The following is a 56,918-nucleotide window of genomic DNA, read 5'->3' as shown; positions in this document are numbered from 1 at the left end:
CCTTGCCTCCGTGAGGTGCGCGTTCTGGGTGTCGAAAAGGGCTCGGATGCGGTCGAATTCGATCTTGCCGCGCTCCGCGACACCCGGGTCGACCACCGCGGGGCTGCCGGGTCGGACGGTGGCGATGAGCGGTTCGGCGAACGAGGTGCGCCAGGTGGCGGCGGCCCGGTCGACGGCGTCGACGTCGGCGATCAGGTCGGGGCGGCCGCCCGCGCGCTCCCGAACCTGCTGGGCTGCCGCGGCCTGGGCCTGCTGCCCCGCGTAGTAGGGGGTGAGGAACTGGGGGTCGGCCGAGATGGCGTACCCCCGAGTGGCGGTCTCCTGATCGCGCAGCGCCGCCTGCAATTGGTAGGCCGCGGAGCGCGCTGGCTGGATGTCGTCGATCAGTTGGTGCGCCACGTCGTCGTACCGGTTCAGCAGCAACCCGCCGGTGATGCCTGCGCCGAGGACCAGCAGGCCCATGATGGCCAGCACCAGGCTCTGCCAGCCCTGCACGGTGAGCGGGGACGACCGCCTGCTCGTCTCGTCGCGCGAGGTCGGCATCAGGCGGTCCGCTCCACCCGGACGACGGCGACGTCGTCGGACAGACCGCCGTGCAGCGCGGCCTTCTCCTCGGCCCCCTCGATGAGCGCGTCGACGAACGCCGACCCGGGAAGCGCCGCCCGTGATCGGGCCAGTTCGAGCAAGCCGTCCTCGCCGAGGCGTTCGTTGCCGATGCCCGAGTGTCCTTCGAAGAGGCCGTCGGTCAGCAGCAGCAGACCGTGGCCGGCGGGCAACTCCAGCTCGGTGAGCGGCCAGTCGGAGGCACCGAGGCCGAGGGCCGGACCGGCAGGTGGCTCGAGCCATTCGACCGAGTCGGGGCCATGCAGCAGCATGCCGGGATGTCCGGCTCGCAGCGCGGTGAAGCTGCGGTCATGTGGTGAGAACGCAAGGCTCAGCACCGTCGCGAAGATCCGGGCGCCCGGACTCTCCGCGCTCAGGATCCGTTCCAGTTGGCTCATGCGCTCGTTGCCCCGCAGGCCCGCGAACGTCAACGCCCGCCAGCCAATTCGCAGTGCGACGCCGAGGGCGGCCTCGTCGGGACCGTGGCCCGCGACGTCCCCCACCATCACGTGAACCGTCCGGTCGGGAGTCTGGACGAAGTCGTAGAAGTCGCCGCCCAGGAGCGCGTTCTTGCGGCTGGGTCGATACTTGGCCACGATGTCCACGCCGGGTTCGTCGAGGAGCAGGGGCGACGGCAGCAGCCCGCGCTCGAGGCGGGAGTTCTCCTGGGCTCTGAGCTGACTGGACCGCAGGTCCGCCGAGGTGATCTCGGCGCGCTTGCGTTCGATCGCGTATAGCAGGGCCCGCCGCAGCATCTCCGCTTCGACGCGGCCCTTCACGAGATAGTCCTGGGCGCCCGAGGCGAGCGCCGACACGCCGAAGTGCTCGTCGTTCAACCCGGTGAGCACGACGATCGGGATGGCCGGGTCGCACTTGGTGACGCGGTCGAGCGCCGCAATGCCGTTCGCGTCGGGCAGATTCAGGTCGAGCAGAACGCAGTCCGGTCGCAGCCTGGTCAGCTCGACCTCTGCGTCGGCCATCGACGGAGCCCACGACAACTGGATGTCGATGTCGGCGTCGACGACCAGTTCCTCCACGAGTAGGGCGTCCCCACGGTCGTCCTCCACCAAAAGCACCGAAAGGGGACGCGTCTGTGCCCCCACACCGGCCCCTGCCGTCGGATCAGGATCGTGTGGAGCCCCCACCGGCCACATCCTTTGAACGTCGCATCATTGCGCTGCCCTGCTTGACAGTCATCCGACAGTACCGGTGGTCGACCGCCCGACGTCGGCGGCTACGCGCCCAGGGCGCCGAGGGCCTCTTCGGCGCTTTGGTACAGCGCCAAGAATTCGTCGAGCTTTGTCAGCTGGATGGGCCGAGCGGTCGCCGGGCCGGTGGCCACTACCGCGAATTTACCCGTCCCGCCTGCTCTTTCGTGGGTCTCGGCAAGTATCCGCAGGCCCACGGACGCCAGGAACGTCACCGCGGTCAAGTCGACGACCAGGGCGTTGGGACGTTCGTCGATCAGCTCGGCGAGGAGTTCCTCCAACTGGGGCGCGGTGGCCAGGTCGACCACCCCGTCCACCGTCAGCACGGTGGCCCCGTTCCGCCGCTCGACCGAGGTCGAGATCGCATCGGCTGCCGGCAACGGCCACCCTCCCTACTGACATTCGTTCGTCGCAGTGGCGACGAGACACCACCAGTTTAGTGTCCGCGGTCGCCCCGCTGGACTTTAAACCAGTCGGCGGCAAGCGCGTCGGGCTTAAGGCTAATGTCAAGATCGGCGACTCGCCGAGAGGGGTGCGGCGAGGCAAGCGCGAGCCCGCCGAAGCACCGGACACACATCCCCAGACAAGGGGCCCTCCTCATACCCACGGCGGCGATTGCAATTCGCAATTTGGGGGAACACACGCGCGTGACGGACGACGCCCCAGCACTCGCTGCGCACGACGGAGTCACGAGCTGATGGCAGGTGACGACTTCGGCCAGCGCTATGCCGCGGCCCTTCGACGCCACCTCGACGCCGGAAGCGAGGCGAGCCTTTCCGAGGGACACGAGCTTGGTCGCCAAGCGTTGGTCGACCGCGTCGGCGTGGCCGACATCGTCGAACGCCACGTCCACGAGACCGACGAGCTGGCCGCGTCGTCCCGCCCGGCGGCCCTGCAATTCCTGCAACGGACTTTGGCCGCCGTCGACGCCGCCGCCCGCGGGTATCTCGACGGCGCCGAGCGCTACGAGCAGCAGCGCGCCAGGGCGGACGACCTAGAGCACCGCGACGCCTTCCGCACCGCGCTGGTGAACTCCCTCCAGGAGGGCTTCTTCGTCGTCGACCGCAAGGGCACCATCGGCGAGGTGAACGAGGCCTTCGCCGCCATCACCGGCTGTGGACGCGAGGGACTGCCCTACCGGTGGCCGTACCCGTGGCTGGTCGACGAGCAGGAGGCCAGCGGGCGCCTGGCCCAGCTGGTCGAGCAAGGAAGCGTGCAGGCCGAGACCCAAATTCGGCACCGCGACGGCCGGGTCACCTGGGCCGAGGTCAGCATCAACTCGGTCACCGCCGACGGCACCGAGGGTGATGCGTACGTCGGCACCATCCGCGACGTCACGGCGGCGAGGGCATCGGCCGCACGCGAGCGCGCCGTGGTGCGACTGGCAACGGCCGTCGGCATCGCCACCAGCGTCGCCGAGGTGCTCGACATCGTGCTCGAGGAACTACGCGCCGCGATCGACCTCACCCGGGTGGTCGCCGTCATGTGGACGAAGTCGGGGGCCGACCCCGAGGTTCAGGTCGCCGGGTCGGCGGAGCCGATCGCCTGGCGCGACCTCGACCCGTTCCTCCAGGAGAGGTTCGCCGAGACGCGGGACTGGTCGCCGCTGTCGGTTCAGGCAATCGGCACGGCGGGACCGTCGGGCCCGTGGATGGGCATCATGGCGGTGCTCTCCGGCGTCGCACCCACCGCGCTGTGGCTGGAGAACGCCGAGCCCCGGGTGATCGGGGACGACGACCGCCTGCTCGTCACGACGCTGGTCGGCCATCTGAGCCTGGCCGTGCAGCACGTCCGCCAGTTCGAGATCGCCAGGGAGGCGTCGTCGACCCTGCAGCGGACGATGATGCCGACGACGAAACCGCCGGTCGGCTTCGCGGTCCGGTACGAGCCCGCGGCCTCACCCCTGGAAATCGGCGGCGATTGGTACGACGTGTTGGCGGTCGGCGAGCATCAGGTCGGCATCGTCGTCGGCGACTGTGTGGGCAGTGGCCTGTCGGCCGCGGCGGTGATGGGGCAGCTCCGCAGCTCGGCCAGGGTGCTGCTCGTCAACGGCGCCAGCCCGGGGCGTCTGCTCGACGAGCTGGATTCGGCGGCTGCCCTCATCGCCGGCGCGTACTGCACCACCGTCTTCGTCGGGATCGTCGACGCCGACACCGGCCTGATGTCCTACAGCAGCGCCGGCCACATCCCGGCATTGCTCGCCGCCCCCGGCGGGGCGGTGGAGAGCCTGACCGGCGCCACGTCGGTGCCGCTGGCGGTGCAGAAGACGGGTCCGCGGCCCGAGGCGTCGACGGTCCTGCCACCCGGATCCACCCTGATGTTGTACACCGACGGCCTCGTCGAACGCCGAGAAGAACTGGTCGACAAGGGTATTGAACGGGCCGGCGAGATTCTTGCCGAGACGATCGAATCGTCGGCCGACGTCGTCGCGGACGCCGTGCTGCAACGCCTGGTGCCCAAGGACGGCTTCGACGACGACGTCGCGATCGTGGTGTACCGCAGGCCGCCGGCGCCGCTGGAGATCGACGTCTTGGCCACCCCCGACCAACTGAGCGACATCCGGCGCCAGATCGCCGCATGGCTACGGGCCACCGGCATTCCCGACGACCTCGGCGGGGACATCGTGCTGGTCGTCAACGAGGCGTGTACCAACAGCATCGAACACGCCTACCGCGGGGCGACGCCGGGGCGGATGGTGGTGTGCGCCGAGGCCAAGGGGCGCGGGATCTCGATACGCATCACCGACTTCGGCTCGTGGAAGCTGCCCGACGCCAACCCGCGCACCCGCGGACGCGGGGTGCCGCTCATGCGGGCGGTCAGCGGTGACGTCTTTCTCGACGGCACCTCGACCGGCACCACGGTGACGATGAACTTCCAACTGTCCTAACGGGTTTCGGTGGTGCCGGGGGTGACACTCAGCGCCAGCGTGGCGGCGTCGTCGTCCACCCCGGTGCCCAGCTCCTCGATCAGCGTCCGCATGGCCGCCACGATTCCCCTGGCGTCGGTGGGGGAGTGGGCCGCGGCGAAGCGCAGCAGCTCGCCGTCGTCGTCGTACCGCGACCCGGGCCCGGTGCGGGCTTCGGTGTAGCCGTCGGAATAGGCGACCAGGGTGTCGCCGGGTGACAGCGCGACCCGGGTCGAGGAGAACGTCGGCCGGGCGAACAGCCCGACGGCCTGGCCTCCGTCGATGGGCACGTACCCGGCGCTGCCGTCGGCCCGCAGGAGTAGCGGAGGTGGATGGCCTCCTGTGGCGATCTCGACGTCGAAACCGGTTGCGCCCCTGGTGATTACACCGAAGAGAACGGTGCAGAACCAGCCGCGGCCGGCATGGGCGTCCTGCTTGAGGACGCTGTCGAGGGTGTGCAGCACCCCGACCGGATGGTCGTCGCCGACGGCGGCGGCCCGCAGCGTGTACCGGGTCAAGGACGTCAACGTTGCTGCGGCAACGCCCTTTCCGCACACGTCGCCCAGGAAGAAGCCGTACCGTTCCCGAGACAGTGGGAACAGGTCGTAGAAGTCGCCGCCGACGTCACCGGCCGACGGGCTGTGATAGTGGGCCGCGGCTTCCAGGCCCGGAGGCGGTGACAACGACGGCGGCAGAAGCGAGAGTTGAAGCGTCTGAGCCAGACTCACGGCCCGGCCGCGTTCCTCCTCGGCGCGCCGGCGCTCGGCCAGGAGCTCGCGCTCGTAGGAGCGCCGGGCGGCGGCGTCGTCGGCGACGATGCGGACCAGCAGTGGTCGGCCCTCGGCGTCGGACTTGACGTTGGCCGTGAGCAGGACCGGAAGCCGTCGCCCGTCGGAGGCGACGATGTCCACGGCGACTCCGCTGAGCGCCCCGGACGCCAGCAGCATCGGCGCAAAGTGGGTTTCGTAGTGGATGCGGCCACCGGCGGTGAGCAGCTGCGCGAACGGAGTCCCGATCAACGCGTCGAGGTCACGCCCCAGCCACGACGCGATGGTGTCGTTGACGGCCCGGATCTCCCCGTCGGGCGTGGTGATGACGTATCCGCAGGGGGCGTTGTCGAACGCGTCGCGCAGCGCGTCGGGGCTTGCCGTCACGCCGGGGACGCGAATTCGGCGATGGCCGCCGCGGTCTCGTCGGGCGCGCTCAGCTGCGGGCAATGACCGGTGGAGTCGATCGTGACCAGGTTGCTGCCGGCGATGTGCTCGTGGGTGTATGCGCCGACCGACCGTGGCGCCAAGGTGTCGTGCAGACACTCGATCACCCGTGCCGAGATGCCGACCCTCTCCAAGTCGGCGCGATTGTCGGACAGGAACGTCGTCCGGGCGAAGACCCGAGCCTTGGCGGGATCGTTGCGGCAGAACGACTCCGTCAGCTCTTCCTCGAGCTGTGGCCGGTCCGGGGTGCCCATGACCTTCGGCGCCATGGTGCGTGACCAGCCCAGGTAGTTGCTCTCCATCGATTCGAGCAGGTCGTCGACGTCCGCGCGGGTGAACCCGCCGGTGTAGCCGTCGTGGTCGAGGTAGCAGGGCGACGGCGTCAGCAGGACCAACTTGGCGAAGCGGCTGGGATCCTTCGCGACGGCGAGCACGCCCATCATGGCCGCCACGGAGTGTCCGACGAAAACCACGTCGGTCAGGTCCAGCCGCTCGACGATCTCGAGGATGTCGTCGGCGTAGCCCTGCAGCGACGAGTACCGCTCCGCGTTCCACGCCGCCGGGTCGGACAGCCCCGAACCCACGTGGTCGAACAGGACGAGGCGGAACCGGTCCCGAAGTCGGGCGGCGACCAGGCGCCAGAGGTTCTGGTCGCACCCGAACCCGTGGGCCAACATCACCGTCGTCCCCGAGTCGAGGCCGGCGAAGGTCACGTTGTTCCTGGTGCCCACGTCCACGCAGCCATCATTCCATGGGCCTTCCTGGCCGGGCGGCGACGAGAGCGGCGGTGAGGCCGCCTCGCCCCGCCGCGCTGAAGAACACCTAGGACTGCGCAACGCTCGCGGCGAGGCGGCCGATCGGTGAGTCGTCCAGGTGGTCGGCCAGGTCGCCCGGGTTGCGGTAGACCGCCACCGCACCCTCGTTCTGTAATCTGAACAGGTCGACGCCGCCGCTCTCGAACCCGATGCACTCGACCCCCGCCCGGCTCGCTGCGCGGATGTCCCAGATCGAGTCGCCCACGAACACCGCACGATCGGCGCCCACGTCCGCGCGCTGCAGCGCCACCGCGACGATGTCGGGCCGTGGCTTGGCGGTGTCGACGTCGTCCGACGACGTGACGGCCGAGACGATCTCGTCCTTGTCGAGGATCTTGCGCAGCAACGCCAACTCGTCCTCCGGCGCCGACGTGGCCAGCACCACCTGCAGTCCGGTGGCGGCGACCAGGTCCAGCAGACGACGGGTTCCGGGCAGCGGCTTCAGGAGGTGCGCGGTCTCCAGGTAGAAGCGGGAGTGCAGGTCCTTGGCGCGGGCCTTGACGTCGTCCCCGTCACTCGAGTCCTCCGGCGTCAACTCCTCCAGTAGCGAGGAGCCGTCCATGCCGATGCCGCGGTGGATGCGCCACGCCTCCACGTCCAGCCCAACCTCGGCGAACGCGCGCTGCCAGGCATGCACGTGAAGATAGTTGGAGTCGACCAGGGTGCCGTCGATGTCGAACAGGATTGCGGGTGTGGACATGCCAGGACGGGTTCCCCAGCCGACCCCGGCGAAACGGGTGTTTCGCCGGACGGCCGCTCGGGAACGCTGGTTGCCGGGGGAGCACTGACGTCATGGCCCCACTGCGAGTGGCCGGGCGTCCAACACCGCAATCGTGAAGGGACACGAATCACCGCGGACGAGGTCGGTCACGAGTCGACCACGGGGGACCGGACTGCGGTGACATTCGCTTATGACTATTACTTACAGCGCATTTGAGTTCGCCACGGCGTGGGACGGCCTCTGGTCGTCGAGCTTCGGTCGGTGGATCGCCACCCAGGGTCTGCACATCGTGCTGGTGATCGTCGCCACGATCGTCGCCACCAGGATCATTCGTCACGTTGCGGGCCGAATCAGCAGACGACTCGCGGCCAGTGACGACTCGGACGCCACCGTGCAGTCAGAGGCGGTCAAACACCGTCAGGCCCTGGCGTCGGTCATCTCGTCGGTGGCCATTGCCGTGCTGTACGTGGTGGTGTCGGTCGACGTGATCAACACCCTCGGCCTGCCCATCGGATCGCTGGTGGCACCCGCCGCCGTGCTCGGCGCGGCCCTCGGTTTCGGGGCGCAACGCATCGTTCAGGACTTGCTGAGTGGGTTCTTCATCATCACCGAGAAGCAGTATGGCTTCGGTGATCTGGTCCAGCTGACCATCGGGGCGAGCAACGAGGCGGTGGGCACGGTCGAGGACGTGACGCTGCGGGTGACCAAGCTTCGCACCAGTGACGGTGAGATGTTCACCGTGCCCAACGGTCAGATCGTGAAGTCGTTGAATCTGTCCAAGGATTGGGCCCGCGCGGTGGTGGACATCCCGGTACCGGCCTCGGCGGACCTGAACCGGGTCAACGAGGTTCTCAAGGGCGTGTCGGAGAAGGCGATGGACGACGACCTCCTGCCCACGCTGCTGCTGGATCGGCCGTCGCTGATGGGTGTCGAGAGCATCGGCGTCGACGAGGTGAAGCTGAGGATGGTGGCGCGCACCCTGCCCGGCAAGCAGTTCGACGCCGGCCGGCGGTTGCGTCAGCTGGTGGTGGCCGACCTGCGCCGCGAGGGCATCGACAGCCGCACGCCGGCGAGCGTCGACGCTGCCTGAGTCGGGTCAGAACGTCGTGAACAGCACGACGGCGGCGCCGATGACGACGATCCACGCGATCACCGGTACGACGATTCCGTACCGGTGTCGCGCGGTGACGAACGAAAGTGCCACTGCGACTGCGGCTACCGCGGGCGTCCCGTATTCGATGAGGCCGAACACGGTTTCGTTGGGTCCGAACTTGGTGCACGTTCCGCTGCTGCAGCCCGCGGTGCCGAGCACCTGTAGGTAGGAGTAGACGACGACGGCCAGCGCGCCGGGAGCGCTGAGGATCGCGAGGATCCAGTTGACGGCCGTGCGCGTGCCGTTGTCGGTGCGAGTGGCCACGGGACCTCCGTCAGTCCTGCGCTCGCGCTTCGGCACCCGTCTCGCCCGCGTCGAAGTCGTCGTCGGAGCTCTGCTCGCCGACGTAGTTGCCGCCGCCGTCTCCGTCCGCGCGTGACGCGGCGACGTGCGCGTCGTCCTCGACGTCGGACTCACTGTCCGATTGTCCGGATTGGTCTGTGCGGTGCCGTCCTGACATCGTGCTGCCTCCTAGGTGCCACGAAGGGGTACCCCGATCGGCGCCGTCCACACCAGGCGACGTTTCATGCCGTCGCCGAGGGGGCACATGGAGGTGGACCAAGGCGGTCCACGGCATTTTCGCAGGAGGTTGTGAGCTTGATGGGCATGAAGGCGATGACGGGCGTGGCAGCGGCGACGATGGCGCTGGGCGTACTGCTGAGCGGTTGCGGGGCAAAGGTCGAGGGCGGCGACACGTCGTGCAAGGACTACATGAAGGCCGACGACGCCGACCAGCAGACCGCAGTGTCGAAGATGCTGAAGGACGAGAAGGGCACCGACGCAGCGCAGCTCGAGATCACCGGCACCAAGCTCTCGGTTCAGACCTTCTGCCAGACCGCAGGCAAGGAAGACAGCAAGATCAAGGAAGCTCCGCACCTCTAGGGGTCGAGTTTCCCCGTACCCCGGTCGGGTAGTCGGTCAGGGTGGCGTGCACGTGGCGTGTGCGCCACCCTGACCGGCGAAAGGAACCCATGGTGGAAGACCGACGTGCCGCCGCTGACGACTCGAACGGACCGCGTAGTGACATGTGACGGGGCGGTGGTGGTCATCCCCGCGCACGACGAAGCCCAGAAACTGCCACTTTGCCTCAAGTCGGTCGTGACCGCCGCGGCGTGCGCGCCGGTGCCGGTGCTAACGGTCGTCGTCCTCGATTCGTGCACCGACGGAAGCGCTTCGCTGGCAGGACGATTCGGTGCCGACGTGCACTTCGTCGAGGTCGACGTCCGCAACGTCGGAGCATCGCGCGCGGCCGGGTTCGCCTACGCCCGCAAGACCTTGGGCGTCGACGCGGTCGACGAGTCGCGCATCTGGTACGCGACCACCGACGCGGACAGTCAGGTGGACCCGGACTGGCTGGTACGCCAGTTGAGCGCCGAGGCCGACATGGTGCTCGGCGTCGTGCGCGTCACCAATTGGCGGCAGTACTCCGCGTCGGCCGTCCGCCGGTACCTGGCCGCCTACCGGGCGAAACTGAGACGCAGCGGCGGCGGGCACGACCACGTCCACGGCGCGAACATGGGTTTCCGGGCCGACGTCTACTGGGAGATCGGTGGTTTCGCGGCGATGGAGTCCGACGAGGACGTCGACCTCGTCCGCCGATTCGAGCGGTCCGGGCGCCGCATCCACCGTGACGTCGGCCTGTCCGTCGTGACGTCGGCCAGGAGTGACGGTCGTGCACCGCGGGGTTTCGCCAACCACCTCAAGTCGGTGGCGCGTCGCGACGGTGCGGCGTGACGGTTGCCCTGGTTCGGCGCTGGCTCGACGCCGGCGAACTCGACCTGCCCCTGCCGGGATCTGGACGAACGGCTGCGCGGTGGTGGAAGTTGGCCGCCCTGACGGAGAACGACGTCGTCGCGGGCAGGCTGGCCGAGGCCCACGCCGACGCGCTGGCAATCCTGGCCGAACTCGGTGGACCGAGCCCCGAGCCCGGCCAGCTCTGGGGCGTCTGGGCCGCGGAGGCGCCGCACGCCGTCGTCACCGCGGTGGGAGACGACGACGGACCGGTACGACTGGACGGCACGAAGGCATGGTGTTCGGGCGCGGCGCTGTGCACCCATGCCCTGATCACCGCTCGGTGCGGCGACAACGGTCGCGGCCTCTACGCCGTCGACCTCGGTCAACCCGAGGTCGAACCCCTGCCCGACGAGTGGCACAACGTGGGCATGCACGAATCGGACACCCGTTCGGTGCGACTGGACGGCGCCGTTGGCGTGCCCGTCGGCCGCCCGGGCGAATATCTGTCCCGCGCGGGCTTTTGGCACGGGGCCATGGGCGTGGCGGCATGCTGGCTTGGCGGTGCCCGCGGGGTGGCGGCGCCGCTCTATCGCTCGGTCGCCGCCGAGCACGACGGCAAGACGCCCGACGAGCATGCGCGCGCGCACCTCGGCGCCGTCGACGCGGCGCTCGCCGCCGCCGAAGCCATGCTCGTCTCGGCCGCCTGTTACGTGGACGCCGAACCCCGCGGCGACCGTGCCGAGCTCATCGCGCGCCGGGTGCGCGCCGTCGTCGAGTCGGCCGTCGACGAGGCCGTCGTCCGGACCGGTCGGGCCCTCGGCCCCGGCCCGTTGGTGCTCGACGCGGGCCACGCCAAGCGAGTCGCGGACCTCACCGTCTACGTGCGCCAGAGTCACGCCGAGCGAGACCTCGCCGCGCTGGGAAGGTTGGCGGCCAAGTGACGTCGACGGCGTCGGGCAACGGATACCGGTTCGCAGCCGAACCCATTGCAGGGGGCGGCACTCCGACCGCCCACTGGCGGGAGTGGATCCGGAGTCTGCCGACGCTGGACCTCTCCGACTGCCCGGCGCTCGTCGTCGTCGCGCCCCACCCCGACGACGAGACGCTCGGCTTCGGCGCCACCGCCTCGCTGCTTCACTCGCGCGGCGTCGACGTCACGGTGGTCTCCGTCACCGACGGCGGCGGCTCGGTGCCCGGGTTGTCGGCCGTGGAACGGCAGTGGCTGGAACGAGAACGTCGCGACGAACTCCGTTCGGCGACCGCGATTCTCGGCCTGCCGGAACCGGTCGCCCTCGGGCTCCCCGACGGGGACGTGGCCGCGCTGGAAGACGAGCTGACGGCGCGACTGGTCGACGTCGTCGCCGCGGGCCCGGCCGGCACCTGGTGCGCCGCCACCTGGCGCGGCGACGGTCACCCCGACCACGAGGCCGTCGGCCGCAGCGCGGCCGCCGCGGTCGCGCAGACCGGCGCCGTCCTGCTGGAGTTCCCGGTGTGGATGTGGCACTGGGCGAAGCCGGCCGACGAGGCGGTGCCGTGGCACCGGATGTCGGCGGCGCCTCGTGACGAAGCGGCCGCGGCGCGCAAGCAGCGGGCTGCCGCGGCGTACGAGTCGCAGCTCGCTCCCTACCGGGCCGGCGCGGACGTCGTGCTGCCGCCGTTCGTGTTGCAACGACTCTTTGCCGTGGGGGAGATGGTGATTCGGTGACCGACCGACTGCCCGACGGGTACTTCGACGACGTCTACGCCGACTCGGCCGATCCGTGGGGGATGGCCGAGCGGTGGTATGAGCAGCGCAAGTACTCGATCACCATGGCGATGCTGCCCGACCAGCGGTACCGGCATGCGTTCGAACCCGGCTGCTCCATCGGCATGCTGACCGAACGGCTCCTCGAGCGCTGCGACCACGTCACCTCCTACGACGTGGCGCAGGCGGCGCTGGACACCACGCGCGGCCGCCTCGGGGACCGCGGCGACCTCACGCTGGTCCGCTCGTCGCTCGACGCGGCGTGGCCGGGTGACGGCGTCGACCTGGTGCTGATCTCGGAGGTCGCGTACTACCTGTCGGAGGAGACGCTGCGGGGCGTGATGGCACGCGAGTGCGCGCGCCTGACCACCGGCACCACCGTCGTCGCCGCGCACTGGCGACACCCGGTCGAGGACTATCCGCTCACCGGGGATCGCGCGAACGCCGTCATCGGCGAGACGGCCGATCTGACGGCCATGGCGCGCTACCTCGACGACGACGTCGTCGTCGACGTGTTCCGCAAGGGTGCGACCGAATCGGTCGCGGTCGCCACCGGCGTCCCCGGCGCGGTGGGACGACGCTAACGGCTCGTGACCAGTCGCAGGTGACTGCGCGGGGGACGGGTCACGGCCGCGATCGCCGACTCCATCGTGTCGGCGACGAGGAGCCCGCCGTCGGGGTCACATACCCGGAGCACGCGGTTGACCTCCGTGCCGGCCAACACCACCCAGTTGACGGCGTGCCGTGAGCACATCACGTTGATCCGATGCAGAATCGAAAACCCCTGCACCGCAAAGAAGTCGAGCCCACGAAGGTCGACCACCAGTCGGCTCGCGTTCTCCAGTTCGGCCTCGACGTGCTTGCCGAGGGACAGGGCGTTGGCGGCGTCGACCTCGCCCTCGGCGGTCACCACCAGGACCGAGGAACGCCCGGACGACGTGGCGAACCGGACGCGTTCGCGGGGAAGGGCGGGTTTGTCGGGGTGAATGCTGGGTGCCAAGGACACGGGGACCTCCACTGATTGTTCGCGCTGTTCGCGCGCGCGTCTGGGACTCGACGTCAAGGGAGGCGTTCGTATCCGGAAGCCGCGTGGTGCAACCGCCGCTCGCATCACTTGCCGGGCATCGATGACGTGTTGGAGGCTGTCAATTCAACCTTGAGGTTGAGACTAGTGCCGACTGACCAGTGGAAACAATGGCGTGTTCCTGAGAGCTTGCCGTGGTGGCCCGCGGCCCGCCCCGCGCGCAGCCGCCGGTGCGAGTTTCTCGAACGCGGGCCGAGGGTACTAACCCCGCAGGCAAGGGAAAGTGAGCACCGACCGTGGCCCCGAGGCACCTCAAGAAGACGCGAAGTTCGTCACTGACGAAGTCGCTGGTCAACGCATCGATCGCGGTGGCATTCGTCGCCGTCGTGGCTGCGCTTGCCGTCCACGTGGTCGACGGTGGCCAGACGGCGTCCCGCCAGGGCGCCCAGCTCGCGCAGGCCGCCCCGCAGCAGCCGGTCACCCAGGTGGGCAGGTTGGTCGCCGTCACGCCAACGACGGTGACCGCCGAAAGCGTCGACGGGTTCGCGCGGACCTACGTCATCACCCCCGAGACGAATGCCATCACCGCCGCCGGCAGCGCCGTCGGGGGTGCGGCGACCTCGTTCGCCGTCGACGACGAGGTGTCGATCGTCGGCGTGGTGCGCAACGGTACCGCCGTCGCCACGGCCGTCGCCCACCAGCAGGTCAGCAACTTGAACGGCCCGCCCATGGACGGGGTCTGAATCGGCTGACTCCCCGTCGGTCTTCGGCGTAACGTCGTCGACGTGGCGGGATCACGGACCGTGAGCGCCGAGGAATTGGCTGCCCTCGTGTTCTTCGCGGGCTGTTCCGCGGACAGCCTGGCGCCGCTGGCGCACCTGCTTCAACCACTCTCCGCGCCGCCCGGACAGGTGCTGATGCGCCAGGGCGAGCACGCCGATTCCTTCCTGTTGATCGGGTCGGGCCGGGCGCGAATCACGCATTCCGGCGCCGACGGCGACGTGGTGGAGGTGGACGTGACGCCCGGGCTCGTCGTCGGCGAGATCGCCCTGCTGCGCGACGCGCCGCGCTCGGCGACCGTCACGGTGGTCGAGGAACTGACGGGGTGGGTCGGCGGCCGGGAGGCGATCGCCGCCATTCTCGAGGTGCCCCGCATGATGGAGAAGTTGGTGCGCACGGCGCGCCAGCGCCTCGCCACCTATGTCACGCCGATTCCGGTGACCCTGCGCGACGGTACTGAACTGCACCTGCGGCCAGTGCTTCCCGGCGACAACGAACGCACCCTCCACGGACCCGTCCAATTCTCCGCCGACACGTTCTACCGGCGCTTTCAGACGACCAGGACGCCCACGCCTGCGCTCATGGCCTACCTGTTCGAGGTCGACTACGTCGACCACTTCGTCTGGGTGCTCACCGATGGCAGAGCCGTCGACGCGCCGATCGTCGCCGACGCCAGGTACGTCCGCGACGACACCCAGACCGCGGCCGAGATCGCGTTCATCGTCGGCGACGACTACCAGGGCCGCGGCATCGGCAGCTTTCTCATGGAGGCGATAGTCGTCGCCGCGCGCAGCGAGGGCATCCGGCGGTTCACCGCTCGGGTGTTGGCGGACAATCTTCCGATGCGAGCAATCCTCAACCGCTACGGCGCGCAATGGCACCGCGACGACCTGGGCGTCGTCACCACCGCCTTCGACGTTCCCGTCATGCGCGAACTGACCATGTCGGCCGAGCTGTACCGCGAGATCCGCGCCGCCGCGCGGCAGGTGATCCGGGCGGTGGGCTGATGGGCCGGCCACCGCTGAACAAGGACACCCGGCTGTGCATCTCGCTGGCTGCCCGCCCCAGCAACATCGGCACCCGGTTTCACAACCACCTCTACGACGTCCTCGGCCTCGACTTCGTCTACAAGGCGTTCACCACCACCGACATCGTCGGCGCCATCGGAGGTGTGCGGGCACTCGGCATCCGCGGCTGTTCGGTGTCGATGCCGTTCAAGGAGGACGTCATCTCCCTCGTCGACGACGTCGAGGCGTCGGCCCGGGCGATCCACTCCGTCAACACCATCGTCAACGACGACGGATACCTGCGGGCGTCCAACACCGACTATCTCGCCGTGCAGCGACTGATCGACGAACACCGGCTCGACCCGGCCGGCCGGGTCATGATCCGGGGCAGCGGCGGCATGGCCAGCGCGGTCGGCGCGGCGTTCCGGGACCACGGCTTCGGCTCGGGCATCGTGATCGCCCGCAACGCCGACAGCGGACGCGCGCTGGCCGAGCGGCTCGGCTACGACTACGCGGCCGAGGTGGGCACCCACGTCGCCGAGGTCATCGTCAACGTCACGCCGATCGGGATGGCGGGTGCGCCGGAATCCTCCGAGAAGGCCTTCGACGACGCCACGATCGCCGCGGCGCAGACGGTGTTCGACGTGGTGGCGCTGCCGTCGGAGACACCACTGATCAAGGCCGCCAGGGCCGCGGGCGTCCACGTCGTGACGGGCGCCGAGGTGATCGCCCTGCAGGCCGCCGAGCAGTTCGAGCGCTACACCGGGGTGCGGCCGACGGCGGAGCAGGTGTCGGAGGCGTCGGCAATCTCGCGGGCGTGACCGGTCAGGGCGCGTTGACCACGGTGATTGGCCGCCGCACCCGCTCGGGCAGCTGGCCGTCGACGTCGCGGTACGTCAGCCGGGCGTGCACGTACCAGTTGATCGACGAGTGCACTGCGGCCGCGGTCGGCGGCGCGTCGTCGGGGAGCTCCATCTCGAACGCGACGGTCACCGGCGTGCCCGCCCGCAGCTGAATTCGATTGTCGAGCTGAATGATTCGGCCGTCCAGCTGGCTGCCGGGGCCGGGCGTGCGGGTCAACGGGTGGGAGTCCCGCTCGCGCTGCCACGACACCGCGAGGTCGCCGTCGGGCAGGTCCGCGATGGGCGTCAGGGTCACGTGGCCGGTGACGATGTCGCCGGCCCGCCATACCGGCTTGGCCAGCGAGACGTCGACGACGGTCTCGGCGGCGCCGGAGACGTGCTCGAGCGGTTCGACGTAGGACTCGACGTCCGCGGTGCCGATCCGCACGGTGAACTCGCCGCGGGCCTCGACGTCGGGCCCCTCGCGGTCGACGGAGAGCCGGCACTCCCAGCGGGCGATCACCGGCGACGACGCAGGTGCCCAGGACGGGACGCGGAACGACGAGGACGCGCCGGTGAACTCGCCCGCGGCGATCGGCAGGTCCTCGACGATCACGCTCACCCAGTCGTCGGCGTCGCGGTCGTCGCCGCTGGATCGGAACTGGTAGAAGTTCACGTAACCCCAGTCCAAGCGGGCGGACCGGACCTCGCGGAGGGGGTCGTCGGTGGTGACCGTGACGTCGACCGTCTGTCGGGGCGTGACGACCCCCGGGGTGACGACGACGGATGCGCCGCCCGTGCGATCGAGGAGACTCACCGCTGCCCAACCGCGTCGTCTGAACCCACGTCCATGCCTCGTAACACTTCTCGTCCGCGTAATCGCCCGATCAGGGCGTGATCTTGGTTTGCTTGTCGATCGTCGCGGTGGCTTCCATCAGAGGCTTGACTTGGTCTTCGGTGCCACTGGCGTTGAGCTGCATCACGAAGATCCCGTTGCCGTCGGCCGCCGGAATGACCACGGTCTTCTGCGCGACGAGCTTCTTGGTGCCGTCCTTCACGTAGGTCGCGCCGATCTGGTACGCGTCGAAGCCACCGAGCTTGGCGTCGCCGCCTTCGCCGGCGCTCTCGTAGCCGGGCAGGTTCTTCAGCTCGCCGGGGGCGTACTTGAAGATTTCGGCCGGGTCGACCTTGCCGGTCAGCTTCGACATGACCGAGACGATCGTCGCCGGGTCGGCGGCCACCGAGGGATCGGTGAACACGATCGCACCGTAGGCGCCCGGCGGGGTCCTGGGGCCCGCGTCCGCCCAACCCTCGGGGGTCGGCAGGGTCACCGTCGGCGTGCCGGGATCGCCACGCTTGACGGGAGTCTCGGTGATGCCGTTGTCCTTGATGTAGTCGGCGATCGTCGGGTTGGCGCCGGCCTGCGTGGACGTCGGTGCGGCGCTGCTGGTGGAGGGGCTGCTGCTGGACGAACTGCTCGACGAGGACGTGGCCTCGGTCTTGGAGTCCGAACCGCACCCCGTGAGCGCCAATCCCACGGCGATGAGGGCGGCTGCGAAACCTGCGGCCGTGCTGTGCGGTCTCATGTGATCCCCTCTTCGTCGACGACCTGAAGCTACACGTCACACGGGTCGCTCCATCAGAATCCGATGTGGCGAGCCGTGAAACTAACGTCACGTCGCCCGCCAACGACTCGTCGTAGGGGTCGACCGCCGCGACCGGTGCGCCCTCGTCGAGGTCGAGACCGTCGAGGCCCCACCCAGATCAAGCTCGGGCTGGTGGGCGGCAGCGCAGACCGCGATGTCGTTGTCGTTCCACAACACTCGGGTGCATGGTGGATCCTCTCGGCGCGTCCGCACACGATGTGGAAGATCCGTCGGCGTGGCCGTGATACCAAGGGTGCATGCGCGTCTTCGCGTGGTGGGTGGCGATCGCGTTCTGCGTCGCCGCCTGTTCGCCCGTGCAGGCTCCCGCGCCGACCAGTGCGACGAGTCCACCCGCGGTGAGCGCGGGGGTCGACCCGCTTCGGGTGGAGCGCGTCCGCGCCGATCTGCCAACGGGTTACGAGTTCACGCCGCTGCCCGCCCGCGCCGAACCGATCGCGCTGTGGGGTCTTGGTCCGCAGTGGACCGCCGACCCGCCCGCGTGCGCCGGGCTCGGCGACCCCGCCGGAGGCGCCGCGGTGCACGGGTGGTCGGCCTCGGGTCCCGGTGGAATCGTCTACGCGGTGGTGGCGGACGCTGCGGTCGCATTGGACCCGGCGACGGTGGACGCGTGTGGCTCGTGGCAGCTGTCGGCCGGGCACACCGCGGGGGTCGTCACCCTCGTCGACCCGCCGGTGGTCGACGGCGCGCCGACGCTGGGCACGTTCGCCGACGTCACCACGACCGTCGAGGGTGGCACCGAAACCCATTCCCACGCAGAGACGTTCGTCGCCTACCTGGGTGAGCACGTGGCCTACGTCACGGTGGTGACCGACCCGGGCTCGTCGGCGCAGGCGTTGGGACCGGGTTTCGCCTCCGACCTTCTCGTCAAGACCGTGGCGGCGGTTCGCGGCTGACGGTCCGCGGCCGGGTAGATTGGCGGCGATGTCCAGGACGCCTCTCGTTGCCCTCGTGTGCTGGGCCGTCGTCACGGTCGTCGTGGCCGGCTGTTCGAGCCCTCCGCCCGCGGACGAGTCGAAGGCGGACATCGCCAAGGTGCTCGACGTGAAGTCCACCTTCGGGCCGCAGTTCAAGGTCGGAACCGTCGCACCGACGGGCATCGACCCGCGTCTGCTTGCGCAGCAACCCCTTCCGCCTGGGGCGGTGTTCGATCCGCCGGAGTGTTCGAAGGTGGCGCTGGGTACGGCGTTGCCCCAGGGCCTCAAGGGCAACATGGCCGCGACGACGGCCGAGGGCGACGGCAACCGGTTCATCGCGATCGCCCTCGAGACCTCCGAGGTGCTGCCGCTGCCCGACCCGGGCGACGCGTGCAAGAAGGTGGCCTTCGCCGGTGGCGGCGTGCGTGGGCTGGTCGAGGTCGTGGAGTCGCCGGCGATCGACGGCGTCACGACCCTTGGCACCCATCGCGTCGTGCAGACGATGGTCGGGGGCAAGCCCGCCACGGGCGAGCTCTACAACTACCTCGCCGACTTCTCGACGTTCCGGGTGATCGTCACGGCCAATCCGCTGGTCGAACCCAACAAGCCCGTCGTCCCCGTGAACACCCAGCGCGCCCGGGACCTGCTCTCCGCCGCGGTGAAGGACGTCCGCGGCGGTTAGCGCACGTCGCGCGGGCGGAACTGGATGCTGATCCGCGGGCCGGTGGGTTTGGTGGTCTTCGGCACGGAGTGTTCCCAGGTGCGCTGGCACGAGCCGCCCATCACCAGCAGGTCGCCGTGACTCTGCGGCAGGCGCAGCGATCGGCCGCCGGAGCGCGGCCGCAACGCCAAGACCCGGGTGGCGCCGAGGCTGAGGATGGCGACCATCGTGTCCTCGGTGCTGCTGCGGCCGACGGTGTCGCCGTGCCAGGCGACGCTGTCGTTGCCGTCGCGGTAGAGGCACAGCCCGGCCGAGGTGAACGGTTCGCCGAGCTCGCCGGCGTAGATGTCGTTGAGCCGGACCCGCAGTCGCGCGATCTCGGCGTGCGGGGCGGGCCCGGCCACGAGGTCGTGGAAGCTGACCAGGCGTGGCACGTCGAGCACCCTGTCGTACATCTGACGCCGCTCCGAACGCCAGGGGATCTCCGTCATCAGATCGTCGAAGAGATCCTCGGAGCGCTCGCGGCCACCGGAGAGCCAGCCCGCCCGGACGTCGACCCACGCGCCGTCGCCCAGTTCGCGCCGCTCGTCGTGACCGAACAGTGCATCCTGAATCGCGAGATCGATCCCCGTCACGCCTGGAGTTTATCGCACAGGCGTTCGAACCTACAGTTTGGCCGCGCCGGGCCCGGAGTTGGCGAGGACGTCGCCGGGGTTGGTCAGCAGGCACGTCTTGAGGCTCATGCAGCCGCAACCGATGCAGCCGGTCAAATTGTCGCGCAGGCGTTGCAGGTGCAGGATGCGTTCGTCGAGGTCGGCGCGCCACCCAGCCGAGAGACGGGCCCAGTCCTTGCTGGTCGGCACGCGGTCGGCGGGCAACGTGGCCAGCGCTTCGCGAACGCGTGCCAGCGGAATGCCGAGGCGCTGCGACATCCGGATGAAGGCGACCCGGCGCAGGGTCTCTCGGGCGTACCGGCGTTGATTGCCCGACGTGCGCCTGCTGACGATGAGGCCTTCGCGCTCGTAGAAGTGGAGTGCGGACACGGCCACGCCGCTGCGGTGGCTCAACTCGCCGGGGGTCAGCTCGACCACGTCCATACCTAAACAATAGTTGGGCTGACGATTCGGGTTACGGTGCTACCCATGACAGCAGCCACGACGCTGGGCGCGAATTCAGAGGTGGGACCGCTGCGGGTAGTCATCCTGCACCGTCCGGGGCCCGAACTTCAGCGACTCACCCCGCGCAACAACGACCGGTTGCTCTTCGACGGCATGCCGTGGGTGGCGCGGGCGCAGGAGGAGCACGACGCGTTCGCCTCACTGTTGCGCTCGCGGGGCGTCGAAGTGCTGCTGTTGGCGGACCTGCTGACCGAGGCGCTCGCCAGCGGTGCGGCGAGGATGCACGGAATCTCCGCGGCCGTGGACAGTCGGCGATTGGGATTGCCGCTGGCGCAAGAGCTCTCGGCCTACCTGCGCACGCTCGACGTCGAACCCTTGGCCCGAATCCTGATGGCGGGCATGACGTTCAGCGAGTTGCCGTTCCTCGGCGGTGAGCTGTCGCTGGTGCAGCGGATGCATCACGACGCCGACTTCGTCATCGACCCGCTGCCGAACCTGTTGTTCACCCGTGACTCGTCGTTCTGGATCGGGCCGCGGGTGGCCATCACGTCGCTGGCGCTGCCCGCGCGCATTCGCGAGACGTCCTTGACCGACCTGATCTATGCCCACCATCCGCGGTTCCTGGGGGTACGGCGGGCGTACGAGTCGCGGTCGGCGCCCGTCGAGGGCGGTGACGTGCTGCTGTTGGCGCCGGGCGTGGTCGCCGTCGGCGTGGGGGAGCGGACCACGCCGGCCGGCGCGGAAGCGTTGGCGCGCAGCCTGTTCGACGATGGTCTGGCGCACACGGTGCTCGCCGTTCCGATCGCGCAGGAGCGCGCGCAGATGCACCTCGACACGGTGTGCACGATGGTCGACGTCGACGCCGTGGTGATGTATCCCAACATCGTCGACTCGTTGTCGGCGTTCACCATTCGGCAGAAGTCCGAGGGCGTGTCCATCGCCAGCGAGGCGCCGTTCGTGGAGGCCGCGGCGGATGCGATGGGGATTGGCAAGTTGCGCGTGATCGACACGGGTCTGGATCCGATCACGGCCGAGCGCGAGCAATGGGACGACGGCAACAACACCCTGGCCTTGGCGCCGGGGGTGGTGGTCGCCTACGAGCGCAACACCGAAACCAATGCCCGCCTGATGGATTCGGGCATCGAGGTGCTGCCGATCTCGGCCTCTGAGCTCGGCACCGGTCGCGGCGGCCCGCGCTGCATGTCGTGCCCCGTCGCCCGCGACCCGCTGTAGACACCCTCACCGCGTCCGCCGTCGGAGCTCGTCGCGGACGCGGGGTAGCAGCATCCGCGCGTGCAGCAACGATGCGACACCGAACTCGATCCAGCCATGGCGCTGGACGATTTCCTGGCGTCGAAGATCCTGCACGAGCAGCGATCCGCTGCGCGACCCCTCGGCGACGAAGCTGACGCCCACCTTCGCGCGGTCCCAGCCCATGCCGATGGAGGTCATCTGAGTCCCGTCGGTCAGGACGATGCGCGTTCTCGGCGGTGGCAGACCGGCATCGCAGAACAGCAGGCGCACCCTCGTCTCCTCGCGGCACCGGCTACCGCCGTCGACGAGCGCCAGTGCGATCCGGGCCTGCGGAATACCGCGCGCGCCGCGATGACGATCCGCCAGCGCAAGCACGTCTGCCGCAGCGAACCCAGATGCCCCCGACAGCTCGTCGAGGTACTCCACTGCGAGGTTCCGCGGCAGTCGCCTGCCCAGGTCGAGAGCGGTGCGCGCCGCCGTCGTCATCCGCCACGTGCCGGTCGGCCACACTTCGTCGGCCTCGATCCGTTCCTCTCTCATCACGATGCCCGGACGACGCCTGGTGTGCGGCCCAATCATCTCGACCGGAGTGGCGGGGTCGACCCCGCGCACGCCGTGGAGGGCGGCTGCGGCGAGGCCGGCGACGATCCCCGTCCGCCCGGTCCACAGCCATGCGGCCTCGGTGTTCACGTACAGCGTTCGCCGTTGTCCCTTGGCGAGGTAGACGTCGGGATGGATCCGGTCGTAGTTCCATCTGAGACGTCCTCGCGTGAGGTCTCCACTGGCGAGCGCTTCGGTTCCGATGAAGGGCTCCATGGCCGCGATGGTGTCCGGTGACGGCGACGAGGTTGCCGGTCCACGGCCTCGGCGCGGCCTACCTGTGGATGACTGGCCGACTGGGGATGGCCCGAGGAACCTCCGGGTGGACATGCCCGTGAACCGCTACGGTCGTTTTCTGCACCATGGCTGTGGATGTGGACCGTGGTCGGGTAAATCACGACCCTGGAGCAGGAGACGGTCATAGCGCCGCCCAGGGGTGTGCACCGGGGGAGAGGTGCGGCCATTCGTCAGCGCCAGCTGGGCAGCCAGATCTGCATGTGCCACGTGGCCTGCGAGATCGGCAGGCCGGTCAGGATCGGATACATCCACGCGAAGTTGGTGATCACCGCCGCCACGTAGAAGCACACCACCAGCAGGCCGAGCGTTCGCCGCTCGGCGTTCTGGCGCGGCGCGTAGAGCACGTCACCGAGGATCAGCGCGATCATCATCACCATGAACGGCGCCATCGGCGCGGCATAGAAGAAGTACATCTGCCGGTCGATGTCGGCGAACCACGGCAGGTAACCCGCGCAATAGCCCGTCAGGGCCACCGCGTATCGCCAGTCGCGCTTGACGAACGACCGCCACGCGGCCCACATCAGGATCGGGACCGCGAGGAACCACATCGCGGGCGTGCCGACGAGCATCACGGCCTTGACGCACGACTGCGCACCGCATCCCGCCACGCCGTCCTGGTCGATCGCGTACAACACCGGGCGCAGCGACATCGGCCACGTCCACGGCTTCGACTCCCACGGGTGATGGTTGCCGGCCGCATTCGTCAGCCCGGAGTGAAACTTGAACGCGCCGTAGGTGAAGTGCCACAGCGACCGGATGGCGTCCGGCATCAGCCCGCCCTCGGCGAAGGACTGGCCCTCCTCGTGGCGGTTGATGCCCGTCTCCGAGGCGAACCACGGCGCGTAGGTGGCCAGGTACACGCCGAGGGGGATCAGACCGAACACGTAGACGGCCGGCCCGACGTCCCGACGCAGCGTGCCCAGCCACGGCCGCGGCACCCGGTATTGGCGCCGCGCGTTGACGTCGAACGCCAACGTCATCAGGCCGAAGAACAGGACGAAGTACAGGCCCGACCACTTCGTCGCGACCGCCAGGCCCAGCAGCACGCCGGCCCCGAAGCGCCACCATCGGACACCGAGCCGGGGACCCCATGGGGTCTCGGCGATGCGGCCCTCGAACTGGGCGGTGTGCATCCGCTCGCGCATCTGGTCGCGGTCGACGATCAACGCGCCGAACGCCGCGACCACGAACACCACCAGGAAGATGTCCAGCAGGGCAGTGCGCGCGGTGACGAAGCTGACACCGTCGGCGACCAGCAGCAGACCCGCGATCCCGCCGATCAGCGTCGACCGGGTGATCCTCCGGACGATTCGGGCCACCAGCACCACCAGCACCACACCGCAGACGGCGCCGGAGAACCGCCAGCCGAGCCCGGTGTAGCCGAACAGGGCCTCGCCGATCGACAGCAGTTCCTTGCCGACGGGTGGGTGCACGATCAGCCCGTAACCGGGGTTGTCCTCGACGCCGTGGTTGCCCAACATCTGCCAGGCCTGCGGCGCGTAGTGCTTCTCGTCGAAGATCGGCGTGGCGCCGTCGGTGGGCGAACCCAGGTTCAGGAACCTGGTCAGCGCGGCCAGGGCCATGACGACTGACGTCATCGCCCAGCCCTGGGCACGGTCCAGCGGGCCGAAGTCGCCAAGGGGGACCAGAGGGCCCGGGCTGACGACCGGCACCGGCTGCTCTCGGTCGACGGTCGGGGCGCTCACGTCAGCGATCGTATTCTGTTCGGTGTGACACCCGGTCGACTGCTCCTGGCCGCCACGCCGTTGGGCCAGGCTGGCGACGCCTCCGCACGCCTCGTCGAGGCGCTGGGCAGCGCCGACGTCGTCGCCGCCGAGGACACCCGACGCATCCGGACTCTCGCCCAGAGCCTCGACGTCGTGCCGCAGGGCAAGGTGGTCAGCTTCTTCGACCAGAACGAGGCGGCCCGCGTGCCGTGGCTCGTCGAGGAGATCACCGCGGGCGCGACCGTGCTGGTGGTCAGCGACGCCGGCATGCCGCTGATCAGCGATCCGGGATACCGGTTGGTGGCGGCCTGCGCGGCCGCCGGGCTGACCGTCAGCTGCCTACCCGGTCCGTCGGCGGTGACGACGGCACTGGCGGTGTCGGGCCTGCCGTCGGACCGGTTCTGCTTCGAGGGCTTCGCGCCCCGCAAGCAGTCCGCGAGGTCGACGTGGCTGGCGACGCTCGCCGGCGAACGGCGCACGTGGGTGTTCTTCGAGTCCCCGCGCCGGCTCGCCGAGTGTCTCGCCGACGCCGTCGACCGGTTGGGCCCCGACCGGCTCGCGGTCGTCTGCCGCGAACTGACCAAGACCCACGAAGAGGTCAAGCGCGGCACCCTCGCCGAGCTGGCCGCCTGGGCTGCCGACGGCGTGCTCGGCGAGATCACCGTGGTGGTGGCCGGCGCCGAACCCCGGGCCGATCTGGACACGCTGGTGGCGGAGGTCAACGAACTGGTCGAGGCGGGGGCCGGGGTCAAGGACGCGTGCGCCGAGGTGATCGCCGACAACCCTGGCGCGCCGTCACGGCGTGAGCTCTACGACGCGGTGTTGCGCGCCCGAGGCTGAGCGGTGCACGATCGTCGCCGCCTTGTGCAGACACTCGTGCCACTCGGCGTCGGGGTTCGAGTCGGCCGTGATGCCACCGCCGACGCCGAGCACCGTGCCCCCGGCGTCGTCGAATTCGACGGTGCGGATCGCGACGTTGAGCTCGGTTCCCGCCGACGGTGACGCCAAACCGACCGTCCCACAATAGATTCCGCGCCGATCGGCTTCCCAGGTCTCGAGCAGTCGACGGGCGCGGCCCTTTGGCGTACCCGTCACCGACGCCGGCGGGAACGTCGCCGCCAGAAGGGTGGACATGGGTACGTCGGGGTCGACGCGGGCCGTGACGGTCGACACCAGGTGCCAGACGCCAGGCGCCCGTCGCACCACCAGCAGCTCGGGAACCGTCACCGAACCCGTGACGGCCACGCGGCCGAGGTCGTTGCGGACGAGGTCGACGATCATGACGTTCTCGGCCACGTCCTTGACCGAATCGCGCAGGGCCGAAGGTGATTCGTGCAACGGCAGCGTGCCCTTGATGGGGCTCGACGTCACGATCCCGTCGACTCGGCGCAGGAACAGCTCGGGAGACAGGGACGCCACCGCACCCCAGCGGCCCGAGACGAACGCCGCGCGCGCCGGCGCCGTGCGGGCGACGGCCTCGGCGAAGAAGTCGACCGGCGACCCCGTCACCGTGCCGACGATCTGCGTGCACACGCAGGCCTGGTACACCTCCCCGGCGGCGATGGCGTCCAGGCAGGCCAGCACGCCCGCCCGGTGTGCGTCGCGGTCGGCGACGGCCCATTCGACGTGACACTCCGACGGTGCCGGGTCGACGGCCACCGCGTCGACGACCCAGCCGGGAGCGGCTGCGCCGGAAAGGCTTTCGTACCACCAGTGTCCGTCGGCGTCCAGCCGCAGGACGTCGTCGGTCCAGCCCCCGGCCGCTTCGGGGATTCGTGGTCCGGCGCCGTCACGCCCAGCGTCGGGGTAGGAGAGGTAACCGATCCAGCCACCGCCGACGGCGTCGCCCCGCGAACCGCCGCCGGCGTGCTGCGCGACGTCGAAGACGCCGGCCGTGGGTACGGGTTCGACGGCGACGCTCGGCGCGACGACGGCCCGCGAGCCGAACCAGTCACCGATCAACGCCGCCGGTGGCGGCAGGCCGAGGCGCGTCGTCGCGGCGGCCAGACACCGCAGCACCTCCGGGGCGCTGCGGGACGGGGCGATCCGCTCGATCCGCATCGCCACAGCCTGTCATGGCGCGGTACGGCTAGCGCGCGATCTCTCTGTGCACCGTCACCCCGCGCAGCTTCTCGGGGTTGCGCATCGCGTAGAAGTGCGTGATCAGCCCGTCGGTGATCTCGACCGAGATCACGCCCTCCAAGCCGTCGTCGAGGTAGAGCACCAGCGCGGGTGCGCCGTTGTAGTAGGCGGGTTCGACGCGGCCGCCCTCGCCGGCGAAGCGAAGCAGGCCGAGGATGAGCCGGGCGACCTTGTCGGCACCGGCGACCGGCCTGCGGGCGGCGCTCGCCTTGCCGTCGCTGTCGGCGGTCCAGACGACGTCGGGTGCCAGCATCGAAATCAGCGCGTCGACGTCGCCCGTCGAGGCGCTCGCGAAGAACTGCGCGGTGATCTCGAGCGACTGCTTGGGATCGGCGGGCTCGAATCTCCTGCGCCGGGACTGCACGTGCTCGCGGGCGCGGTGGGCCATCTGCCGCACCGCCGCGGTGGACTTGCCCAGCGTCTCGGCGATCTCGTCGTGGCCGAAGCCGAACACCTCACGGAGCACGAACACCGCCCGCTCGTCGGGACCGAGCGTCTCCAACACCACCATCATTGCCATGGACACCGACTCGGCGAGGACGACGTCGGAGGACGCGTCGGTGGCGTCGACGAGCAGCGGCTCGGGAAGCCATGGGCCGACGTACTCCTCGCGTCGCCGCGACTGCGCGCGCAACGCGTTGAGCGCCTGCCGGGTGACGAGCTGGGCGAGGTAGGCCTTGGTGTCGCGGACGACGGCCAGGTCGACCTCGGCCCATCGCAGGTAGCTCTCCTGCAGCACGTCGTCGGATTCCGTTGCCGTGCCTAGTATCTCGTAGGCGATGGTGAACAACAGCGGCCGCAGACTGGTGAATCTGTCGGCGTGCTCGCTGGCGCTCACCGGACCGCCGCCGCCACGTGCTCGGCCCGCTTGCCGCCCTTGAGCCAGCGGTACGAGCCGGGCTTGCGGGCTTCGAGGCCGAGCTGCCACACCGTGCCCTTGCAGACGGCCTCCTTGATCGACGCCGCGACGCGCCCTCCGATGAACAGCGGCGTGGGGCGGTCGTCCAGGTGGGCAAGTTGGATGACCCCCGCCTTGCGGCCCAGGCTGACGCACTGACCGGTGAAGGCCTGGTTCACCGCGGCGGGCTCGTCACCCGCGATGCGGCTCAGCACTGTGTTGGCAGCCTGCGCGCCGAGCGGGATGGCGGCCTGGCAGCTCATCCGCAACGGTGCGTTCGACGGGGCGACCGCGTCTCCGGCCCCCATGATGAAGGGGTCGTCGACGCTGGTCAGCGTCTCGTCGGTGAGCAGCCGACCGATCTCGTCGGTGGCCAGGCCGCTGCGCCTCGCGAGGTCGGGCACCCCGAAGCCCGCCGCCCAGATGGTGACGACGCCGGGCAGCTCGCGGCCGTCGGCCAGCAGCACCGAACGCCCGCGCACCTCGACGACCGTGGCGCCCGGTCCGTCGACCACGGTCACCCCGAGCCGCTGCATCCGCCTGGTCACGGCGCGGCGGGTCGACTCGCCGAAGTACGGGCCGAGGACGCCGCCGCACACCAGCGTCACCGACTGTCCCTGCTCGCCGAGTTCGGCGGCGACCTCTAGGCCCGTCGGCCCCGCGCCGACCACGACCACCGCAGCGCCGGGGTGAACCGTGGCCAGCTTCGCGCGCAGCGGTTCGGCGTGCTCCAATTCCGAAAGGGGATAGGCGAATTCGGCCGCACCAGGAACCGTTGGCGCGGCGCCCGTGCTGCCCAGGGCGTAGATCAGATAGTCGTAGCCGAGGGTCTCGCCGGACGCCAGCCTCACCGCCCGCGCGGACGGGTCGATCATTTCGGCGGTGTCGACCACCAGGCGGACGTCACCTGACAGCACGTCGGCGAAGTCCACCACGGCGTCGTCGGACCCGGTGATGAACTGGTGCAACCGGATTCGTTCGACGAACCGGGGCCTCGGGTTGACCAGTGTGACGGCGACGTCGTCGTTCACCCGTAGGTGATTGGCGGCAAGGACGCCGGCGTACCCGCCGCCGACGACGACGACATTCGCGTGCTCGTGTGTGTTCATGCCATCAAGACACCTCCGACCGTCGAAGTGTGACACGGCGTGACTCAGGTCACTCGATCGTTGGTTCGGCTCGCTGCGCTCGCCGTCACTCCACTTGATAGCGGGGGAAGACGCCCTCCGGCTTCGGCAGTTCCGTCCCGGCCACGAGTCGCGTGCCGACGGCGGTGAAGTCCCGCTGGTCGGCGGGCTGACCCAGCAGGTCGAGCAGCTTGGCGGCCGACTCCGGCATCACCGGCTGGATCAACAGTGCGGCGATGCGCACCACCTCGAGCGTCGTGTAGAGCACGGTGCCGAACCGCTCCTGGTCGGCCGCGGCGTCGGACTTGCGCAGCACCCACGGCTCCTGACCGGAGAAGTACCGGTTCGCGGCACCGAGCATCAGCCAGATGGACTCGAGCGCCAGATGCATGGCGGGTACGTCGAAGTGGGCGCGGACCTGCTCCAGCAAGCCGTCGGCGAGAGCCAGCAGTTCGAGATCCTCGGCGGTGAACTCACCCGGCTGGGGGACCCGGGCGTCGAGGTTCTTGTTCACCATCGACAGCGACCGCTGGGCCAGGTTGCCCAGTTCGTTGGCCAGATCGGAGTTGATCCGACCGATGATCGATTCCTCGCTGTAGCTGCCGTCCTGGCCGAACGGCACCTCGCGCAGCAGGAAGTAGCGCACCGCGTCGACGCCGAACTCGTCGACCAGCGCGATGGGGTCGACCACGTTGCCGACCGACTTGCTCATCTTCTCGCCCCGGACGTTGATGAACCCGTGCGCGAAGACCCGTCGCGGCAGCTCGATTCCGGCCGACATCAGGAACGCCGGCCAGTACACGGCGTGGAACCGGATGATGTCCTTGCCGATCATGTGCAGGTCGGCAGGCCAGTACTTGCGGAAGGACTCCGATTCGGTGTCGGGGAAGCCGGCACCGGTCAGGTAGTTGGTCAGCGCGTCGACCCACACGTACATGACGTGGTCGGGGTGGCCGGGTACCGGCACGCCCCAGTCGAACGTGGTGCGGGAGATCGACAGGTCACGCAGGCCGCCGGAGACGAAGCTGACCACTTCGTTGCGCCGGACGTCCGGGCCGATGAACTCGGGGTGCGCCTCGTAGTGAGCGAGCAGCCTGTCGGTGTACGCCGAGAGGCGGAAGAAGTACGTCTGCTCCTCGGTCCACGTGACCGGTGTGCCGGTCTCGGTCGAGTACCGGATGCCGTCGGCGCGCTCCTCGAGCTCGTCGTCGGCGAAGAACCGCTCGTCGCGCACCGAATACCAGCCCGAATACGAGTCGAGGTAGATGTCGCCGGCGGCGTTCATCCGGTTCCAGATCTCCACCGACGCGTCGAGGTGGTCGGCGTCGCTGGTGCGGATGAACCTGTCGAACGAGACGTTCAGCCGCTCCTGCATGGCCTGGAAGGTGTCGGAGTTGCGCAGCGCGAGCTCCGCGGTGGCCACGCCCTCCCGCTCCGCGGTCTGCGCCATCTTCAGGCCGTGCACGTCGGTCCCGGTGAGGAACCGGACGTCGTATCCGTCGAGCCGCTTGAACCGGGCGATCGCGTCGGTGGCGGTCTTCTCGTACGCGTGACCGATGTGCGGCGCACCGTTGGGATAGTCGATGGCCGTCGTGACGTAGAAGGGCTCTCTCATTTGGACTCACCTTATTGTGTGGTGTGAGTTCGAGACGCGAGAGGCCGCCAGCGCCCGAGTCCGTCGGCCCCCTGGTCGACGCCCATACCCACCTCGACGCGTGCGGGGCCTCCGACGCCGCCGACGTGCACGCGATCCTGGACCGGGCCGAGGCGGTCGGCGTGACGGCCGTCGTCACCATCGCCGACGATCTCGAGTCGGCCCGGTGGGCGGTTCGGGCGGCGGACTGGGATCCCCGCGTGTACGCCGCAGTGGCCCTGCACCCCACGCGCGCCAACGCCCTGACCGACGCCGCTCGCGCGGAGATCGAGGAGCTCGCCGGCCATCCTCGTGTCGTCGCGATCGGGGAGACGGGCATGGATCTGTACTGGCCTGGCAAGCTCGAGGGCTGTGCCGAGCCCGCCGAGCAGCGGGAGGCGTTCGCCTGGCACGTCGACCTCGCCAAGCGCACCGGCAAGCCGCTGATGATCCACAACCGCGACGCCGACGCGGCCGTGCTCGACGTGTTAGCCGCGGAGGGCGCCCCGGAGTCCGTCATCTTTCATTGCTTCTCGTCGGGGCCGGAGATGGCGCGCGCGTGCATCGACGCCGGCTGGCTGCTGAGCCTGTCGGGCACCGTCAGCTTTCGCAACGCCCACCAGTTGCGGGAGGCGGCCGCGCTGATTCCGCCGGCGCAGCTACTGGTCGAGACCGACGCGCCGTTCCTGACGCCTCATCCGTTCCGTGGGGCACCGAACGAGTCGTACTGTCTGCCGTACACCGTTCGAGCGTTGGCCGAGGTCGTGGGCAGATCGGCCGCCGACGTCGCCCGTGAGACATCGGAGAACGCGCGTCGGACCTACGGAATGGGCAGCTGAGCGCGAGTTGCTGCCTCCAGGGGACTTCGTTACCGTCCTGTAATAGGTGTGGTTGGCCCCGGTTCTTCGCAGGTGGCCGATCCGATAGTCGGGAAAGTTGTCGTTGAACTATTTGCATAGGCTTCACGAGGCGCGCTCGCCGCATCTGCGGCTCTTGGTTGCGAGTCTGCTGGTCGCACTGGCGTTTGCCGGCGGGTACGCCGTTGGGACCCACAAGACCGTGACGCTGACCGTGGACGGCAGGTCCATCACCGTTTCGACGATGAAGTCGCACGTGATCGACGTGGTCCAGGAGAACGGTTTCTCCGTCGGGGAACGCGACGATCTGTACCCCGCGGCAAACGAACCCGTCGAGGAGTCCGAGACGATCGTGCTGCGCCGCAGTCGTCCGCTGCAGATCTCGTTGGACGGTCGTGACAGCCGGGAGGTCTGGACGACGGCGTCGACCGTGCAGGGCGCGCTCGCGCAGTTGTCGATGACCGACACGGCTCCGGCCGCGGCCTCCCGTGGCAGTCGCGTGCCGCTGGGCGGCATGTCACTGCCGGTGGTGGGGGCGCGCACCGCGCAGGTCGACGACGGCGGTGTGGTCACGACGGTCCGCGTGGCGGCGGCGAACGTGGCCGGTTTCCTCGAGGCCGCGGGCATGCCGCTGCAGCAGAGCGACACCGTGGTCCCCGCGGCTAACTCACCGGTGGCCGACGGAATGCAGATCCAGGTCACCCGCGTCCGGGTGGCGAGGACGACCGAAAGAGTGCCGCTGGTACCCACGAACGACGTGGTCCCCGACGTCACGATGAACATGAGCAGGCAGGTCGTCGACGACCCCGGAACTCCGGGTGTTCAGGACGTCACCTACGCCGTCGCGACGGTCAACGGCGTGGAGACGGGGAGGCTGCCAGTAGCCAATGTCGTCGTCGTTCCGGCCCGCGACGGCAAAATTCGCGTCGGCGCCAAGCCGGGCACGGAGGTGCCCGCGGTGTCCCAGGGAGAGACGTGGGACGCCCTCTCTCGGTGCGAAGCCGGAGGTAATTGGGCTATAAACACCGGTAACGGTTTCTACGGTGGAGTGCAATTCGACCAAAACACATGGGAGCGCAACGGTGGTTTGCGGTATGCTCAGCGGGCCGATCTGGCTTCACGAGAAGAGCAGATCGCGATTGCTGAGGTCACCCGGGCGCGCCAGGGTTGGGGGGCGTGGCCCGTGTGTAGTGGAAGGTTGGGTGTGCGCTGACGATTCGGCTACTCGGGCGGACCGAGATAAGGCATCTGGCAAAGGAACTCGAGTTCCGGCCCCGGAAGGCGTTTGGACAGAACTTCGTCCACGACGCCAACACCGTGCGTCGGATCGTGTCTGCGTCGGGGGTGAATCGCAATGACGTGGTGCTCGAAGTGGGCCCGGGTCTCGGTTCGTTGACGCTGGCACTGCTCGACCGGGGGTCGAAGGTGACCGCGGTCGAAATCGACCCCGTTCTGGCGCGTCAGCTCCCCAAGACCGTCGCCGACCACTCCCACAGCGAGATCAACAGACTCGTCGTCCTGAACAAGGACGTGCTTGAGCTGATGCCGTCCGACCTGGAGGATCAGCCCACTGCGGTCGTCGCGAACCTGCCCTACAACGTGGCGGTTCCCGCACTACTGCACCTGCTCGCCCAGTTCCCGACCATTCGGACCGTCATGGTCATGGTCCAGCTGGAGGTGGCCGAGCGACTCGCCGCCGAGCCGGGTGGCAAGGACTACGGCGTGCCCAGCGCGAAGGTGCGCTTCTACGGCAACGTCCGTCGCCACGGCACGGTCTCGCCGACGGTCTTCTGGCCGATCCCGCGCGTCTACTCCGGCCTGGTTCGCCTCGATCGCTACGAGACGTCGCCCTGGCCAGTCGAGGACGGGTTCCGCAAGAAGGTCTTCGAGCTCATCGACATCGCCTTCGCGCAGCGCCGCAAGACCTCCCGCAACGCGTTCGCCGAATGGGCAGGGTCTGGCAACGAATCCGCCGAGCGTCTGTTGTCGGCGAGCATCGACCCGGCCCGCCGCGGTGAGACGCTCGGCATCGCCGACTTCGTGCGACTGCTTCAGCGGTCGGGCCAGGTCGAGTCAGCCCCCCGGCAGCCGAACGTCCGCGTGTACTGAGGCGCCTGAGCGCTCAGCCCACGCGGACGGTCCCCGCCGTCAGCCCTTGTCGTCGTCCTTCTTCGTCTTGGCCGCTTCGCGCGCCCTGGCGTCCTTGGCCAGGAACTCGTCTTGCAGCGGGGTCTCCGCGTAGATCGGGTAGTTACCCGTGATCCCGACGCGTTCCTGGGCCACTGCCAGCACCCGGTCTCGGACGGCGTACCAGCCGCCGATGAGCGCCGGCACGATGATCACCAACGCGATGGCGTTCCAGTAGTTCTCGATGCACATCAGCACGACGACCGCCGCCAGGAACAGCAGGGTGGCGTAGCTCGTGTACGGGGCGCCGAACAGTCGGAAGCTGGGCCGCTCCAGGATGCCCTTCTGCGACCAGCGGTACAGCTGGATCTGGCAGATGACGATGGTGGCCCATGAGGCGATGATGCCCAGCGCCGACAGGTCCAGCGCGATGTTGAACGCCTCCGCGGGTACCACCAGGTTGAGGAAGACACCGACGACCGTGAAGCACGCCGTCAGGGCGATGCCCGCCCAGGGGACGCCCTTCTTGGACATCTTCGCGGTGAACTTCGGTGCGCTGCCGTTCATCGACATCGACCGCAGGATGCGGCCGGTCGAGTAGAGGCCGGCGTTGAGGCTCGACAACGCCGCCGTCAGCACGACGAAGTTCATGATGTCGCCGGCGGCTGGAACCCCGATGCTGGAGAAGAACGTCACGAACGGGCTGGTGCCCTGCTTGTACGCGGTGAACGGCAGCAGCAAGGCCAGCAGGATCAGCGAGCCGACGTAGAAGATGGCGATGCGGAAGATGACGGAGTTGATGGCCCGCGGCATGATCTTGGCCGGATTCTCGGTCTCGCCCGCCGCCGTGCCGACCAATTCGACTGCGGCATAGGCGAAGATGACGCCCGAGGTGATCACGACCAGCGCGATGAGCCCGTTGGGCAGCAGGCCGCCGTTGTCGGCGATCACCGACGGGCCGGTGCTGGCGCCCTCGACCTTGAAGCGGCCCGCCAGGAAGACGATGCCGACGACGAGGAAGGTGACCAGCGCGACGACCTTGATCAGCGCCGCCCAGAACTCCATCTCGCCGAACCACTTGACCGAGATCATGTTGATGGTCAGCACGATCACCAGTGCGATGAGCGCGATCAGCCACTGCGGTATCGCCCCGAAGGTGCCCCAGTAGTGCATGTAGAGCGCGATGGCGGTGACGTCGACGATCGACGTGCACGCCCAGTTGAAGAAGTACATCCAACCGGCGACGTACGCGGCCTTCTCGCCCAGGAATTCGCGGGCGTAGGACACGAACGACCCCGACGAGGGGCGGTGCAGCACCAGTTCGCCGAGGGCTCGCAGGATGAAGAAGACGAAGACGCCGCAGATGGCGTAGACGATGAACAGGCCCGGCCCGGCGCTGGCAAGCCGGCCGCCGGCCCCCATGAACAGGCCCGTGCCGATCGCGCCACCGATGGCGATCATCTGGACCTGGCGGGGTTTGAGCCCCTTCTCGTAGCCCTCTTCTTCATGTGCGAGCGCGGAATTGTCGTATGCGCTCTGAGATTCGGTGGTCATTCGACGAAGCTAGTCGCCGACGACCGGGGGCGTCGCGGCCAGGGGTAAAGATTGAGTTACGGAAAGCCGGGCAAATGGCTGGGTGGGCTCACCCAATCGCGTGGATGATCAACGAAATGAACTCCGAGCAGGACTGATACCGAAGGTCGGGGGACTTGGCCATCGCCTTGGCGAGGATCGAGTCGAACGCCCGGGGCAACCAGTCGATCCGCCGAGAGTACTTCGGCACCGGGCTGTTCAGGTGGGCGTTGACCAGGGACATCGACGTCTTGGCCGTGAACGGCGGTGACCCCGTGAGCAGTTCGACGACCGTGCAGGCCAGCGCGTACTCGTCCGACGACGGTTCGGGCGGGTGCCCGTGCAGCACCTCCGGTGCCGCGTACGGCAGCGACGCCTCGACGTGCGTGATCCGGTGTGCCCCGTCCTCGGCGAGCGCGCGGGCGATGCCGAAGTCGACCAGGATTGCCCCGCCAGCCGAAAACAGTTCGCAGACAAGGATGTTCGACGGCTTCACGTCGCAATGCACGATGCCGAGGGCGTGGACGTGGTCCAGGGCGTCGGCGATCTGGGCGAGCGCGGTGAGGCGCAGCGCCCGGCCGGGCAGGCTCGTCGCCGTTCCGCCGGTGATCAGTTGCATGGACAGCCAGCCGGGACCGTGGTCGTACATGGTGACCACGTGGGGGTGGGCGGCCTGCTTGGCGAACTCGAACTCGCGTTCAAGCCGGGTCATGTGGACGGCGTCGCGATGGTGTTCGTCGAGCACCTTGAGCGCGACGGGACCGGCCGATCCGCCCGTGTGGTGGGCCCGGTAGACGGTCGCGGAACCGCCGTGGCCGACGGCGCCGTCGAGCACGTAGTCCCCGAACGCGTCCATTGTTGACGGCATTCTCGCAGACGGGGGCGTGACGCGGGGATCGAGCGACTTCCTTTTCCGTCGCGGCCGCGCTTCGTTACTGTCGTTGCGTGCCCCAGTCCGACGCAGCTGCCGAATGGGTGTCGACGGGGTCGGTGACGGTTCGCGTGCCCGGCAAGGTCAACCTCTACCTCGCCGTGGGCGATCTTCGCGACGACGGCTATCACGAACTCACCACGGTGTTCCACGCCGTGTCGGTGTTCGACGAGATCACCGTGCGCAACGCCGACGTGCTGTCACTCGAGTTGGCGGGGGACGGGCTGGGTGCCGACGCCGCCTCACTGCCCCTGGACCATCGCAATCTGGCGTGGCGTGCCGCGGAGTTGATGGCGACCCACGTCGGCCGCGAGCCAGACGTGGCCATCACCTTGGAGAAGTCGATTCCGGTGGCCGGTGGAATGGCCGGTGGCAGTGCGGACGCCGCCGCCGTCCTGGTGGCGATGAACGCGCTGTGGGAGTTGGGGGTGCCCCGCCGGGATCTGCATGCGTTGGGAGCCGAACTCGGCAGCGACGTGCCCTTCGCCCTGCACGGCGGCACCGCACTGGGCACCGGGCGCGGCGAACAGCTGGCAACGGTGTTGTCGCGCAACACTTTTCACTGGGTGCTGGCGTTCGCCAACGGCGGCCTCTCCACCCCGAAGGTGTTCGCCGAGATCGACCGGCTGCGCGCTGACGCCACCAAGGCTCAGCCCGCCCGCCTCGAGGATCCCGAGCTGCTGCTCGCGGCGCTGGCCTCTGGCGACCCCTTCGAGCTGGCGCCCCTGCTCGGCAACGACCTACAGCCGGCGGCGCTGAACCTCGACTCGACACTGCGCAGGACGCTGCGTGCGGGGGCAGACGCCGGGGCGTTGGCGGGAATCGTGTCCGGCTCGGGGCCGACGTGCGCCTTCCTGTGCCCGACGGCGGCGGCCGCGGTCGACGTCGGTGTGCAACTCACCGGCGCCGGTGTCTGCCGCACGGTGCGGGCGGCGAGCGGCCCGGTGCACGGCGCCCGGGTGGTTCAGGCGCCCTCGAACACGGTGTGACCCACGCCTCAATTAGGCCATAAGTTTGGTAGTTACTTAAGAGTCTCTTAAGATGATCGGCGGTGACAACGAGCGGTTTCACGTGCGGCGCGACGACTTCCCCCACCGTGGTCTTCGGTGGGCGATACTTCAGCGGCGGCACCGATCAAGCCCAGTCCGGCGGAGCCAACTTCACCGCACCCGTTTCGAGACATAATCGCACCCCAATCGTGTGCACGTTCCGCTCGGAACGCGCGCGCACACGGGTGGAACATGGAACAGCGCGTGTTGGCTTCACGTCCAACACTGGGGCCCACGGCGGGCTCCCCAGATCCAGGAGGTTGTCGTGAGCAGGTTTACCGACAAGATGTACCGCAATGCTGCGACCGTCAGCACGGGCATGGTGACCGGCGAACCGCACGAGCCGGTGCGACACACCTGGGGTGAGGTGCACGAACGCGCCCGGCGCATCGCGGGCGGGCTGGCCGCGGCCGGCGTCGGCCCCGGAGACGCGGTCGGCGTGCTGGCCGGCTACCCCGTCGAGATCGCGCCGACGGCGCAGGCGCTGTGGATGCGGGGCGCCAGCCTCACGATGCTGCACCAGCCCACGCCCCGCACCGACCTCGTCGTGTGGGCCGAGGACACCATGAACGTGATCGGGATGATCGAAGCGAAGGCCGTCATCGTCTCCGACCCGTTCCTGGTCGCCATCCCGGTGCTCGAGGAGAAGGGCATCCTCGTCCTCAAGGTCGGCGAACTGCTCGAGGCCGAGCCGATCGACCCCGTCGAGACCGACGAGGACGACCTCGCGCTGATGCAGCTGACGTCCGGCTCGACCGGCTCGCCGAAGGCCGTCCAGATCACGCACCGCAACATCTACTCCAACGCCGAGGCGATGTTCATCGGCGCGGAGTACGACGTCACCAAGGACGTCATGGTGAGCTGGCTGCCCTGTTTCCACGACATGGGCATGGTCGGCTTCCTGACCATCCCGATGTACTTCGGTGCCGAACTGGTCAAGGTCACGCCGATGGACTTCCTGCGCGACACGCTGCTGTGGGCGAAGTTGATCGACAAGTACAAGGGCACCATGACCGCGGCGCCCAACTTCGCGTACGCGCTGTTCGCCAAGCGGCTGCGCAACCAGGCCGAGCCGGGCCAGTTCGACCTGTCGACGCTGCGGTTCGCGCTGTCGGGCGCCGAGCCCGTCGAGCCGGCCGACGTCGAGGACCTGCTGGACGCGGGCAAGCCGTTTGGTCTCAGCCCCAAGGCCATTCTGCCCGCCTACGGCATGGCCGAGACGACGCTCGCGGTGTCGTTCTCCGAATGCGGTGCCGGTCTGGTGGTCGACGAGGTCGACGCCGATCTGCTGGCCGCCCTGCGGCGCGCGGTGCCGTCCACCAAGGGCAACACTCGCCGGCTGGCCTCCCTCGGCCCGCTGCTGCGTGACCTCGAGGCCCGCGTCGTCGACGAGCACGGCGAGATCATGCCCGCGCGCGGCGTCGGCGTCATCGAGCTTCGCGGGGAGTCGCTGACCCCCGGCTACATCACGATGGGTGGTTTCCTGCCAGCCCAAGACCAGCACGGCTGGTACGACACCGGCGACCTCGGCTACCAGATGGAGAACGGCCACATCGTCGTGTGCGGCCGCGTCAAGGACGTCATCATCATGGCGGGCCGCAACATCTACCCGACCGACATCGAGCGGGCCGCGGGTCGTGTCAAGGGCGTCCGGCCCGGCTGCGCCGTCGCGGTCCGGCTCGACGCAGGCCACTCGCGCGAGACGTTCGCGGTCGCCGTGGAGTCCAACGCCTGGGAGGACCCGGTCGAGGTACGACGCATCGAGCACCAGGTCGCCCACGAGGTCGTCACCGAGGTCGACGTCCGGCCCCGCAACGTCGTGGTCCTCGGGCCCGGCACCATCCCGAAGACGCCGTCGGGCAAGCTGCGCCGCGCCAACTCGGTATCGCTGGTCACCTAGCGACCCCTCCGTCGCGCCAAACGTGGACTGTCGTCACGCCGGTGTGCGGATTCCCGTAGCACGGGTCCAGTTCGGCGGTAAGCCGTCGGCCGGACGCCGACGACCCTTCTCGGCTACCCGCGTTCGGCGTCCGTGCGTGCTCGGATGTCGGCGCCCATCCGGTTGTAGACGCACCACACCAGCAGTTCGTGTTCGACGGGCTGGATCTCGCCGCTGGTGAGCCGACCGTCGGCCTCGATCAGATCGTGGGCCAGCCCGTAGAACTCGAGGAAGTGCTCGGCGGCCAGTGGGTCGTGGATGCCCGCCCGCCGGATCGCGGTCATGGTCCGGACGTTGCCGCGGTTGGCCGCCGTCATCGCCATGACCACCGCGCCCGCGCCGAGGAACACCGTCGCGGAAATCCACAGCGCGGCAACGGCTCCGAGCGCCGGCACCAGGAGGATCTCGAGGATCAGGAAGATCGCCATGCCCCACGTCGGCCAGGCGCGCCGGATGCGCAGGAGCATCCGGTCGTCGGAGGAGATCCCGGGCGGGAAGACTGCCAGTCGGTAGCGGGTGATGCCGTAACGGGTGGGGGACACCTCGAGCGATCCCCAGGTGTGCCCACCGTCGAGTAGTCGCCGCCAGCGAGGCGTGGTCGTCGTGTCGTTCACGAGTTCAGGTCTACGCCGGGGGAACGGTCGCGGCGGCCGTCTATACGCAATCCTGACGGACTTCGATCCAATCCTAACGCTGGCTAGATATTGTGTACTATACCCAGCATGACGGATCGCGTGGCAGGACGAATCGCCAACCATCCCACCGTGCGAAAGGTGCTCGCCAACAAGGCCGAACCGCCACCGGCGGTGATCGACGCCGACTGGTTGCGCGAGATCTGCCTGTCCGCCGGTGCCGACGACGTCGCGTTCGCCAGCGTCGAGAATCCCGCCCTGGCCTTCGAGCGCGAACACGTCGACTCCGCGTTGCCGGGCGCCAAGAGCTTCATCTCCCTGGTGGTGCGGATGAACCGAGACAACGTACGCTCGCCGGCGCGCAGCGTGGCCAACCAGGAGTTCCACCGCACCGGCGAGATCATCAACGAGGCCGCCCACCGGATCACCCGTGCCCTGCAGGACGTCGGCCACCGCGCGCTGAATCCGTCGGCGACCTTCCCCATGGAGATGGACCAGTTTCCCGGCCGGATCTGGGTGGTCGCGCACAAACCCGTCGCTGTGGCGTCCGGGCTGGGGGTCATGGGCATCCACCGCAACGTGATTCATCCGAAGTTCGGAAACTTCATCCTGTTGGCCACCATCCTGGTCGACGCCCCGATCACCAGCTACGGTGAGCCGCTGGACTATTCACCGTGCCTGGAGTGCAAGCTCTGTGTCGCGGCGTGCCCCGTCGGCGCCATCGGCAAGGACGGTGAATTCGACTTCGTCGCGTGCTCGGTGCACAACTACCGCGAGTTCATGGGCGGCTTCACCGACTACGTGCAGACCATCGCCGACAGCACCGACGCCGCCGACTTCCGTTCGCGCGTCACCGATTCGGAGAATGCCTCGATGTGGCAGAGCCTCTCGTTCAAGGCGAACTACAAGGCGGCCTACTGCCTTGCGGTGTGCCCGGCGGGGGAGGACGTCATCGAGCCGTACCTGGACGATCGCAAGGGCTTCATGGATCTGGTGCTCAAACCGCTTCAGGCCAAACGGGAGACGCTGTACGTGCTGCCGAATTCGGCTGCCAAGGCCCACGCCGAGAAGCGCTATCCGCACAAGCCGGTGAAGGTGGTCGACAGCGGCATCACCGGCCGCTGAGGCGGACTACCAGGCGTGCACGGTGTTCTGCGCCGTCTCCAGACCCAACTCGATCAACAACTCGGTGGCGTCGGCGGCCTGCTCACAGATCAAGCCGACCTCCGGGCGCTCGGCGGCGCTGAAGTTCTCCAGCACGAACGTCGCGGGATCCTTGCGGCCCGGCGGTCGGCCGACCCCGACGCGCACGCGCTGAAAGTTCTTGGTACCCAACGCTGACGCGACCGAACGCAACCCGTTGTGGCCCCCCTCGCCGCCGCCCAGCTTGAGCCTGATCCGACCGAAGTCGATGTCCAACTCGTCGTGGATGGTGATGACGTCGGCGGGGGCCACCGAGTAGAAGTTCGCCAGCGGACCGACCTGGCGCCCCGACTCGTTCATGTACGTCCGCGGCTTGGCCAGCACCACCGACCGGCCGCCGAGGCGGCCGGTCGTCACTTCGGCGCCGGACTTCTTGTGCACCTTGAACCCCGAGCCGATGCGATCGGCCAGGACGTCGGCGACGAGGAAGCCCAGATTGTGCCGCGTCGTCTCGTATCGCGGTCCGGGATTGCCAAGGCCGACCACCAAGAGTGGTTCGGCCACGGCGACTACTCGGACTCGGAGGTGTCGGACTCGTCCTCGGTGGAGGCCTCCGCGTCGGCGGCGGGCGCGTCGACGGCCTCGCCGGCACCCTCGGCCTCGAGGTCGGCGGCGGTCGGCGCCGGGATCACGTTGACGACCAGCAGCTCGGGATCGGAGACCAGCGTGACGCCCTCGGGCAGCGGCACCTGGGAGGCGAGGAACTGCGTGCCCGCCGGGATGCCCTCGACCGACAGGGTCAGGCTCTCGGGGATGGACATGGCGTCGGACTCGATCTCGATGGTGTTCGACTCCTGGTTGACCAGGGTGTCGGGGCCCGCGTCGCCTTCGACGACGACGTTGATCTCGACGGTGACGCGCTCGCCGCGACGGACGATGATCAGGTCGACGTGCTGGATGTTGCGACGGATCGGGTGAATCTCGATGGCCTTGGGCAGTGCGAGTGCCTCGGTGCCGTCGATGTCGAGGGTCAGCACGGCGTTGGTGCCGAAGTTGCGCAGCACGGCGGCGAATTCGCGCGCCGGCAGCGTCAGGTGCTGCGGGTCGGCGCCGTGGCCGTAGAGCACGGCGGGCACCTTGCCGTCGCGACGGGCCTGACGCGACGCGCCCTTGCCGGTCTTCGCGCGGACCTCAGCGGTCAGATTGTTCGATGCGTGGGCCGCAGTCTTGGCCATGTGTGTCGCTCCTGTGCCGGGTGGTTCGGTGGCACGGTGAGGGCGACTAGAAGCAGCTGAGCTGCGAATCGGTTCCCGTCGATAACGGTAGGCCACTGAAGTTCGAAGACTCAGCGGTCCACCCTCGCCGTGATCGTCGCCAAGGCTAGCGCACTAGCCCGTCAGATCGAAAATTTGGTGCCGGTGAGCTGCTCGGACAGGTCCCACAGACCACGGGCCGTGCGGGCGTTGCGGGCCAGCGGACTACGGGTGGACAGCCCGGTGGGCCCGGCCATCCCGAACTTCGGTCCGACGAATGCGTCACCGGGCAGCAGCTGCGACGCCGCGAACAGCGTCTGGCGTGCGCCGAAGTCGGCATTGGTGGCCAGCTTGTTGCCGAGCGACAGCAGCGTGCCGCTGACCTTGCCCTCCGAGTGTCCCTGCAGGTTGGTGGCCGAGTAGCCGGGGTGGGCGGCGACGGCCGTCACCACCGAGTCCGCCGCGTCGAGCCGACGCTGCAGCTCGGTGGTGAACAGCAGGTTGGCCAGCTTGGACTGACCGTAGGCCAGCCACGCCGAGTACGGCCGCGCCTTCCAGTTCAGATCCTTGAGGCTGATCTTGCCGATCAGATGCATGATCGACGACACCGTCACCACGCGGTCGGTGATCTTGGGCAGCAGCAGGTTGGTCAAGGCGAAGTGGCCGAGGTGGTTGGTGCCGATCTGGCTCTCGAAGCCGTCGACGGTCTGCGCGTAGGGCACGGCCATGATCCCGGCGTTGTTGACCAGGACGTCTACGGCGTCGACCGAGTCGGCGAACGCCCGCACCGAGGCCAAGTCCTGCAGGTCGAGCTTGCGCACGTCGACGTCGCCGCGCATGCCGGCCGCGGCGGCGCGCCCCTTCTCCACGTTGCGCACCGCGACGATGACCGTGGCGCCGACGCGCGCGAGTTCTCGGGCGGTGACCTCGCCGAGCCCGCTGTTGGCGCCGGTGACGATCACCGTCCGGCCGGCGAACGAGGGCAGGTCTGCGGCGGTCCAGTCGGTCATGGCGCCACCCTAGCGTCCGCGCCCGCGGCTATTTCTTGGCGACAGTGAAGCCCTTGATGACCGCTTCGATGTCCGGTCCGTCGTCCTGCGCCTCGTTGGCGAACGCCGTCACGGTGAGCTGGACCAGATACGTCTGGCCCGGCAGTCCGGCCCTGGCGGGGGTGCCCTGGGCGATGACGATCCGGTTGTAGCTCTGCATCCGTTGGCCGTTGAGGTCGTAGGTGCCTTCGATCATCGACGACGGGAAGCCCATGTAGTCGTTGGTCGAGTCGTTCAGCTTGGTGAAGTTCTGCGACAGTTCGGCGTCGCCGTTGGCGTGCTTGAGCGCCTCGCGGACGTCGAAGTTCCCGTCGAGCTGGAACACCAGCAGCATCGCCGTCGGGTAGGTGTCGCCCTTGGCGATCGTGCGGGTGCCCGGCGCGAGGTTGACGTTGAAGTAGGGCTTCCAGCCCGGCGGCTCGGGCACGGTCACCGTCAGGTCGGTCAGCTTGTCGGGGGCGACGGGCGCGCCGGTGATGCCGATGTTCTCGAAGTACGTCGACAACGAGATGGGCTTGTCGGTGTTCGGTGCCGTGGTGGTCGTCGACGTGGTCGTCGTCCAGATCGACTTGTAGTCGGGGGTCGACGGCCCGCAGCCGGCCACGACGAGCGCGAGCACGGCCGCGCCGATCACTGCCCCGGCGCCCCTCAGGAGACCGCCACCTTGAAGCCGGTGACGATGCCCTTCAGCGGTGGGTTGGCGGCGATTTGCTGATCGGTCGGCGTGGTCACGGTGAGCTGCGCGAGATACCGCTTGCCGGTGGACGGGACGTCGGCGATGACGATGCGGTTGTAGTGCTGCGTGGCGCCGGTGATGCCCTGGGCGGCGGCCGACGGGAACCCGTCGTAGTCGTCGTAGGACTCGGTGACGTCGGTGGCCCCGGGCGGCAGCGCGTCGGCATTGGCGTGGCGGATGGCGTCCTTGGGGTCGAACGGCCCGGTGAGCTCGACGGCCATCAGGGTCACCGACGGCCCGTTGCCCGTCTGGCCGACCGGCTGGATGAACTCGACGCCGGTGGCGAACAGCGGGTCGGCGGTCTGCGCCCAGCCGTCGGGCACCGGCACCGTGATCGCCAGACCGGGCGCCTGGTCGAGGTGCACGGGTGCGCCGGCGACGTTGATCGACGCCAGGTAGTCGCGGAACCCCTGCGGCCGGTCGGCGGGCGCCGCGGGGGCCGGCGGTGCCGGCGTCATCGTAGGGGTGTCGCTCGTCGGGGTCGACGACGGCGAGGTGGAGGACGACGCGGCGTCCTGACTCGCCGACGAACAGCCGGCCAGGACGAGTGCGGTCGCCAGCACGCCCGCGCAGCGCCGCAGGATCTCAGGCATCCCCGTCGAACAGTCCCGTCACAGAGCCGTTCTCGAACACCGCGCGGATGGTGCTGGCCAGCAGGGGTGCGATCGACAGCACGGTCAGTTGCGGGAACATCTTGTCCTCGCCGATGGGCAGCGTGTTGGTGACGACCACTTCGCGCGCACCGCTGTCGGCCAGCCGGTCGCGCGCCGGGTCGGAGAGCACGCCGTGGGTGGCGGCGATGACGACGTCGGCGGCACCGTCGGCCTTGAGCAGCTTGACCGCGCCGGCGATGGTGCCGCCGGTGTCGATCATGTCGTCGGTGAGGATGCAGGTCTTGCCCTTGACGTCACCGACCACGCGGTTGGACTTCACCTGGTTGGGCACCAGCGGGTCGCGCGTCTTGTGGATGAACGCCAGCGGGACGCCGCCGAGCGAGTCGGCCCACTTCTCGGCGACGCGCACCCGGCCGGAGTCGGGGGAGACGACGACCATGTCGTGGTCGGCGTAGTTCTCGCGGATGTATCCGCACAGCAGCGACTGGCCACGCATGTGGTCGACGGGGCCGTCGAAGAAGCCCTGGATCTGATCGGTGTGCAGGTCGACCGAGACGATCCGGTCGGCGCCGGCCGTCTTGTACAGATCGGCGACCAGACGTGCCGAGATGGGCTCACGGCCGCGGTGCTTCTTGTCCTGACGGGCGTAGGGGTAGAACGGCAGGATCGCCGTGATGCGCTTGGCGCTGCCGCGCTTGAGCGCGTCGATCATGAGTAGTTGTTCCATCAGCCACTTGTTCAGTGGCGCGGGGTGGGACTGCAGCACGAAGGCGTCACAGCCGCGCACCGACTCGTCGAAGCGCACGAAGATCTCGCCGTTGGCGAAGTCGCGGGCCGTCTGCGCGGTGACGCTGACGTCCAACTCCTTGGCGACTTGTTCGGCGAGCTCGGGATGCGCACGACCCGAGAACAACATCAGGTTCTTGCGATTGTCGGTCCAGTCCGTGGCCACGTCGAAGCTGCCTTTGCCGTCGGGGATCGATACGGAGTAATCGTACGTAGCGATTCTGGCGGCCCGTGGCCGGGTTGCCGGAATGCCAACATCAGGTGTCCGTTGGGTCGCTCTCCGCGGTGGCCTTGCGGGCGGCTTGGGCGGCCGCGCTGCCGGGACGCTTGCGCTCCACCCAGCCCTCGATGTTGCGCTGCGGACCCGCCGAGACGGCCAGTGCGCCGGGCGGCACGTCCTCCCGGACGACGGTGCCCGCGCCGGTGTAGGCGCCGTCGCCGACCGTCACCGGTGCGACGAACATGTTGTCCGATCCCGTCTTGGCGTGGGACCCAATCGTGGTGCGTTGCTTGACTTCTCCGTCGTAATTGACGAAGACGCTCGACGCGCCGATGTTGGTGTGCTCGCCGATGTCGGCGTCGCCGACGTAGGTCAGGTGCGGCACCTTGGTGCCGGCGCCGATGGTCGAGTTCTTGGTCTCGACGAAGGTGCCGATCTTGCCCTCGGCGCCGAGCTCGGTGCCGGGCCGCAGGTAGGCGAACGGGCCCACGACGGCGTCGTCGCCGATCACCGACGAGGAGCCGTGCGTGCGGATCACCGTCGCGCCGTCGCCGACGGTGACACCCGTCAGCGTGGTGTCGGGACCGATCTGACAGCGCGCCCCGATCCGGGTGGTGCCGAGCAGCTGGGTGCCCGGGGCGATGACGGAGTCGCGGCCGACGGTCACGTCGACGTCGATCCACGTGGTGGCGGGGTCGACCACGGTGACGCCGCTGCGCTGGAGGGCGGCGACGATGCGGCGGTTCAGCTCGGCGTGCAGCTCGGCCAGCTGGACGCGGTCGTTGACCCCGGCGACCAGGGCGCTGTCGTCGACGTGGCGGCCGCGGACGCTCTTCTGGTCGCGGCGGAGGATCTCGACGGCGTCGGTGAGGTAGAGCTCGCGTTGGGCGTTGTCCGAGCGCAGCTGGGTCAGCGCCCAGCGCAGCGCGTCGGCGTCGAAGGCGTAGACCGCGGCGTTGACTTCCCGGATGGCCCGCTGGGACTCCGTCGCGTCGGCTTGCTCGACGATGCTCGTCACCTCCCCGTCCTGCGTGCGCAGGATCCGGCCGTAGCCGGTCGGGTCGGCCAGGGTGGTGGTCAGCAGGGTTGCAGCCGTCGACCGGCCGACGTGGTCGTCGATGAGCCCGGCGAGGGTGTCGGAGTCCAGGAGGGGGACGTCGCTCGCCGTCACCACGACCGTGCCGGAGAAGTCGGCGGGTAGGGCGGCGAGCCCACAGCCGACGGCGTGGCCGGTGCCCAGCTGTTCGTCCTGGACGGCGATCTCGATGGGGCGGCCGAGGTCGTCGGCCAGCCCGTTGACCGCGGGGACGACGTGGTCGCGGCCGGTGCCGACGACGACCACCAGGTGCTGCGGGGAGACCTTGGCGATCGCATGCAGGGTGTGCGAGAGCATGCTGCGGCCGGCCAGGGTGTGCAGCATCTTGGGGATGTCGGACTTCATCCGGGTGCCCGCGCCTGCGGCCAGGACGATGACTGCGGTTTCGCCTCGTGTCGCCATGTGGTGGGCTCCTTCGTGCGGTTTCGGTGCGAAGTTCCGCGCTCACCGCGGCTAAGTGCGCCGAAATCGCTGGCTGGGTGCTCCGTCGCCAGGACTCGAACCTGAACTATCTGAACCAAAATCAGAGGTGCTGCCGATTACACCACGACGGACTGCGGGAGTGACTTTAGTCGACTCCGCGGGGGCGGGGATTACGCGCGGCGGGCAGGAGCGAAGCGACCTGGGGATTACCCTGATGGCCGTGGCGGCGCCGGAGAAGGAAGTGCGCGCACCCCGCGCGCGCATGACGGGCACCGAACGACGCCAACAGCTGGTCGAGATCGCCAAGTCGTTGTTCGCCGAGCGCGGGTACGACGCGACGTCCATCGAGGAGATCGCCCAACGGGCGAACGTCTCCAAGCCGGTCGTCTACGAGCACTTCGGCGGCAAGGAAGGCCTCTACGCCGTCGTCGTCGACCGCGAGATGTCGGCGCTGCTGGACGGCATCACCTCGTCGCTGACGAACAACCGGTCGCGGGTGCGGGTCGAGCGGGTGGCCCTTGCCCTGCTGACCTACGTCGAGGAGCGCACCGACGGCTTCCGCATTCTGATCCGCGACTCCCCGGCCAGCATCGCCTCCGGCACGTATTCGAGCCTGCTCAACGACGCCGTCAGCCAGGTGGCGTCGATCCTGGCCGGCGACTTCTCCCGCCGTGGCCTGGACCCGGAGCTGGCGCCGCTGTACGCCCAGGCCCTGGTCGGTTCGGTGTCGATGACCGCGCAGTGGTGGTTGGACACCAGGGAACCGAAGAAGGAAGTCGTGGCCGCGCACCTGGTCAACCTGATGTGGAACGGGCTGACCCATCTGGAAGCCGATCCGGAACTGCACGACCAGCACTAGCCGACGGCGTCGAATGGCCAGTTGACACACGGTTTTTCGACGTCACCGTGGGGTAAGTGGCCAGTCGGGGTCCTTCGAGCGATGACGACTAGACTGGGAGCACAATGACTACATCGGGGCACCCCCATGTCCAGACCCCGATGGCCGGCCTGGTGCGTCTCGCGCTGACCGACCCGGGTCTGGCAGAGCTCACCCGTCGCGCAGGCGACGCCACCGCGGAATCAGCCCTCGTCGGGCCGCCCAGCGCGCGGCTGTTCGTCGCCGCGGCGTTGGCCGACGCAGGGCCGCTACTGGTCGTCACCGCGACCGGCCGGGAGGCCGACGACCTGACCGCCGAGTTGCGCGCGGTCCTGGGCGACGCCGTCGCCATGTTCCCGTCCTGGGAGACCCTGCCGCACGAGCGGCTCTCGCCGGGCGTCGAGACGGTCGGCGCCCGGATGATGGTGCTTCGCCGCCTCGCCAGGCCCGACGACCGACGCCTCGGCGCACCGCTGCGGGTGGTGGTCACCACGGCGCGTTCGCTGCTGCAGCCGATGGCGCCCGATCTGGCCGACGTGGAGCCGGTGACGTTGACGGTGGGCCAGGACGCCGAGTTCGATTCCGTGTTGGAGCGGCTGGTCGAGCTGGCGTACACGCGGGTCGACATGGTGGGCAAGCGCGGTGAGTTCGCCGTCCGCGGCGGCATCCTCGACGTGTTCCCGCCGACTGCCGAGCATCCGGTGCGCGTCGAGTTCTGGGGCGACGAGGTCTCGGAGATGCGGATGTTCTCCGTCGCCGACCAGCGGTCGATTCCCGACATCGCCGTGACCGAGGTGATCGCCGTCCCGTGCCGGGAGCTGATGCTCACCGACGACGTGCGCGAGCGGGCCGCGGCCCTGTCGGCCGACCAGCCCCATGACGACAACCGTGTCACCGGAACGGTCAGCGACATGTTGGCCAAGCTGGCCGAGGGCATCCCCACCGACGGCATGGAGGCGCTGCTTCCGGTGCTGCGGCCGACGGAGCTGTCGCTGCTGTCGGACCATCTGCCCGCCGGGGCGCCGGTGCTGGTGTGCGACCCCGAGAAGGTGCGCACCCGCGCGGCGGATCTGATCAAGACCGGTCAGGAGTTCCTCGAGGCGTCGTGGTCGGTCGCGGCCATGGGCGCCGACGCTCCCATCGACCTCGAGCAGCTCGGCGGTTCCGGATTTCGTGAGCTCGCCGACGTGCGGGCCAACGCCGCGGTCGGCGGGCACCCGTGGTGGACGCTGAGTCAGCTGGCGGACGGTTCGGCGATCGAGCTCGACATCAAGTCGGCGCCGTCGGCGCGGGGCCAGCAGAACAACCTCGACGAGATGTTCGCGATGCTGCGGGCCCACGTGACCACCGGCGGACTGGCCGCGGTCGTGACGCCCGGTGCGGGCACGGCGCAGCGCATCGTCGAGCAGTTGGGCGAATCCGACACGCCCGCTTCGATGTTGGCCCCCGGCGACGTGCCGAAGCCGGGTGTGGTCGGGGTGCTCAAGAGCCCGCTGCGCGACGGCGTCGTGCTGCCGGGCGCGAATCTGGTCGTCATCACCGAGACCGATCTGACCGGCAACCGGGCCGCCGCCACCGAGGGCAAGCGGCTGGCGGCCAAGCGCCGCAACGTCGTCGACCCGCTCGCACTGGCCGCGGGCGACCTCGTCGTGCACGACCAGCACGGCATCGGGCGCTTCGTCGAGATGGTCGAGCGCACCATCGGCGGCGCCCGCCGCGAGTACCTGGTGCTGGAGTACGCGTCGGCCAAACGTGGTGGCGGGTCGGACAAGCTGTTCGTGCCGATGGACTCGCTGGATCAGCTGTCCCGCTACGTCGGCGGGCAGGAACCGTCGCTGAGCAAGCTCGGCGGCAGCGACTGGACCAACACGAAGACCAAGGCGCGCAAGGCCGTTCGCGAGATAGCCGGCGAGCTGGTGACGCTGTACGCCAAGCGGCAGGCCGCCCCCGGCTTCGCCTTCGGCCCGGACACCCCGTGGCAGGCCGAGATGGAGGACGCGTTCGGGTTCACCGAGACCGTCGACCAGTTGACCGCGATCACCGAGGTCAAGGCCGACATGGAGAAGCCGGTCCCGATGGATCGGGTGATCTGCGGCGACGTCGGCTACGGCAAGACCGAGATCGCGGTCCGCGCGGCGTTCAAGGCGGTGCAGGCAGGCAAGCAAGTGGCGGTGCTGGTGCCCACCACGCTGCTGGCCGATCAGCACCTGCAGACGTTCTCCCAGCGCATGGCCGGCTTCCCGGTGACGGTGAAGGGGTTGTCGCGCTTCACCGACACCGCCGAGTCCCGCAAGGTGGTCGAGGGCATGAAGGACGGGTCGGTCGACGTCGTGATCGGCACCCACCGGCTGCTGCAGACCGGCGTCACGTGGAAGGACCTCGGACTGGTCATCGTCGACGAGGAGCAGCGATTCGGCGTCGAACACAAGGAGCACATCAAGTCGATGCGCACCCACGTCGACGTGCTGACCATGAGCGCCACGCCCATTCCGCGAACGCTGGAGATGAGCCTGGCCGGCATCCGTGAGATGTCGACCATCCTCACCCCGCCCGAGGAACGCTTCCCCGTCCTGACCTACGTCGGACCGCACGACGACAAGCAGGTGGGTGCGGCGCTGCGGCGGGAACTGCTCCGCGACGGTCAGGCGTTCTACATCCACAACCGGGTGAAGTCCATCGACTCGGCGGCCGCCAGGGTGCGCGCGCTGGTGCCCGAGGCGCGCGTCGTGGTGGCGCACGGGCAGATGCCCGAGGAGCAGTTGGAGCGCACCGTCGAGGGCTTCTGGAACCGGGAGTTCGACATCCTGGTCTGCACCACGATCGTCGAGACGGGCCTGGACATCTCGAACGCCAATACCCTGATCGTCGAGCGCGCCGACACGTTCGGCCTCTCGCAGCTGCACCAGTTGCGCGGCCGCGTGGGACGAAGCCGTGAGCGGGGCTACGCGTACATGCTGTATCCGCCCGAGGTGCCGCTGACCGAGACCGCCTACGACCGGTTGGCGACCATCGCGCAGAACAACGAGCTCGGGGCGGGCATGGCCGTGGCGATGAAGGATCTCGAGATCCGCGGTGCGGGCAACGTGCTCGGGGCCGAGCAGTCCGGTCATGTGGCGGGCGTCGGCTTCGACCTCTACGTGCGGTTGGTCGGCGAGGCAGTGGAGGCCTATCGCGCCGTGGTCGACGGCAATACCGTTGCCGCCGTTGAGGAACCGAAGGACGTGCGCATCGACCTGCCGGTCGACGCCCACCTGCCGCCCGACTACATCGGCAGCGACCGGCTGCGGCTCGAGGGCTACCGCCGGTTGGCCGCCGCGCAGGATGAGGCGGCGATCGCCGGTGTCGTCGAGGAGCTGGTCGACCGGTACGGGCCGCTGCCCGAGCCCGCGCTGCTGCTGGTGGCGGCCGCCCGGCTGCGGCTGCTGTGCCGTCAGTACGGCGTGACCGAGGTGACAGCGTCGGCGACGACCATTCGCGTCACCCCGTTGACTCTGCTGGATTCCCAACAACTTCGGCTCAAGCGGATGTACCCGTCGGCGACCTACCGCGCGACGACGTCGACCATCACGATCCCGATCCCGCGCGTCGGGAGCGGGGTGAGCGCGCCCCGGGTCCGGGACGCCGAATTGCTGCGCGTGGTGGCGGGATTGCTGCTGGCGCTGGACGGCCGACCCCAAAACGACGTCGACGTCACCGACCTGGCGGGGGTGGTCACGTGAGCGCCGGCTCGGTCGCGTCGACCGTCGTCCTGGTCGACCCGCGCCGGCCGTCGCTGATGCCCGTGGAGGCGGTGGCGCTGCTCGCCGGCGACGTGCAGTACACCGAGGAGATGCCGGTCAAGGTCCCGTGGTCGCTGCCCGCGTGCCGGCCGGCCTACCTCGGCGAGGACGCCCCGGTGCTGTTGTCGTCGGACCCGAATCACCCGATGGTGAAGGCTCGGCTGGCAGCCGGGGCGACGCTGATCTGCACGCCCGCACCGCCATCCGGCGAGCGGCTGGTCGACGCGGTCGCGATCATGGACACCCTCCGTAAGGCGGGGCCGTGGGAGGGCGAGCAGACCCACGAATCGCTGCGGCGGTATCTGCTCGAAGAGGTCTACGAGCTGTTCGACGCGGTCCGCATCGGCGACGCCGACGAGCTGCGCGAGGAGCTCGGCGACGTGCTGTTGCAGGTGCTGTTCCACGCCCGCATCGCCGAGGACGCCGACACGTCGCCGTTCGGCATCGACGACGTGGCCGACGCGCTGGTGCGCAAGCTCGGCAACCGAGTCCCGGCAGTGCTTGCCGGAGAAGCAATTTCGCTCGACGACCAGCTGGCGCAGTGGGAGGAGCGCAAGGCGCTGGAGGCCAAGGTGAAGGCTCGCGGGTCCGTCATGGACGACGTGCCGACCGCTCAGCCCGCGCTGGCGCTGGCGAACAAGGTCCTGGAGCGGGCCACCGCGGCGGGTCTGCCCACCGATCTGATGCCCGAGGGCCTGGTGGCGATCGGGGCGACGTTCGGTGGCGACCCCGAGAGTGCCGTGCGCGCAGAGGCGTTGGACTTCGTGGACGTCGTCCGCAAGGTCGAGCAGAGCATCCTGGCGAGCCGGGGCGGCACTGATCTCGAGGACGCCCAGCTCGGCGTCGTCACCGAAGAGGAGTGGCGCGCGCACTGGCCGACGTAGGTTTGCGCCGAGCGTGGAGTTGTGTGCGGCGTGTGGCCGAGAAGTGGTGCACAAGTCCACGTTCGACGCCGCAAGGCGACGCCTCAGGACAGCAGCGTCGAACCCCAGTAGGCGGACGCGTCACCGTCGCGCAGCCCGGGCGGGCAGGCGAACAGGGCGGTGCCCGTGTGGGTGATGTACTCGTTGAGGGCGTCGCGTCGCGACAGCTCCATCTGCATGGGGACGAACGACGTCCGCGGGTCGCGCACGAACGCGATGAAGAACAGGCCGGCGTCGAGATGGCCGAAACCGTCGGTGCCGTCGGTGAAGTTGTATCCCCGACGCAGGATCTCGATCCCGTTGAGGTTCTCCTTCGACGCCAGCCGCACGTGGGCGGCCATGTCGATCAGCGGGGTGCCCTTGGAGCTCTTGGTGGTGAAGTCCAGCGCGTCGAACTCGTCGGCGTAGCCGATCGGTGCGCCGGTTCCCTTGAGGCGCCCAATGACTCGCTCCTGCTCCATGAGCGTGGTGTGGTCCCAGTTCTCGATGCGCATCCGGATGCGGCGGGTCACCAGGTAGGAGCCGCCGGTCATCCACGCGGGGCCGTCGCCGTCGGCGACCCAGACGTGCTTGTCCAGCGCGCCGGTGTCCTCGGCCTTGAGGTTCGACGTTCCGTCCTTGAAGCCGAACAGGTTTCGCGGCGTGGCCTGGCCGCGGGTGGTCGACGACGTGCGGCCGAAGCCCAGCTGCGAGTAGCGCACCGCGGCCGTGCCGAACGCGACGCGGGCGAGGTTGCGGATGGCGTGCACGGCCACCTGTGGATCGTTCGCGCAGGCCTGCACGCAGATGTCGCCGTGGCTCCTGGCCGGGTCCATCGTCTCGTTCGGGAACTTCGGCAGGTCGATCAACGCCTCCGGACGCTTGTCGGCGACGCCGAAGCGGTCCTTGCCGTCCTTGGTGAAGAACGTCGGCCCGAAGCCCACCGTCAGGGTCAGTTGCGACGCCGGAAGACCAAGGGCCTCACCGGTGTCCGCGGGCGGGGCGTAGGGGTTGAGACCGACGGCGCCGTTGCTGACGGCCTCCTGGGCGAGCGTCATCCGCTCGGCCATCTCGGTCCACTCCTTGAGCATCGCCGCGACGTCGGCACGGTCGTCGGTGGTGACGTCGAAGGAGCAGAAGTGCATGCGATCCTGCGCGGCGGTGACGATGCCCGCCTGGCGCTCGCCGCGGAACGGCACCGAGCTCTGCAGCTCCTCGGTGGCGGTACTGGCCGCCGACGCGCGGCCGGCCAGCGCGCCCGCACCGGCCGCGCCGACCACCGCGGCGGTGACCCCCGCCGCGCCGAACAACTTTCGGCGCGACAGTCCGGCGGGCGTCACCTCCGCGGCGTCGTCGGGATTCTTACTGTCCTGCGATGACACCCTGCACCTGGCTGACTTCCTTGCTGAGCGCGTCGATCGAGCGGGAGAGCTCCTGGCGCTGCGGTTCGGTCACGGTGTCGTACAAGACGAATCCGTCACCCTTGCGGTACTTCTGCAGCAGTGCCTCGGACTCGGCGAAGCGCTGGTCGACCTTCTTGCCGAGGTCGGCGTTGCGCTCGTCGAGGATCGGCCGCACCGAGGACACCGCGGTCTGCGAGCCCTGCAGGTTGGCTTCGAAGTCCCAGAGGTCGGTGTGGCTGAAGATGTCCTCTTCACCGCTGATCTTGCTGGAGGCGATTTCGTCGAGCAGGCCCTGGGCGCCACCGGCGATCTTGGTGGAGTCGACGGTGAAGCCCGGAGCCTTCACGCCGTCGTTGAGTTCCTTGACGTCGGCGACCAGCTGGTCGGCCAGGGCGTTGGCGTCGGGCTGCAGGCCGGTCACCCACAGCTGCTTCTCCAGGGCGTGGAAGCCGGTCCACTTCTGGCCGGGCTCCAGGTCTGCCTCGCGAAGGTCGATGCGGGGGTCCAGATCGTCGGGGAACGACTCGGCGACGGGTTCGATGCGCTCGTAATAGGTACGCGCGACCGGGTATTGGGCCTTGGCGGCGTTCACGTCGCCCTTCTTGACGGCGGCGACGAACACGTCGACGGCCGGAATCAGCGCCTCGGTCTGGCTGTTGACGTACCGCTTGTAGTTGTCGGCGGCTTCCTTGAACTTGCCCTCGGTGTCGACCTGGACGGCGTCGCCGGTGACGGTGAAGTCACCGCGGAATCCGTCGCCGATCATGCCCGGCTTGCACGCGGTCTGGTACTTGCCCGGCTCGGCGAGCTGGACGACGAGCTTGCGCTCGAGTCCGGGGGAGATGTTCTCGACCTCGCCCATCACCCGGTCACCGGCCCCGTAGACGTAGAACTCGGTGACCTTGGTGCCGTTGTTGGTGATCACGAAGGTGCTTGGGCCGGTGGTGCCTTCGGTGCCCGACAGCTCGCACGTCGTGTCGGATGCGTTGACCGTGATCTGCGCGGGCGCGTTCGCGCCGCTGCTGGCCGGGGTCTCGCTTTCCTTCGCCTGGCATCCCACCAGGGAGATGCCCGTCAAAAGGGCGGCCGCGGCGGCGGCGCCCGTCCTCGCAGTTAGAGGAGAGACGTTCACGTGATCGACCTTTCGGATGCGGTGGAGCGTTCCGACTGGTTCGCGTCGGAACTGGTGGAGGGGGAGCCCGGCGGAGGAGTGTCCGCCGGCTTCGCGGGCGCCTTGGTGGGGCGCAGGAAGACGGTGAGAATGACGAGGAGGTAGAGCACCCAGCCTCCGAACTGCAGCCACGTCGGCGTCGGCGTGACGTTGAAGACGCCCTGGATGACCTGGCCGTACCAGGACGACCAGTCGAACCACGAGCTGATGTCGAACGGGCGACTGGTCAGCCCGGGGAGCCAGCCGACGGTCTGCAACGCGCCGATGCCGTAGGACAGGATGCCCGCGGCGACGATCACGAGGAACGCGCCGGTGTACTTGAAGAACTTGGCCAGGTTGATGCGCAGCGCGCCCCGGTACATGGCGTAGGCGATCGCGACGGCGATGACGACACCGACGATGAGACCCGTCAGCGGCCACAGCGTCTTGGCCTCGGCGAAGCCGACCATGAACAGTGCGGTCTCGACGCCCTCGCGGCCAACGGCCAGGAACGAGAGCGACAGAACGGCGAACGCACCCGCCTCGAGGGCCTTGGCCATGTCGCCGCGCAGCTGGCCGGACATGCTCGCGGCGGCCTTGCGCATCCAGAGCACCATCGTCGTGACGATCGCAACGGCGATCAGCGACGCGATACCTGCAATGGCCTCGGCGCCGAGGCCGGAGATGGTGCTGGTGCCGAACTGGATGACCAGGAACACGGCGACGGTCATCACGATGGCCGCGCCGACGCCCAGCCACACCCACTTGAGGGCGTCGCGCCGGTCGGACTTGACCAGGAACGCCACCAGGATGGTGACGACGATGGCGGCTTCCAGGCCTTCGCGGACTCCGATGAGCGCGCTGCCGAAGAGTTGGGAGGAGACGCTGGGGCCCGCAGCCAGCAGCGACACCGAGAGGTCTCCGACCGCGGTCATGCACTCGTCCTTGCTAAGAATGGGCCTCAACCCAGTGTTGGCTAGCCATAGCTAGGTGTGGCTCACCTTAGCAAGCCGATCGCCCGCTGCGGCGCGTCCTGCCAAACGGCGGGAAGGGGGCACTTCCGAACCCGTGGGACGATGGCTGGAGTCCGAATGCGTCGAGGGAGTCCGGTGTCGTCAGTGCGTTGGCTGCGGGCCGTCGTGGTCGTCGTCGCCACAGCGCTCCTGATGGCCTCCTCGTGCTCCTGGCAGGCGGGCATCCCGATTCCCGAGGGCGTACCACCACCACCTGGCGATCCGGTGCCGCAGGTGGACACGCACGCCAAGGGTCGGCCCGCCGACCAGCTGCGCGAATGGGCCTCGGAACGTTCGGGCGCGCTCGGCATCCCCGCGACGGCGCTCGAGGCGTACGCCTACGCCGCGCGCGTCGCCGAGGTGGAGAACCCCAAGTGTCACCTGGCCTGGACGACGCTGGCGGGCATCGGCATGGTCGAGAGCCACCACGGCACCTATCGCGGTGCGACCATTGCCCCCGACGGCGACGTCACCCCGCCGATCCGCGGGGTCCGGCTCGACGGCTCGCTGGGGAACATGTCGATCCCGGACACCGACGGCGGCAAGCTGGACGGCGACCCGCTGATGGATCGGGCGATGGGGCCGATGCAGTTCATCCCCGCGACGTGGAAGCTCTACGGGGTCGACGCCAACAACGACGGTGTCGTCAGCGCCGACAACATCGACGACGCGGCGCTGTCGGCGGCCGGATACCTCTGCTGGCGGGGCAAGAATCTCGCCCAGCCGCGCGGCTGGATGGATGCGCTGCGGGCCTACAACCTGTCCGACCAGTACGCCAAGACGGTGCGCGACTGGGCCACGGCCTACGCCGAAGGGCACTCGCTGTAGCTCTGTCGGCGTCGGTAAACCGCACGCTCTAGGCTGTCTCCTTGCACGACCAGTCCGCACCCAGCACCACGCGAGGAGACGCCAGTGCCCGTCATCGAGCAGATCGCAGCGCGAGAGATTCTCGACTCCCGGGGCAACCCGACCGTCGAGGTCGAGGTGGCGCTCGACGACGGTTCCGCCGCGCGCGCCGCGGTGCCGTCCGGCGCCTCGACCGGTGAGCACGAGGCCGTCGAGCTTCGTGACGGCGGCAGCCGTTACCTCGGCAAGGGCGTCGAAAAGGCCGTGGAGGGCGTCCTCACGGAGCTCGGACCCGCCGTCATCGGTCTGAACGCCGACGACCAGCGGCTGGTCGACCAGGCGCTGCTCGACTGCGACGGCACGCCCGACAAGTCCCGCCTGGGCGCCAACGCGATCCTCGGGGTGTCGCTGGCCGTGGCGAAGGCCGCCGCCGACGCCGCCGGGTTGCCCCTGTTCCGCTACCTCGGTGGCCCGAACGCCCACATCCTGCCGGTGCCGATGATGAACATCGTCAACGGTGGCGCGCACGCCGACACCGGCGTCGACGTCCAGGAGTTCATGGTGGCCCCGATTGGCGCCGCCTCGTTCAAGGAGGCGCTGCGCTGGGGCGCCGAGGTGTACCACTCGCTCAAGTCGGTCCTCAAGAAGCAGGGGCTGGCCACCGGCCTCGGCGACGAGGGTGGCTTCGCCCCCGACATCGCGGGCACCGTCGCCGCGCTCGACCTGATCAGCT

Annotated in this window: 57 protein-coding genes and 1 tRNA gene (2 of these 58 running past the window's edge); 25 read left to right on the top strand and 33 right to left on the bottom strand. The window is 69.0% G+C overall.

Features of this window, described 5'->3' with window-relative positions:
• From H7J06_RS30340 to H7J06_RS30330, 3 genes are all read right to left on the bottom strand, one after another.
• Positions 1–543, bottom strand: the 5' end (the start) of a protein-coding gene (locus H7J06_RS30340) for a sensor histidine kinase (protein WP_264043434.1). 1,071 nt of this gene lie to the left of the window's left edge; 543 of the gene's 1,614 nt are visible here — the first part of the coding sequence; it begins with the start codon at positions 541–543; its stop codon lies off the left edge, out of view.
• On the bottom strand, positions 543–1,757 hold the full coding sequence (locus H7J06_RS30335; RefSeq protein ID WP_275080079.1) for a PP2C family protein-serine/threonine phosphatase: 1,215 nt from the start codon (positions 1,755–1,757) through the stop codon (positions 543–545). The genes H7J06_RS30340 and H7J06_RS30335 overlap by 1 nt, the downstream gene beginning before the upstream one ends.
• Positions 1,758–1,837: 80 nt before the next feature.
• Complete coding sequence (locus H7J06_RS30330; protein WP_264043432.1) at positions 1,838–2,191, bottom strand: STAS domain-containing protein; 354 nt, start codon at positions 2,189–2,191, stop codon at positions 1,838–1,840.
• 317 nt (positions 2,192–2,508) lie between these two features.
• Here H7J06_RS30330 and H7J06_RS30325 point away from each other — a divergent pair, with 317 nt between their 5' ends.
• Positions 2,509–4,698, top strand: coding sequence for a SpoIIE family protein phosphatase (locus H7J06_RS30325; RefSeq protein WP_264043430.1), 2,190 nt, complete (start codon positions 2,509–2,511; stop codon positions 4,696–4,698).
• Here the strand turns inward: H7J06_RS30325 and H7J06_RS30320 are convergent.
• From H7J06_RS30320 to H7J06_RS30310, 3 genes are all read right to left on the bottom strand, one after another.
• On the bottom strand, positions 4,695–5,870 hold the full coding sequence (locus tag H7J06_RS30320) for a SpoIIE family protein phosphatase (RefSeq protein WP_264043428.1): 1,176 nt from the start codon (positions 5,868–5,870) through the stop codon (positions 4,695–4,697). The genes H7J06_RS30325 and H7J06_RS30320 overlap by 4 nt on opposite strands.
• On the bottom strand, positions 5,867–6,667 hold the full coding sequence (locus H7J06_RS30315) for an alpha/beta fold hydrolase (RefSeq protein WP_264043426.1): 801 nt from the start codon (positions 6,665–6,667) through the stop codon (positions 5,867–5,869). The genes H7J06_RS30320 and H7J06_RS30315 overlap by 4 nt, the downstream gene beginning before the upstream one ends.
• A gap of 85 nt (positions 6,668–6,752) precedes the next feature.
• The gene (locus H7J06_RS30310) at positions 6,753–7,445 is read right to left on the bottom strand and encodes an HAD family hydrolase (RefSeq protein WP_264043424.1); all 693 of its coding nucleotides are present in this window, start codon (positions 7,443–7,445) and stop codon (positions 6,753–6,755) included.
• A 211-nt stretch (positions 7,446–7,656) separates the two neighbouring features.
• Between H7J06_RS30310 and H7J06_RS30305 the strand changes: the two genes are divergently transcribed.
• Positions 7,657–8,556, top strand: a complete 900-nt coding sequence (locus H7J06_RS30305) for a mechanosensitive ion channel family protein (RefSeq protein WP_264043422.1) — start codon at positions 7,657–7,659, stop codon at positions 8,554–8,556.
• A 6-nt stretch (positions 8,557–8,562) separates the two neighbouring features.
• On the opposite strand, the gene H7J06_RS30300 is transcribed toward H7J06_RS30305, so the two are convergent.
• A complete protein-coding gene (locus H7J06_RS30300) occupies positions 8,563–8,883 on the bottom strand; it encodes a hypothetical protein (RefSeq protein ID WP_264043420.1) in 321 nt (106 codons plus the stop codon).
• A 10-nt stretch (positions 8,884–8,893) separates the two neighbouring features.
• Entirely contained in the window at positions 8,894–9,079 is a 186-nt protein-coding gene (locus H7J06_RS30295) for a hypothetical protein (protein ID WP_264043418.1), read from the bottom strand.
• A 146-nt stretch (positions 9,080–9,225) separates the two neighbouring features.
• On the opposite strand from H7J06_RS30295, the gene H7J06_RS30290 reads away from it, so the two are divergent.
• The 5 genes from H7J06_RS30290 to H7J06_RS30270 all read left to right on the top strand — a co-directional run bounded on the left by H7J06_RS30290 (position 9,226) and on the right by H7J06_RS30270 (position 12,681).
• Positions 9,226–9,501, top strand: a complete 276-nt coding sequence (locus H7J06_RS30290) for a hypothetical protein (protein WP_264043416.1) — start codon at positions 9,226–9,228, stop codon at positions 9,499–9,501.
• Between the two features lie 138 nt (positions 9,502–9,639).
• Positions 9,640–10,353, top strand: coding sequence for a glycosyltransferase family 2 protein (locus H7J06_RS30285; protein ID WP_264043414.1), 714 nt, complete (start codon positions 9,640–9,642; stop codon positions 10,351–10,353).
• Positions 10,350–11,294 (top strand): acyl-CoA dehydrogenase family protein, encoded by a 945-nt coding sequence (locus tag H7J06_RS30280; protein ID WP_264043412.1) that lies wholly within the window; start codon positions 10,350–10,352, stop codon positions 11,292–11,294. The genes H7J06_RS30285 and H7J06_RS30280 overlap by 4 nt, the downstream gene beginning before the upstream one ends.
• Positions 11,291–12,058, top strand: coding sequence for a PIG-L deacetylase family protein (locus H7J06_RS30275; RefSeq protein ID WP_264043410.1), 768 nt, complete (start codon positions 11,291–11,293; stop codon positions 12,056–12,058). Before H7J06_RS30280 ends, H7J06_RS30275 begins: the two co-directional genes overlap by 4 nt.
• On the top strand, positions 12,055–12,681 hold the full coding sequence (locus H7J06_RS30270; RefSeq protein WP_264043408.1) for an SAM-dependent methyltransferase: 627 nt from the start codon (positions 12,055–12,057) through the stop codon (positions 12,679–12,681). The genes H7J06_RS30275 and H7J06_RS30270 overlap by 4 nt, the downstream gene beginning before the upstream one ends.
• On the opposite strand, the gene H7J06_RS30265 is transcribed toward H7J06_RS30270, so the two are convergent.
• Complete coding sequence (locus H7J06_RS30265; RefSeq protein ID WP_264043406.1) at positions 12,678–13,103, bottom strand: STAS domain-containing protein; 426 nt, start codon at positions 13,101–13,103, stop codon at positions 12,678–12,680. The genes H7J06_RS30270 and H7J06_RS30265 overlap by 4 nt on opposite strands.
• 314 nt (positions 13,104–13,417) lie before the next feature.
• Here H7J06_RS30265 and H7J06_RS30260 point away from each other — a divergent pair, with 314 nt between their 5' ends.
• From H7J06_RS30260 to H7J06_RS30250, 3 genes are read left to right on the top strand one after another with little or no spacing between them, the layout of a single operon-like run.
• On the top strand, positions 13,418–13,864 hold the full coding sequence (locus tag H7J06_RS30260; protein WP_264043404.1) for a hypothetical protein: 447 nt from the start codon (positions 13,418–13,420) through the stop codon (positions 13,862–13,864).
• Between the two features lie 42 nt (positions 13,865–13,906).
• Positions 13,907–14,908 (top strand): acetyltransferase Pat, encoded by a 1,002-nt coding sequence (gene pat / locus H7J06_RS30255; protein ID WP_264043402.1) that lies wholly within the window; start codon positions 13,907–13,909, stop codon positions 14,906–14,908.
• Entirely contained in the window at positions 14,908–15,729 is an 822-nt protein-coding gene (locus H7J06_RS30250; RefSeq protein WP_264043400.1) for a shikimate 5-dehydrogenase, read from the top strand. The genes pat and H7J06_RS30250 overlap by 1 nt, the downstream gene beginning before the upstream one ends.
• A gap of 4 nt (positions 15,730–15,733) precedes the next feature.
• Here the strand turns inward: H7J06_RS30250 and H7J06_RS30245 are convergent, their stop codons facing one another.
• Positions 15,734–16,567 (bottom strand): hypothetical protein, encoded by an 834-nt coding sequence (locus H7J06_RS30245; protein WP_264043398.1) that lies wholly within the window; start codon positions 16,565–16,567, stop codon positions 15,734–15,736.
• Positions 16,568–16,637: 70 nt separating this feature from the next.
• Positions 16,638–17,336 carry an envelope biogenesis lipoprotein LpqN gene (gene lpqN / locus H7J06_RS30240; RefSeq protein ID WP_264043396.1) on the bottom strand — a complete coding sequence of 233 codons (699 nt, stop codon included), beginning with the start codon at positions 17,334–17,336 and terminating at the stop codon, positions 16,638–16,640.
• A gap of 317 nt (positions 17,337–17,653) precedes the next feature.
• Here lpqN and H7J06_RS30235 point away from each other — a divergent pair, with 317 nt between their 5' ends.
• A complete protein-coding gene (locus tag H7J06_RS30235) occupies positions 17,654–18,310 on the top strand; it encodes a DUF5642 family protein (RefSeq protein ID WP_264043395.1) in 657 nt (218 codons plus the stop codon).
• Positions 18,311–18,338: 28 nt separating this feature from the next.
• Positions 18,339–19,013 (top strand): DUF5642 family protein, encoded by a 675-nt coding sequence (locus H7J06_RS30230; protein ID WP_264043393.1) that lies wholly within the window; start codon positions 18,339–18,341, stop codon positions 19,011–19,013.
• On the opposite strand, the gene H7J06_RS30225 is transcribed toward H7J06_RS30230, so the two are convergent.
• A complete protein-coding gene (locus H7J06_RS30225; RefSeq protein WP_264043863.1) occupies positions 19,010–19,618 on the bottom strand; it encodes an alpha-ketoglutarate-dependent dioxygenase AlkB in 609 nt (202 codons plus the stop codon). The genes H7J06_RS30230 and H7J06_RS30225 overlap by 4 nt on opposite strands.
• A gap of 39 nt (positions 19,619–19,657) precedes the next feature.
• Positions 19,658–20,089: a redox-sensitive transcriptional activator SoxR gene (gene soxR / locus H7J06_RS30220; protein WP_264043391.1), complete on the bottom strand. Its 432-nt coding sequence runs from the start codon at positions 20,087–20,089 to the stop codon at positions 19,658–19,660.
• A gap of 45 nt (positions 20,090–20,134) precedes the next feature.
• Here soxR and arcA point away from each other — a divergent pair, with 45 nt between their 5' ends.
• Positions 20,135–21,343, top strand: coding sequence for an arginine deiminase (gene arcA, locus H7J06_RS30215; protein ID WP_264043389.1), 1,209 nt, complete (start codon positions 20,135–20,137; stop codon positions 21,341–21,343).
• Positions 21,344–21,349: 6 nt separating this feature from the next.
• Here the strand turns inward: arcA and H7J06_RS30210 are convergent, their stop codons facing one another.
• On the bottom strand, positions 21,350–22,180 hold the full coding sequence (locus tag H7J06_RS30210; protein ID WP_264043387.1) for a hypothetical protein: 831 nt from the start codon (positions 22,178–22,180) through the stop codon (positions 21,350–21,352).
• 251 nt (positions 22,181–22,431) lie between these two features.
• Positions 22,432–23,967 (bottom strand): dolichyl-phosphate-mannose--protein mannosyltransferase, encoded by a 1,536-nt coding sequence (locus H7J06_RS30205; protein ID WP_308205845.1) that lies wholly within the window; start codon positions 23,965–23,967, stop codon positions 22,432–22,434.
• Positions 23,968–23,991: 24 nt separating this feature from the next.
• Between H7J06_RS30205 and rsmI the strand changes: the two genes are divergently transcribed.
• A complete protein-coding gene (rsmI, locus tag H7J06_RS30200; RefSeq protein ID WP_264043385.1) occupies positions 23,992–24,828 on the top strand; it encodes a 16S rRNA (cytidine(1402)-2'-O)-methyltransferase in 837 nt (278 codons plus the stop codon).
• Here rsmI and H7J06_RS30195 read toward each other — a convergent pair.
• The 4 genes from H7J06_RS30195 to metG all read right to left on the bottom strand — a co-directional run bounded on the left by H7J06_RS30195 (position 24,784) and on the right by metG (position 29,770).
• Entirely contained in the window at positions 24,784–26,049 is a 1,266-nt protein-coding gene (locus H7J06_RS30195) for an aminodeoxychorismate synthase component I (protein ID WP_264043383.1), read from the bottom strand. The genes rsmI and H7J06_RS30195 overlap by 45 nt on opposite strands.
• Before the next feature lie 28 nt (positions 26,050–26,077).
• On the bottom strand, positions 26,078–26,968 hold the full coding sequence (locus H7J06_RS30190) for an RNA polymerase sigma-70 factor (protein WP_264043382.1): 891 nt from the start codon (positions 26,966–26,968) through the stop codon (positions 26,078–26,080).
• A complete protein-coding gene (locus H7J06_RS30185) occupies positions 26,965–28,137 on the bottom strand; it encodes an NAD(P)/FAD-dependent oxidoreductase (RefSeq protein WP_264043380.1) in 1,173 nt (390 codons plus the stop codon). Before H7J06_RS30185 ends, H7J06_RS30190 begins: the two co-directional genes overlap by 4 nt.
• An 85-nt stretch (positions 28,138–28,222) precedes the next feature.
• A complete protein-coding gene (metG, locus tag H7J06_RS30180; protein ID WP_264043378.1) occupies positions 28,223–29,770 on the bottom strand; it encodes a methionine--tRNA ligase in 1,548 nt (515 codons plus the stop codon).
• A gap of 14 nt (positions 29,771–29,784) precedes the next feature.
• Here metG and H7J06_RS30175 point away from each other — a divergent pair, with 14 nt between their 5' ends.
• The 3 genes from H7J06_RS30175 to rsmA all read left to right on the top strand — a co-directional run bounded on the left by H7J06_RS30175 (position 29,785) and on the right by rsmA (position 32,754).
• Positions 29,785–30,627 carry a TatD family hydrolase gene (locus H7J06_RS30175; protein ID WP_264043376.1) on the top strand — a complete coding sequence of 281 codons (843 nt, stop codon included), beginning with the start codon at positions 29,785–29,787 and terminating at the stop codon, positions 30,625–30,627.
• A gap of 103 nt (positions 30,628–30,730) precedes the next feature.
• Positions 30,731–31,858: a resuscitation-promoting factor gene (locus H7J06_RS30170; protein ID WP_264043375.1), complete on the top strand. Its 1,128-nt coding sequence runs from the start codon at positions 30,731–30,733 to the stop codon at positions 31,856–31,858.
• On the top strand, positions 31,855–32,754 hold the full coding sequence (rsmA, locus tag H7J06_RS30165; protein WP_264043861.1) for a 16S rRNA (adenine(1518)-N(6)/adenine(1519)-N(6))-dimethyltransferase RsmA: 900 nt from the start codon (positions 31,855–31,857) through the stop codon (positions 32,752–32,754). Before H7J06_RS30170 ends, rsmA begins: the two co-directional genes overlap by 4 nt.
• Positions 32,755–32,793: 39 nt before the next feature.
• Here rsmA and H7J06_RS30160 read toward each other — a convergent pair whose 3' ends face one another.
• Both H7J06_RS30160 and H7J06_RS30155 read right to left on the bottom strand, forming a co-directional pair.
• On the bottom strand, positions 32,794–34,326 hold the full coding sequence (locus H7J06_RS30160; RefSeq protein ID WP_264043373.1) for an amino acid permease: 1,533 nt from the start codon (positions 34,324–34,326) through the stop codon (positions 32,794–32,796).
• A gap of 88 nt (positions 34,327–34,414) precedes the next feature.
• A complete protein-coding gene (locus H7J06_RS30155) occupies positions 34,415–35,200 on the bottom strand; it encodes a serine/threonine-protein kinase (RefSeq protein ID WP_264043371.1) in 786 nt (261 codons plus the stop codon).
• A gap of 89 nt (positions 35,201–35,289) precedes the next feature.
• Between H7J06_RS30155 and H7J06_RS30150 the strand changes: the two genes are divergently transcribed.
• Entirely contained in the window at positions 35,290–36,264 is a 975-nt protein-coding gene (locus H7J06_RS30150; RefSeq protein WP_264043370.1) for a 4-(cytidine 5'-diphospho)-2-C-methyl-D-erythritol kinase, read from the top strand.
• Positions 36,265–36,589: 325 nt separating this feature from the next.
• Positions 36,590–38,224: a fatty acyl-AMP ligase gene (locus H7J06_RS30145; protein WP_264043368.1), complete on the top strand. Its 1,635-nt coding sequence runs from the start codon at positions 36,590–36,592 to the stop codon at positions 38,222–38,224.
• Positions 38,225–38,337: 113 nt separating this feature from the next.
• Here H7J06_RS30145 and H7J06_RS30140 read toward each other — a convergent pair whose 3' ends face one another.
• On the bottom strand, positions 38,338–38,877 hold the full coding sequence (locus tag H7J06_RS30140) for a DUF6611 family protein (protein ID WP_264043366.1): 540 nt from the start codon (positions 38,875–38,877) through the stop codon (positions 38,338–38,340).
• Between the two features lie 108 nt (positions 38,878–38,985).
• Between H7J06_RS30140 and H7J06_RS30135 the strand changes: the two genes are divergently transcribed.
• Positions 38,986–40,020 carry an epoxyqueuosine reductase gene (locus H7J06_RS30135; protein WP_264043364.1) on the top strand — a complete coding sequence of 345 codons (1,035 nt, stop codon included), beginning with the start codon at positions 38,986–38,988 and terminating at the stop codon, positions 40,018–40,020.
• 6 nt (positions 40,021–40,026) lie between these two features.
• On the opposite strand, the gene pth is transcribed toward H7J06_RS30135, so the two are convergent.
• The 8 genes from pth to H7J06_RS30095 form a co-directional block, all read right to left on the bottom strand.
• Positions 40,027–40,602 (bottom strand): aminoacyl-tRNA hydrolase, encoded by a 576-nt coding sequence (pth, locus tag H7J06_RS30130; protein WP_264043363.1) that lies wholly within the window; start codon positions 40,600–40,602, stop codon positions 40,027–40,029.
• A gap of 5 nt (positions 40,603–40,607) precedes the next feature.
• The gene (locus tag H7J06_RS30125) at positions 40,608–41,273 is read right to left on the bottom strand and encodes a 50S ribosomal protein L25/general stress protein Ctc (protein ID WP_264043361.1); all 666 of its coding nucleotides are present in this window, start codon (positions 41,271–41,273) and stop codon (positions 40,608–40,610) included.
• A 161-nt stretch (positions 41,274–41,434) separates the two neighbouring features.
• Entirely contained in the window at positions 41,435–42,301 is an 867-nt protein-coding gene (locus H7J06_RS30120) for an oxidoreductase (protein WP_264043359.1), read from the bottom strand.
• Between the two features lie 28 nt (positions 42,302–42,329).
• On the bottom strand, positions 42,330–42,974 hold the full coding sequence (locus H7J06_RS30115) for an LpqN/LpqT family lipoprotein (protein ID WP_264043357.1): 645 nt from the start codon (positions 42,972–42,974) through the stop codon (positions 42,330–42,332).
• Positions 42,975–42,988: 14 nt separating this feature from the next.
• Positions 42,989–43,669 (bottom strand): LpqN/LpqT family lipoprotein, encoded by a 681-nt coding sequence (locus H7J06_RS30110; protein ID WP_264043355.1) that lies wholly within the window; start codon positions 43,667–43,669, stop codon positions 42,989–42,991.
• Positions 43,662–44,642, bottom strand: a complete 981-nt coding sequence (locus H7J06_RS30105; RefSeq protein ID WP_264043353.1) for a ribose-phosphate diphosphokinase — start codon at positions 44,640–44,642, stop codon at positions 43,662–43,664. The genes H7J06_RS30110 and H7J06_RS30105 overlap by 8 nt, the downstream gene beginning before the upstream one ends.
• Positions 44,643–44,733: 91 nt before the next feature.
• On the bottom strand, positions 44,734–46,194 hold the full coding sequence (gene glmU, locus H7J06_RS30100; RefSeq protein ID WP_264043351.1) for a bifunctional UDP-N-acetylglucosamine diphosphorylase/glucosamine-1-phosphate N-acetyltransferase GlmU: 1,461 nt from the start codon (positions 46,192–46,194) through the stop codon (positions 44,734–44,736).
• A gap of 80 nt (positions 46,195–46,274) precedes the next feature.
• A tRNA-Gln gene (locus H7J06_RS30095) sits at positions 46,275–46,346 on the bottom strand.
• An 83-nt stretch (positions 46,347–46,429) separates the two neighbouring features.
• Here H7J06_RS30095 and H7J06_RS30090 point away from each other — a divergent pair.
• The 3 genes from H7J06_RS30090 (at position 46,430) to H7J06_RS30080 (ending at position 51,755) form a co-directional block, all read left to right on the top strand.
• Positions 46,430–47,074 (top strand): TetR/AcrR family transcriptional regulator, encoded by a 645-nt coding sequence (locus H7J06_RS30090; RefSeq protein ID WP_275080099.1) that lies wholly within the window; start codon positions 46,430–46,432, stop codon positions 47,072–47,074.
• A gap of 104 nt (positions 47,075–47,178) precedes the next feature.
• On the top strand, positions 47,179–50,811 hold the full coding sequence (mfd, locus tag H7J06_RS30085) for a transcription-repair coupling factor (RefSeq protein ID WP_264043349.1): 3,633 nt from the start codon (positions 47,179–47,181) through the stop codon (positions 50,809–50,811).
• 56 nt (positions 50,812–50,867) lie between these two features.
• The gene (locus H7J06_RS30080; RefSeq protein ID WP_372515447.1) at positions 50,868–51,755 is read left to right on the top strand and encodes a nucleoside triphosphate pyrophosphohydrolase; all 888 of its coding nucleotides are present in this window, start codon (positions 50,868–50,870) and stop codon (positions 51,753–51,755) included.
• An 83-nt stretch (positions 51,756–51,838) separates the two neighbouring features.
• On the opposite strand, the gene efeB is transcribed toward H7J06_RS30080, so the two are convergent.
• From efeB to efeU, 3 genes are read right to left on the bottom strand one after another with little or no spacing between them, the layout of a single operon-like run.
• Positions 51,839–53,155: an iron uptake transporter deferrochelatase/peroxidase subunit gene (gene efeB, locus H7J06_RS30075; protein WP_264043345.1), complete on the bottom strand. Its 1,317-nt coding sequence runs from the start codon at positions 53,153–53,155 to the stop codon at positions 51,839–51,841.
• The gene (gene efeO, locus H7J06_RS30070; protein WP_264043343.1) at positions 53,136–54,308 is read right to left on the bottom strand and encodes an iron uptake system protein EfeO; all 1,173 of its coding nucleotides are present in this window, start codon (positions 54,306–54,308) and stop codon (positions 53,136–53,138) included. Before efeO ends, efeB begins: the two co-directional genes overlap by 20 nt.
• On the bottom strand, positions 54,305–55,261 hold the full coding sequence (efeU, locus tag H7J06_RS30065; protein WP_264043342.1) for an iron uptake transporter permease EfeU: 957 nt from the start codon (positions 55,259–55,261) through the stop codon (positions 54,305–54,307). The genes efeO and efeU overlap by 4 nt, the downstream gene beginning before the upstream one ends.
• A 174-nt stretch (positions 55,262–55,435) precedes the next feature.
• Between efeU and H7J06_RS30060 the strand changes: the two genes are divergently transcribed.
• Positions 55,436–56,167: a lytic transglycosylase domain-containing protein gene (locus H7J06_RS30060; RefSeq protein ID WP_264043341.1), complete on the top strand. Its 732-nt coding sequence runs from the start codon at positions 55,436–55,438 to the stop codon at positions 56,165–56,167.
• Between the two features lie 84 nt (positions 56,168–56,251).
• Positions 56,252–56,918 carry the 5' portion of a phosphopyruvate hydratase gene (gene eno, locus H7J06_RS30055; RefSeq protein ID WP_264043338.1) on the top strand. It continues 623 nt past the right edge of the window, so only the first 667 of its 1,290 coding nucleotides appear in the window; its start codon is at positions 56,252–56,254; its stop codon lies off the right edge, out of view.

This window comes from Mycolicibacterium hodleri (assembly GCF_025822245.1).
Classification (GTDB): domain Bacteria; phylum Actinomycetota; class Actinomycetes; order Mycobacteriales; family Mycobacteriaceae; genus Mycobacterium; species Mycobacterium hodleri.
The sequence above is the reverse complement of the archived record's forward strand: the minus strand, read 5'-3'. Positions and strand labels throughout refer to the sequence as shown.

Coding starts and splice junctions, on each gene's coding strand:
- glmU (WP_264043351.1), bottom strand. CDS start 46,194: ATGGCGACACGAGGCGAAACCGCAGTCATCGTCCTGGCCGCAGGCGCG.
- H7J06_RS30155 (WP_264043371.1), bottom strand. CDS start 35,200: ATGGACGCGTTCGGGGACTACGTGCTCGACGGCGCCGTCGGCCACGGC.
- H7J06_RS30295 (WP_264043418.1), bottom strand. CDS start 9,079: ATGTCAGGACGGCACCGCACAGACCAATCCGGACAATCGGACAGTGAG.
- H7J06_RS30210 (WP_264043387.1), bottom strand. CDS start 22,180: ATGGAGCCCTTCATCGGAACCGAAGCGCTCGCCAGTGGAGACCTCACG.
- H7J06_RS30195 (WP_264043383.1), bottom strand. CDS start 26,049: ATGCGGATCGAGCGGATCGCCCCGTCCCGCAGCGCCCCGGAGGTGCTG.
- H7J06_RS30290 (WP_264043416.1), top strand. CDS start 9,226: ATGAAGGCGATGACGGGCGTGGCAGCGGCGACGATGGCGCTGGGCGTA.
- H7J06_RS30325 (WP_264043430.1), top strand. CDS start 2,509: ATGGCAGGTGACGACTTCGGCCAGCGCTATGCCGCGGCCCTTCGACGC.
- H7J06_RS30160 (WP_264043373.1), bottom strand. CDS start 34,326: ATGACCACCGAATCTCAGAGCGCATACGACAATTCCGCGCTCGCACAT.
- mfd (WP_264043349.1), top strand. CDS start 47,179: ATGACTACATCGGGGCACCCCCATGTCCAGACCCCGATGGCCGGCCTG.
- H7J06_RS30120 (WP_264043359.1), bottom strand. CDS start 42,301: ATGACCGACTGGACCGCCGCAGACCTGCCCTCGTTCGCCGGCCGGACG.
- arcA (WP_264043389.1), top strand. CDS start 20,135: ATGACAGCAGCCACGACGCTGGGCGCGAATTCAGAGGTGGGACCGCTG.
- H7J06_RS30230 (WP_264043393.1), top strand. CDS start 18,339: ATGTCCAGGACGCCTCTCGTTGCCCTCGTGTGCTGGGCCGTCGTCACG.
- H7J06_RS30305 (WP_264043422.1), top strand. CDS start 7,657: ATGACTATTACTTACAGCGCATTTGAGTTCGCCACGGCGTGGGACGGC.
- efeU (WP_264043342.1), bottom strand. CDS start 55,261: ATGACCGCGGTCGGAGACCTCTCGGTGTCGCTGCTGGCTGCGGGCCCC.
- H7J06_RS30335 (WP_275080079.1), bottom strand. CDS start 1,757: ATGTGGCCGGTGGGGGCTCCACACGATCCTGATCCGACGGCAGGGGCC.
- H7J06_RS30250 (WP_264043400.1), top strand. CDS start 14,908: ATGGGCCGGCCACCGCTGAACAAGGACACCCGGCTGTGCATCTCGCTG.
- H7J06_RS30235 (WP_264043395.1), top strand. CDS start 17,654: ATGCGCGTCTTCGCGTGGTGGGTGGCGATCGCGTTCTGCGTCGCCGCC.
- H7J06_RS30125 (WP_264043361.1), bottom strand. CDS start 41,273: ATGGCCAAGACTGCGGCCCACGCATCGAACAATCTGACCGCTGAGGTC.
- H7J06_RS30090 (WP_275080099.1), top strand. CDS start 46,430: ATGGCCGTGGCGGCGCCGGAGAAGGAAGTGCGCGCACCCCGCGCGCGC.
- soxR (WP_264043391.1), bottom strand. CDS start 20,089: ATGGACGTGGTCGAGCTGACCCCCGGCGAGTTGAGCCACCGCAGCGGC.
- lpqN (WP_264043396.1), bottom strand. CDS start 17,336: ATGAGACCGCACAGCACGGCCGCAGGTTTCGCAGCCGCCCTCATCGCC.
- H7J06_RS30185 (WP_264043380.1), bottom strand. CDS start 28,137: ATGAACACACACGAGCACGCGAATGTCGTCGTCGTCGGCGGCGGGTAC.
- H7J06_RS30310 (WP_264043424.1), bottom strand. CDS start 7,445: ATGTCCACACCCGCAATCCTGTTCGACATCGACGGCACCCTGGTCGAC.
- H7J06_RS30135 (WP_264043364.1), top strand. CDS start 38,986: ATGACGGATCGCGTGGCAGGACGAATCGCCAACCATCCCACCGTGCGA.
- metG (WP_264043378.1), bottom strand. CDS start 29,770: ATGAGAGAGCCCTTCTACGTCACGACGGCCATCGACTATCCCAACGGT.
- H7J06_RS30110 (WP_264043355.1), bottom strand. CDS start 43,669: ATGCCTGAGATCCTGCGGCGCTGCGCGGGCGTGCTGGCGACCGCACTC.
- H7J06_RS30080 (WP_372515447.1), top strand. CDS start 50,868: ATGCCCGTGGAGGCGGTGGCGCTGCTCGCCGGCGACGTGCAGTACACC.